The 57671-nt window shown below is 59.9% G+C and carries 47 protein-coding genes and 1 pseudogene (1 of these 48 running past the window's edge); 31 read left to right on the forward strand and 17 right to left on the reverse strand.

The features are described 5' to 3' along the window. Positions 1-405: 405 nt before the first annotated feature. Positions 406-1212: a TOBE domain-containing protein gene (locus ACYVIT_RS10320; RefSeq protein WP_415805638.1), complete on the reverse strand. Its 807-nt coding sequence runs from the start codon at positions 1210-1212 to the stop codon at positions 406-408. Positions 1213-1373: 161 nt separating this feature from the next. Here ACYVIT_RS10320 and ACYVIT_RS10325 point away from each other — a divergent pair, with 161 nt between their 5' ends. From ACYVIT_RS10325 to ACYVIT_RS10375, 11 genes are all read left to right on the forward strand, one after another. Beyond that, positions 1374-1970: a DUF4136 domain-containing protein gene (locus ACYVIT_RS10325; protein WP_415805639.1), complete on the forward strand. Its 597-nt coding sequence runs from the start codon at positions 1374-1376 to the stop codon at positions 1968-1970. Then, positions 1967-3154, forward strand: coding sequence for a DUF3734 domain-containing protein (locus tag ACYVIT_RS10330; RefSeq protein ID WP_415805640.1), 1188 nt, complete (start codon positions 1967-1969; stop codon positions 3152-3154). The genes ACYVIT_RS10325 and ACYVIT_RS10330 overlap by 4 nt, the downstream gene beginning before the upstream one ends. Positions 3155-3337: 183 nt before the next feature. Then, on the forward strand, positions 3338-4558 hold the full coding sequence (locus ACYVIT_RS10335; RefSeq protein WP_415805641.1) for an efflux RND transporter periplasmic adaptor subunit: 1221 nt from the start codon (positions 3338-3340) through the stop codon (positions 4556-4558). A gap of 62 nt (positions 4559-4620) precedes the next feature. Next, the gene (locus tag ACYVIT_RS10340) at positions 4621-7851 is read left to right on the forward strand and encodes a multidrug efflux RND transporter permease subunit (RefSeq protein ID WP_415805642.1); all 3231 of its coding nucleotides are present in this window, start codon (positions 4621-4623) and stop codon (positions 7849-7851) included. Between the two features lie 44 nt (positions 7852-7895). Beyond that, on the forward strand, positions 7896-9482 hold the full coding sequence (locus ACYVIT_RS10345) for an efflux transporter outer membrane subunit (RefSeq protein WP_415805643.1): 1587 nt from the start codon (positions 7896-7898) through the stop codon (positions 9480-9482). Between the two features lie 87 nt (positions 9483-9569). Continuing rightward, complete coding sequence (gene pdxJ / locus ACYVIT_RS10350) at positions 9570-10310, forward strand: pyridoxine 5'-phosphate synthase (protein ID WP_415805644.1); 741 nt, start codon at positions 9570-9572, stop codon at positions 10308-10310. Positions 10311-10320: 10 nt separating this feature from the next. Further along, entirely contained in the window at positions 10321-10758 is a 438-nt protein-coding gene (acpS, locus tag ACYVIT_RS10355; RefSeq protein WP_415805645.1) for a holo-ACP synthase, read from the forward strand. A 45-nt stretch (positions 10759-10803) separates the two neighbouring features. Next, complete coding sequence (gene nagZ / locus ACYVIT_RS10360; RefSeq protein WP_415805646.1) at positions 10804-11859, forward strand: beta-N-acetylhexosaminidase; 1056 nt, start codon at positions 10804-10806, stop codon at positions 11857-11859. Next, the gene (gene uvrC / locus ACYVIT_RS10365) at positions 11822-13651 is read left to right on the forward strand and encodes an excinuclease ABC subunit UvrC (protein WP_460478193.1); all 1830 of its coding nucleotides are present in this window, start codon (positions 11822-11824) and stop codon (positions 13649-13651) included. The genes nagZ and uvrC overlap by 38 nt, the downstream gene beginning before the upstream one ends. Before the next feature lie 81 nt (positions 13652-13732). Continuing rightward, entirely contained in the window at positions 13733-14305 is a 573-nt protein-coding gene (pgsA, locus tag ACYVIT_RS10370; protein WP_415805648.1) for a CDP-diacylglycerol--glycerol-3-phosphate 3-phosphatidyltransferase, read from the forward strand. Between the two features lie 145 nt (positions 14306-14450). Beyond that, on the forward strand, positions 14451-15737 hold the full coding sequence (locus ACYVIT_RS10375; RefSeq protein WP_415805649.1) for an MFS transporter: 1287 nt from the start codon (positions 14451-14453) through the stop codon (positions 15735-15737). Between the two features lie 99 nt (positions 15738-15836). Here ACYVIT_RS10375 and ACYVIT_RS10380 read toward each other — a convergent pair whose 3' ends face one another. After that, the gene (locus tag ACYVIT_RS10380; RefSeq protein ID WP_415805650.1) at positions 15837-16760 is read right to left on the reverse strand and encodes a LysR substrate-binding domain-containing protein; all 924 of its coding nucleotides are present in this window, start codon (positions 16758-16760) and stop codon (positions 15837-15839) included. Between the two features lie 108 nt (positions 16761-16868). On the opposite strand from ACYVIT_RS10380, the gene ACYVIT_RS10385 reads away from it, so the two are divergent. The 6 genes from ACYVIT_RS10385 (at position 16869) to ACYVIT_RS10410 (ending at position 24820) form a co-directional block, all read left to right on the forward strand. Continuing rightward, complete coding sequence (locus ACYVIT_RS10385) at positions 16869-17456, forward strand: cysteine dioxygenase family protein (protein WP_415805651.1); 588 nt, start codon at positions 16869-16871, stop codon at positions 17454-17456. 41 nt (positions 17457-17497) lie between these two features. Beyond that, complete coding sequence (locus ACYVIT_RS10390; protein WP_415805652.1) at positions 17498-19078, forward strand: rhodanese-like domain-containing protein; 1581 nt, start codon at positions 17498-17500, stop codon at positions 19076-19078. Positions 19079-19119: 41 nt separating this feature from the next. Next, the gene (gene metC / locus ACYVIT_RS10395; RefSeq protein WP_415805653.1) at positions 19120-20334 is read left to right on the forward strand and encodes a cystathionine beta-lyase; all 1215 of its coding nucleotides are present in this window, start codon (positions 19120-19122) and stop codon (positions 20332-20334) included. Further along, positions 20331-21365 carry a M14 family metallopeptidase gene (locus tag ACYVIT_RS10400; RefSeq protein WP_415805654.1) on the forward strand — a complete coding sequence of 345 codons (1035 nt, stop codon included), beginning with the start codon at positions 20331-20333 and terminating at the stop codon, positions 21363-21365. Before metC ends, ACYVIT_RS10400 begins: the two co-directional genes overlap by 4 nt. A gap of 63 nt (positions 21366-21428) precedes the next feature. Beyond that, a complete protein-coding gene (locus ACYVIT_RS10405; protein WP_415805655.1) occupies positions 21429-22424 on the forward strand; it encodes a tripartite tricarboxylate transporter substrate binding protein in 996 nt (331 codons plus the stop codon). A gap of 59 nt (positions 22425-22483) precedes the next feature. Continuing rightward, positions 22484-24820: a molybdopterin guanine dinucleotide-containing S/N-oxide reductase gene (locus tag ACYVIT_RS10410; RefSeq protein WP_415805656.1), complete on the forward strand. Its 2337-nt coding sequence runs from the start codon at positions 22484-22486 to the stop codon at positions 24818-24820. 879 nt (positions 24821-25699) lie between these two features. Here the strand turns inward: ACYVIT_RS10410 and queF are convergent. Further along, positions 25700-26521: an NADPH-dependent 7-cyano-7-deazaguanine reductase QueF gene (queF, locus tag ACYVIT_RS10415; protein ID WP_415809020.1), complete on the reverse strand. Its 822-nt coding sequence runs from the start codon at positions 26519-26521 to the stop codon at positions 25700-25702. Between the two features lie 425 nt (positions 26522-26946). On the opposite strand from queF, the gene aceA reads away from it, so the two are divergent. After that, positions 26947-28275, forward strand: coding sequence for an isocitrate lyase (aceA, locus tag ACYVIT_RS10420; RefSeq protein WP_415809021.1), 1329 nt, complete (start codon positions 26947-26949; stop codon positions 28273-28275). Between the two features lie 235 nt (positions 28276-28510). Continuing rightward, positions 28511-29236, forward strand: coding sequence for a hypothetical protein (locus ACYVIT_RS10425; RefSeq protein WP_415809022.1), 726 nt, complete (start codon positions 28511-28513; stop codon positions 29234-29236). A gap of 138 nt (positions 29237-29374) precedes the next feature. Here the strand turns inward: ACYVIT_RS10425 and ACYVIT_RS10430 are convergent, their stop codons facing one another. After that, entirely contained in the window at positions 29375-30259 is an 885-nt protein-coding gene (locus ACYVIT_RS10430) for a LysR family transcriptional regulator (RefSeq protein WP_415809023.1), read from the reverse strand. Between the two features lie 231 nt (positions 30260-30490). On the opposite strand from ACYVIT_RS10430, the gene ACYVIT_RS10435 reads away from it, so the two are divergent. From ACYVIT_RS10435 to ACYVIT_RS10455, 5 genes and pseudogenes are all read left to right on the forward strand, one after another. Continuing rightward, the gene (locus tag ACYVIT_RS10435; protein ID WP_415809024.1) at positions 30491-31360 is read left to right on the forward strand and encodes an HpcH/HpaI aldolase/citrate lyase family protein; all 870 of its coding nucleotides are present in this window, start codon (positions 30491-30493) and stop codon (positions 31358-31360) included. Between the two features lie 25 nt (positions 31361-31385). Continuing rightward, positions 31386-32594 (forward strand): CaiB/BaiF CoA transferase family protein, encoded by a 1209-nt coding sequence (locus ACYVIT_RS10440; protein WP_415809025.1) that lies wholly within the window; start codon positions 31386-31388, stop codon positions 32592-32594. A 231-nt stretch (positions 32595-32825) separates the two neighbouring features. Then, positions 32826-33746 carry an ABC transporter ATP-binding protein gene (locus ACYVIT_RS10445; protein WP_415809026.1) on the forward strand — a complete coding sequence of 307 codons (921 nt, stop codon included), beginning with the start codon at positions 32826-32828 and terminating at the stop codon, positions 33744-33746. Positions 33747-33798: 52 nt separating this feature from the next. After that, positions 33799-34560 carry an ABC transporter permease gene (locus tag ACYVIT_RS10450; protein WP_415809027.1) on the forward strand — a complete coding sequence of 254 codons (762 nt, stop codon included), beginning with the start codon at positions 33799-33801 and terminating at the stop codon, positions 34558-34560. Between the two features lie 35 nt (positions 34561-34595). Continuing rightward, a pseudogene (locus tag ACYVIT_RS10455) lies at positions 34596-35303 on the forward strand (haloacid dehalogenase type II); the annotation flags it as partial. Positions 35304-35805: 502 nt separating this feature from the next. On the opposite strand, the gene ACYVIT_RS10460 reads toward ACYVIT_RS10455, so the two are convergent. Then, the gene (locus tag ACYVIT_RS10460) at positions 35806-36852 is read right to left on the reverse strand and encodes an NADP(H)-dependent aldo-keto reductase (RefSeq protein ID WP_415808026.1); all 1047 of its coding nucleotides are present in this window, start codon (positions 36850-36852) and stop codon (positions 35806-35808) included. A gap of 187 nt (positions 36853-37039) precedes the next feature. Between ACYVIT_RS10460 and ACYVIT_RS10465 the strand changes: the two genes are divergently transcribed. Together ACYVIT_RS10465 and ACYVIT_RS10470 are read left to right on the forward strand one after the other, a co-directional pair. Further along, positions 37040-37462, forward strand: coding sequence for a VOC family protein (locus tag ACYVIT_RS10465; RefSeq protein WP_415808025.1), 423 nt, complete (start codon positions 37040-37042; stop codon positions 37460-37462). A 51-nt stretch (positions 37463-37513) separates the two neighbouring features. Further along, positions 37514-38350 carry a class II glutamine amidotransferase gene (locus tag ACYVIT_RS10470; protein ID WP_415808024.1) on the forward strand — a complete coding sequence of 279 codons (837 nt, stop codon included), beginning with the start codon at positions 37514-37516 and terminating at the stop codon, positions 38348-38350. A gap of 37 nt (positions 38351-38387) precedes the next feature. On the opposite strand, the gene ACYVIT_RS10475 is transcribed toward ACYVIT_RS10470, so the two are convergent. The 4 genes from ACYVIT_RS10475 to araD all read right to left on the reverse strand — a co-directional run bounded on the left by ACYVIT_RS10475 (position 38388) and on the right by araD (position 42894). Further along, positions 38388-38876, reverse strand: a complete 489-nt coding sequence (locus ACYVIT_RS10475) for a VOC family protein (protein ID WP_415808023.1) — start codon at positions 38874-38876, stop codon at positions 38388-38390. A 202-nt stretch (positions 38877-39078) separates the two neighbouring features. Then, positions 39079-40068 (reverse strand): Bug family tripartite tricarboxylate transporter substrate binding protein, encoded by a 990-nt coding sequence (locus ACYVIT_RS10480; RefSeq protein ID WP_415808022.1) that lies wholly within the window; start codon positions 40066-40068, stop codon positions 39079-39081. Between the two features lie 269 nt (positions 40069-40337). After that, complete coding sequence (locus tag ACYVIT_RS10485) at positions 40338-41057, reverse strand: ribonuclease activity regulator RraA (protein WP_415808021.1); 720 nt, start codon at positions 41055-41057, stop codon at positions 40338-40340. Positions 41058-41160: 103 nt separating this feature from the next. Further along, a complete protein-coding gene (gene araD, locus ACYVIT_RS10490; protein ID WP_415808020.1) occupies positions 41161-42894 on the reverse strand; it encodes an L-arabinonate dehydratase in 1734 nt (577 codons plus the stop codon). Positions 42895-42999: 105 nt separating this feature from the next. Here araD and ACYVIT_RS10495 point away from each other — a divergent pair, with 105 nt between their 5' ends. From ACYVIT_RS10495 to ACYVIT_RS10510, 4 genes are all read left to right on the forward strand, one after another. Continuing rightward, positions 43000-43704: a GntR family transcriptional regulator gene (locus ACYVIT_RS10495; RefSeq protein WP_415808019.1), complete on the forward strand. Its 705-nt coding sequence runs from the start codon at positions 43000-43002 to the stop codon at positions 43702-43704. A gap of 77 nt (positions 43705-43781) precedes the next feature. Beyond that, positions 43782-44129: a toxin-antitoxin system TumE family protein gene (locus ACYVIT_RS10500; RefSeq protein ID WP_415808034.1), complete on the forward strand. Its 348-nt coding sequence runs from the start codon at positions 43782-43784 to the stop codon at positions 44127-44129. Next, the gene (locus ACYVIT_RS10505) at positions 44119-44487 is read left to right on the forward strand and encodes an HVO_A0114 family putative DNA-binding protein (RefSeq protein ID WP_415808018.1); all 369 of its coding nucleotides are present in this window, start codon (positions 44119-44121) and stop codon (positions 44485-44487) included. The genes ACYVIT_RS10500 and ACYVIT_RS10505 overlap by 11 nt, the downstream gene beginning before the upstream one ends. 109 nt (positions 44488-44596) lie before the next feature. After that, complete coding sequence (locus tag ACYVIT_RS10510) at positions 44597-45511, forward strand: PhzF family phenazine biosynthesis protein (RefSeq protein WP_415808017.1); 915 nt, start codon at positions 44597-44599, stop codon at positions 45509-45511. Between the two features lie 96 nt (positions 45512-45607). Here the strand turns inward: ACYVIT_RS10510 and ACYVIT_RS10515 are convergent, their stop codons facing one another. After that, complete coding sequence (locus tag ACYVIT_RS10515) at positions 45608-46597, reverse strand: Bug family tripartite tricarboxylate transporter substrate binding protein (RefSeq protein WP_415808016.1); 990 nt, start codon at positions 46595-46597, stop codon at positions 45608-45610. A 115-nt stretch (positions 46598-46712) separates the two neighbouring features. Here ACYVIT_RS10515 and ACYVIT_RS10520 point away from each other — a divergent pair, with 115 nt between their 5' ends. Further along, positions 46713-47636 carry a LysR family transcriptional regulator gene (locus ACYVIT_RS10520; RefSeq protein ID WP_415808015.1) on the forward strand — a complete coding sequence of 308 codons (924 nt, stop codon included), beginning with the start codon at positions 46713-46715 and terminating at the stop codon, positions 47634-47636. Here ACYVIT_RS10520 and ACYVIT_RS10525 read toward each other — a convergent pair. From ACYVIT_RS10525 to ACYVIT_RS10555, 7 genes are all read right to left on the reverse strand, one after another. Beyond that, complete coding sequence (locus ACYVIT_RS10525) at positions 47594-49315, reverse strand: hydantoinase B/oxoprolinase family protein (RefSeq protein WP_415808014.1); 1722 nt, start codon at positions 49313-49315, stop codon at positions 47594-47596. The genes ACYVIT_RS10520 and ACYVIT_RS10525 overlap by 43 nt on opposite strands. A 28-nt stretch (positions 49316-49343) precedes the next feature. Then, a complete protein-coding gene (locus tag ACYVIT_RS10530) occupies positions 49344-51377 on the reverse strand; it encodes a hydantoinase/oxoprolinase family protein (RefSeq protein WP_415808013.1) in 2034 nt (677 codons plus the stop codon). Positions 51378-51490: 113 nt separating this feature from the next. Then, on the reverse strand, positions 51491-53290 hold the full coding sequence (locus tag ACYVIT_RS10535; RefSeq protein ID WP_415808012.1) for a gamma-glutamyltransferase family protein: 1800 nt from the start codon (positions 53288-53290) through the stop codon (positions 51491-51493). 20 nt (positions 53291-53310) lie between these two features. Then, on the reverse strand, positions 53311-54813 hold the full coding sequence (locus ACYVIT_RS10540; RefSeq protein ID WP_415808011.1) for an ABC transporter substrate-binding protein: 1503 nt from the start codon (positions 54811-54813) through the stop codon (positions 53311-53313). A 200-nt stretch (positions 54814-55013) separates the two neighbouring features. Beyond that, entirely contained in the window at positions 55014-56006 is a 993-nt protein-coding gene (locus tag ACYVIT_RS10545) for a Bug family tripartite tricarboxylate transporter substrate binding protein (protein ID WP_415808010.1), read from the reverse strand. A gap of 106 nt (positions 56007-56112) precedes the next feature. Then, the gene (locus ACYVIT_RS10550) at positions 56113-56793 is read right to left on the reverse strand and encodes an RraA family protein (protein ID WP_415808009.1); all 681 of its coding nucleotides are present in this window, start codon (positions 56791-56793) and stop codon (positions 56113-56115) included. 106 nt (positions 56794-56899) lie between these two features. Beyond that, on the reverse strand, positions 56900-57671 hold the 3' portion of the coding sequence (locus tag ACYVIT_RS10555; RefSeq protein WP_415808008.1) for a LysR substrate-binding domain-containing protein. It continues 158 nt past the right edge of the window; the window shows 772 of its 930 coding nt (coding positions 159-930); its start codon lies beyond the right edge, outside the window — the gene reads right to left on this strand; its stop codon occupies positions 56900-56902.

A 57671-nucleotide genomic window follows, 5' to 3' on the forward strand; every position in this document is an offset into this window, starting at 1 on the left:
ATTACGGACACAGCTTGCTCTTGGCATCCGTCAATAGACATTAGATCAGCCAATAGACATTAGAGCTGCCAATAGACATTAGCATCCGCCAATAATAGACGTTGCGAGCCGGGGGCCGTCATGTAAAGGCGGTGCTGGCCCGTTGAGTCCGCCGAACCGCCCTTGTCAGGCGGGGGGCAGTCGGCTGGGCATGTTTGAGCGGAGCGCAGCGCAGCGAGTTTGCCCAGCCGCCCCGCCTGGCGAGGGTGGTGAAGGGCAGTCTGGTCGCGCAGGCGACCAGACCGGACGATAGGGCCAGCACCGCCTTTACATGACGGCCCCCGGCGCCTAAAGAACTCAATTATCCGCAAGCAACCCATCCTCACCCGCAAACAAGCAACCCGCCGACCAACGCAACATCTCTAACTAAGCAACAACCCCCAATATCACATTAGACGCATCGAACACCGCCACCACCCGCACCCCCTGCGCCAATTCCAACGCCTGCGCACTATCCTGCGTAATGATGGCCGCCAGACTAACCGCATTGCCAATATCGACGATGATCTCGCTATTGACCGCACCCGGCCGAATGTCCGCCACCGTGCCCGCCAACTGGTTACGCGCCGAGAGGCGCAGTCCCTCGCCAGGCAGAGCGATCATGACAGAGGGGGCCTTGATGAGCGCGATGGCTTCGCTGCCGATGGCCAGGCCGAGATCGGCCGTGCTTTCGCGAGTGATGGTGGCAACGATGTCATGCCCGCCCGCGATACACAGCGTGACTTCGTCATTGACCGCGCCCGTCCGGATCGCGCTGACAGTGCCCAGGAGCTTGTTGCGCGCACTGGTCTTCAACATGATTCGCTTCATCAAATTCAGGTCATTCGGCGCGTCCAGATTCGTTTGAGCCAGATGCTCCATCACGCGCCGGTGTTCCGCCTCCAGGATCTGGAACGTTGCGATAAGCTGCTCGGCACGGGCCGTGAGTTGCGCGCCGCCGCCGCCTTTGCCTCCCGTTGCCCGCAGCACCAGCGCCTCGCCGGCGAGATTGTTCATGGCGTCGATCGCATCCCAGGCCCCTTTGTAGCTCATGCCGACCGCTCGCGCTGCTGCACTGATCGAGCCCGTGAGTCCGATTTGAGTCAGCAGGTCGATACGGCTTTTGCCACCCAATGTTTGGCTGCCGGCTCGTAGCCAGATGGATCCATCAAGCTCCAGCGGGGGTGATGTCATGGCGCAGTCAGAGAGTAGGGCAGTTGTCGGTGGGATAGGGACGTGGCAGCATAGGCGACGAAAGACACGATGTTGCCACAACTGAACGCGAATGAGATTCCATTGCAAGTTTACAAACTTCAAGGCATGATGTTCGCGCATTTACTGCGGAGAATGTCGTTATGAAACGCGTTGCGCTTGTCCCGGCCCTGGCTATGGTGGGATTGTTGGCCGCCTGCTCGTCCGGCCCCACGATCCGCAGTGATTATGATCACAGCGCGAACTTTGCCCAGTATCGCAGTTTTGGTTTCATGTCGCCGTTGGGCACCGACAAGGCAGGGTACAGCACGCTGCTGACTGAACGCTTGAAATCCGCCACCCGCAGCCAAATGGAAATGCGCGGCTACGTCTACGCCGAGCAGTCTCCCGACCTATTGATCAACTTCAATGCAAAATTGCAGCAGAAGACCCAGGTAACCCCTGCGGCGCCGATGGGCCCGTACTATGGTTATCGCGCGGGCTTCTACGGCGGTTGGCCGGGCTACGCCTGGGGCAATGACGTGTATCAGTACACCGAGGGTACGTTGAATATCGATCTAATCGATGCGCGCCGCAAGCAATTGGTCTGGGAGGGTGTCAGCGTTGGCGTCATCGACGACCAGGCGACTGCCTCTTCTGCACAGAATGTGGACGCCAATGTGGCGCAGATATTCCAACGCTATCCGTTCCGAGAGGGCAGCGGTACGCCGCAAATGCCTCAATCGACCAAGGCTCAATGAGTGTGACGCGATCCGATTCATGTGCGTGTCCGCCAGAGACTGACGGCTACGAGACCATCGCCTTGGTTTTACAAGGCGGTGGCGCGCTGGGCTCGTATCAGGCAGGGGTCTATCAGGGGCTGCACGAGGCCGGCATCCGTCCGAACTGGATAGCCGGGATTTCGATCGGCTCGATCAATGCCGCGATTATTGCGGGCTCGCCGCCCGATGAGCGTGTGGAACGTTTGCGCGGGTTTTGGGAAACCATTTGCCGGCCTACCGGGTTTGCTTCCTTGCCATGGGGCGAGGCCTGGGCCCGGTTGTTCCAGGGCGTTCCGTTTGGCTTTGGCTCACCCGCGATGAACGGTCAATTGGCGGCTTTCCATGCATTGACATCGGGTCAGCCGGGTTTTTTCAAGCTGCGCTATCCACCTCCCTATTTGATGCATAGCGGCCCGCAAGCAACCAGCTTCTATGACACCTCGCCGCTGGTGGAGACGCTCAATCGCTACGTGGATTTTGATTTGCTCAACCGCGGAGACGTGCGCGCCAGCTTTGGGGCCGTGAATGTGCGGACAGGCAATTTTGCGTATTTCGACAGCACGACGACGCGGTTGCGGGCCGAGCACATCATGGCGTCCGGGGCGTTGCCGCCCGGGTTCCCCGCGGTAGAGATCGACGGCGAGTACTACTGGGATGGCGGTGTGGTGTCGAATACGCCGCTGTCTCAAGTGTTGTCTGCGCATCCGATGCCGGACACGCTGGCTTTTCAGGTGGATCTCTGGCCCGCCCGAGGGGCATTGCCTACCAATCTCGAAGAAGTCGCGGAGCGTCAGAAGGATATTCAATACTCCAGCCGCACCCGTACGGTGACGAACATTTATCAACGCATCTTGAAATTGCGCCGCGGATTGCAGCGCGTGTTGGAACGTTTGCCCGAGGACGAGCGCTGCAGTGCGGAGCTGGCCGATATCCGCGAGTTGGCATGCACGCCAGCAGTGAATGTCGTCAATTTGATCTACGAAGCCAAACACTACGAACGCAATTCAAAGGACTATGAGTTTGGATCCGAGGCCATGCGCGAACACTGGCAAAGCGGTCTGACAGACATTCAACAAACGTTGGCCATGCCGAAAGTGCTGGACCGTCCTCCTGTGGATCAAGGCTTTGTGACGCATGACATACACCGTTCGGCCAAGCGCTGAGTTCGCCTGTCAACGAGGCATCACATTGACGGCGTATCGTAATATTACGAGGGATTTGATGCCAAATTCGGTAGTTTTAGGACAAAAATAAGGTTACATTAACGGGCTTGCCGGACCTGATTATTCCTGTTCGGTACTGCGTGTGCGGGTTCGCGCGCCTTGGCTCTACTCCGTGAGGAATTCATGCGTTTTTCGCACCATCGTGTCTCTGGATTCGGTGTCGTTGCGCTTGTTGCTTTGGCATTGGCAGGCTGCAAAGAACACCCTCAAATGAATCCCGGAATGCCGCAAGTCAGCGTCATTACGGTTCAACCTCAACCCGCATCAATCGTGTCCGACTTGCCGGGCCGTGTGGACGCTGTTCGCGATGCGGAAATCCGTGCACGGGTCACAGGCATCGTGCAAAAGATCGAGTTCGAGCAAGGCAGCGAAGTCAAAGAAGGGCAACTGCTCTTCAAGATCGATCCTGCTCCCTATAAGGCAACGCGCGATCAGGCGGCCGCCCAGCTCAAACAGTCGCAGGCCGATCTGTACAGCGCCAAAGCGCTCGCAGACCGCTATGCGCCGCTGGTCAAGGCCAATGCCGTCAGCAAACAGGAATACGACAACGCCGTGGCCAGCTATCGTCAGGCCGAGGCTGCTGTTGCGGCTGCCAAGGCCAACCTGGACGCGGCTGCGATCAATCTGGGGTACACGGATGTCACCTCGCCGATCACAGGAATCATCGGCAAGGCCCTGGTCACCGAAGGTGCATTGGTCGAAGGAACATCGGCTACGCAGATGGCCCTGGTCCAGCAGCTCGATCCGATCTACGTCGATTTCACGCAAAGCACCGCCGATCTGGCCCAGTTGCGCCAGGCGTTTGCCAGCGGCCAGATCGAGCGCATCGGCAAAGACGCCGCACGCGTGAGCGTCGTTCAGGAGGACGGCTCCGTCTACCAACATCCCGGCAAGCTTCTGTTTACCGGGATTACGGTGGACCCGACGACCGGACAGGTCAACCTGCGTGCCGAGGTGCCCAACCCGGACGGCCTCTTGCTGCCCGGCATGTACGTGCGTGTCCGTCTGGACCAAGGGACCAATCAGCAGGCGTTGATGGTGCCTCAGCAATCCCTGCAGCGTACGGCTGATGGTCTGCAGAGCTTGATGCTTGTGAAAGACAACAAGATAGAGCAGATCGCCGTAACGACTGGTGGGGTGATCAAGGGGCAATGGCTGGTGACCAGTGGCCTGAAAGCCGGCGACGTCGTGGTTGTCGAAGGCTTCCAGAAGATCCGCCCTGGCGCGCCAGCGCAGGCCTCCCCCTGGAATCCCGGTGGACCAAGCAAAGCCGCACCGCCCACGCAGGGCAAGCCCGAAGGCGCCGCGCCACCTGCGCAGCCCGCTTCGGAGCACAAATCCTAAAACGGTACGCGGCGCGATGCGCCGCGTGCCTGTTTTCGTGAGCACTTTCCGAGTTAGCCCACATGCCGCAATTTTTTATCGATCGACCAATTTTTGCCTGGGTAGTTGCCCTGTTCGTCTTGCTGGCGGGCATATTGGCCATTCCCAATATGCCGGTCGCGCAGTACCCCGACGTGGCGCCTCCTGCCATTACGATTACTGCTACCTATCCGGGAGCCTCGTCCAAAGAGGTCGCCGAGTCGGTGACCAGTATCATCGAGGATCAGCTCAACGGCGCCAAGGGACTGCTGTATTACGAGTCCGTCAGTGACAACAACGGCCAGTCCACGATCACCGCGACGTTCTCGCCGGGTACCGACCCCGACCTGGCGCAGGTGGACGTGCAAAACCGCGTGTCGAACGTCACGGCGCAATTGCCGACGGCGGTCACGCAGCAAGGCATCCAGTATGAGCAGACCAGTGCCGGCTTTCTGATGATCGTGACGCTGTCCTCGACCGACGGCTCGTTGGATCAGACGGCATTGGCCGACTACATCACGCGCAACATTCAGAACCCCGTATCGCGGGTGCCTGGGGTAGGACAGTTTCAGCTGTTCGCCGCACCGCGTGCCATGCGGGTCTGGATCGATCCGGACAAGCTTGTTGGCTATAACCTCAGCGCATTGGATGTCAATGCTGCCATCAGCCAGCAAAACGTGCTGATTTCGGCAGGCAGCCTGGGGGCGCCTCCCAATCCGGAAAGCCAGCGCTATACGGCAACCGTCGTGGTCAATGGCCAGCTTTCGACGGTCGAAGCATTCGGCAATATCGTGCTGCGCGCCAATACCGACGGTTCGTCAGTGCGTCTGCGTGACGTCGCCCGCATCGAGGTGGGCGCTGACAACTATCAGTTTGGTGCCCGCCTCAATGGCAAGCCCACGGCGGCCTTTGCCATCGTACTGTCTCCGGACGCCAACGCCCTGGCCACCGCGCAGGGCGTACGCGACCAGATGGAATCGTTGTCGCAGTATTTCCCGGGCAACATCAAATTCGACATCCCCTACGACACGGCGCCATACGTCCAGGTCTCGATCGAGCAGGTGATCCATACCCTGGTCGAAGCCATGGTGCTGGTGTTCCTGGTGATGTTCCTGTTCCTGCAGAACGTGCGCTATACCCTCATCCCGGCGCTGGTGGTGCCGGTGGCCATGATGGGGGCATTCGCGGTGATGCTGGGGTTGGGCTTTTCCATCAACGTGTTGACCATGTTCGCCATGGTGCTGGCCATCGGTATTCTGGTGGACGACGCCATTGTGGTGGTGGAAAACGTCGAGCGCATCATGGCCGCCGAAGGCTTGTCGCCTAAAGAAGCGACCAAGAAAGCCATGCCGCAGATCAGCGGCGCCATCGTCGGGATCACGCTGGTGCTGGTGACGGTGTTCCTCCCGTTGGCCTTCATGAGCGGTTCGGTGGGCGTGATCTACCGCCAGTTCTCCGTGGCGATGGCCGTGTCCATTTTCTTCTCGGCATTCCTGGCGCTGAGTTTTACGCCCGCGTTGTGCGCCACGATCCTCAAGCCTATCCCGAAGGGGCATCACGAGGAAAAGAAAGGCTTTTTCGGCTGGTTCAACCGCAAGTTCGACGCGACGACGCATAGTTACCAAAGCTGGGTAGCCCGGATTCTGCATCGTAGCGGCCGCATGATGCTGCTGTTCCTGCTGCTGGTGGTACTGCTGGGGTGGCTGTATTTCCGTCTGCCGTCCTCGTTCCTGCCCGAAGAAGACCAAGGCTACGTGGTCAGCAACATCGAGCTGCCGACGGGGGCCAGCGCCAATCGTACGGTCGATGTGCTCAAGCAGGTCGAAGACTATTTCATGCACCTGCCGGCCGTCGAAAACGTCATCACCGTTCAGGGCTACAGCTTTAACGGTAACGGGCTGAACGCTGCGATCGCCTTCTCGACGCTCAAAGATTTCTCCGAGCGCAAGGACCCCAAGGACTCGGCAGGTGCAATTGCGTTTGCAGCCTTCGAAAAGCAATTGATGGGCATTCACGATGCACAGGTGTTTACGCTGGTGCCGCCTGCCATTTCATCGTTGGGTAACGCGACGGGTTTCGACTTGCGCCTGCAAGACCGTGGCAACGCCGGTACGGCTGCGCTGGAGCAAGCGACGGGGCAGTTGATGGAAATGGCGTCCAAGAGCCCCATCCTGTCCCAAGTGCGTATCACTGGGCTGCAGCCCGGTCCGCAATTGACCTTGAAGATCGACCGTGACAAGGCCGCGGCCCAAGGGGTGGATTTCCAAGCCGCCGCTACGCTGATCGCGACTTCGCTGGGGTCGAGCTACATCGACAAATTCCCCAATATGGGGCGCATGCAGAACATCTGGGTGCAGGCCGAGGCCAGCCACCGTATGCAGGCGGACGAGATCCTCAAGATGAACGTCGCCAATAGCCAGGGCCAGATGGTGCCCCTGTCCTCGTTCGTGTCGTACGACTGGACACAAGGGCCGGTGCAGGTCGTGCGCTATAACAGCTACGAGTCCATGCGGATAGGCGGTGACGCCGCGCCGGGCTACACCACGGGTGAAGCCATGGCCGAAATGGAGCGCCTGGTGGGCCAACTGCCCTCGGGCTTCGGCTACGAATGGAACGGCTTGTCGTATCAGGAGCGCCAGGCAGGTAACCAGGCTCCCATCCTGATGGGGCTGGCGCTGCTGGTGGTGTTCCTGGTGCTGGCTGCGCTGTACGAGAGCTGGGCAATTCCCTTGTCGGTCATGCTGGTGGTGCCGTTGGGGATGCTGGGCGCGGTCGGGTTGGTGTCTCTGCTGGGCATGTCCAACGACGTGTACTTCCAGGTGGGGATGGTGACCGTGATCGGTCTGGCGGCCAAGAACGCCATTCTGATCGTGGAATTCGCCAAGGACCAGTACGCCCGCGGTATGGGTCTGTACGAGGCCACGGTCGAGGCGGCGCGTCTGCGTTTCCGCCCGATTCTGATGACCTCGCTGGCGTTCATCCTGGGCGTGGTTCCGCTGGCTTTGGCTAGTGGTGCGGGCGCTGCCAGCCAAAAGGCCGTGGGTATCGGTGTGTTGGGCGGCATGTTGGCGGCGACGCCTTTTGCCGTGATTTTCGTGCCCACGTTCTTTGTGGTGATGCTCAGCCTTTTCAAGACCAAGCCTCGTTTGCTGGGTAATGAGCTCAAGGCCTTCGAGGCCGAGCAGGCCGAAAAACGCGCTCGCGAAGCCGCCGAGGACTCGTCCGCCAACGGCACTACGGCTCGCCCGGCAGACGATCAGGAGAGCAAGCAATGAGTGCTCTGATGTCTAAACGAGATAAGTCATCTATGCGGCGCGACATGTTGCAGCCATCTTCGAAATATCAACGCGCCACGCTGTCGCTGTGCCTGGCCGCGCTGTTGGGCGGGTGCTCGCTGGCGCCCGATTATCATCGTCCCGAGTCTCCTGTTCCGGGAGATTGGCCGACGCAACCCAAAGTGCAATTCGGCTCGGCTGCCGGTCAGGTCACGTTGTCCGAACAGCCGGCCTCGGCCGTGGCGCCTGCGTCGACGGTGCCCGCGGCCGATATCGGTTGGCGCGAATTTTTCCGCGATCCGCGCCTGCAGGCCTTGATCGAGCTGGCGTTGGCCAATAACCGTGATCTGCGTGTCGCGGTCGAAAGCGTCGAAGAGGCGCGCGCCCAATACGGCGTGCAGCGCGGCGCGCAGTGGCCCAGCATCGGTGCCGGTATCGACGGCACGCGCCAACGCATGCCGCCCAATATGCGGGTGGGGGGTGAAGACTCGCCTTCGGTGACCAGCAGTTATCAGGCTGGCGTCGGGATGACGTCGTTCGAGATCGACTTGTTTGGCCGCTTGCGCAGTCTGTCAGACGCCGCCTATCAAACCTATCTTGCCAGCGAGCAATCGCAACGCAGCGTTCATATCACGCTGGTCGGCGCTGTGGCTCAAGCCTACTTCAACATGCGCGCGGCCGATGTCCAGCTGGATCTCACCCGCAAGACGCTGGCTGCCCGCCAAGAGTCCTACAACCTGGTCAAACGCCGTTTCGACGGCGGCGTGGCGTCAGAGATGGAGTTGAACCAGTCCAAGAGCCTGCTGGATTCGGCCTCGGCCGATCTGGCGCAATTGGCGCGGTTGCGCGCGCAGTCCGTCAACGCATTGACCGTGCTGGTCGGCGTGCCACTGCCGGACGACCTGCCAGCGCCAGCGGAGTTCGGCCGGGATCAGTTGCTGGCTACCGTGCCGGGTGGGCTACCCTCCGATTTGCTCGAGCGTCGTCCCGACATCATGGCGGCGGAGAACAACCTGAAATCGGCCAATGCCAACATCGGCGCAGCCCGGGCGGCGTTCTTCCCCACGATTTCCCTGACCGGGATGCTGGGGGTCGCGAGCCCTTCGTTGGGTACCTTGTTCCGCGGTGGGCAAGGGGCGTGGAGCTTCTCGCCATCCATCACGACGCCGATATTTGCCGGTGGCAGCATTCGCGAGGGATTGAACCTGGCCAACGCGCGTAACAACATTGCCGTGGCGCAGTACGAGCAGACCATCCAGCAGGCTTTCCAGGAGGTTTCCGATGCCTTGGCAGGCGAGGCGACCTATGGGGCTCAGGTCGAGTCGCTACGTTCCTTGCAGGACTCGACCGCGCGCACATTGGAGCTCTCCAATCTGCGTTATGTGAATGGCATCGACAGCTACTTGCAGGTGCAGTCTGCCCAGGTTGATTATTTCAACGCTCAGTTGAGTCTGGTCCAGGCCGGCCTGGCCGCGCTGAACAATCGCGTGGCACTGTACAAGGCCCTGGGCGGTGGCTGGTCGGAGATCACTCCTACGGCCAGCAACGCAAATGGGGCGTCAGGCGGCAATCCGGCGGATACGGGCGCTACCACGCCCGGTACATCGGCGACGCCACCATCCGGCTCCTGATCTGAGAGTTACACTTGAGGGCGGCATCCGATATCCTGATCTGCGGGATATCGGAGCCGCCCTTTTAGATTCATCCACGACAGCATCATGATAGAACTTGGCGTCAACATCGATCACGTGGCGACGCTGCGTCAGCAGCGCCACACGACTTATCCCGACCCGATCCAGGCCGCTTTGCGGGCGGAGGATGCCGGGGCCGATCTGATTACCCTGCATCTGCGCGAAGATCGCCGTCACATTCAGGATGCCGACGTGCACGCCATCCGCCCGCTGCTGCGCACCCGCATGAATCTGGAATGTGCGATCACGCCCGAAATGCTCGAGATCGCGTGCCAAGTTCGTCCCAGCGACGTGTGCCTGGTGCCCGAAAAACGCACCGAACTCACGACCGAGGGCGGTTTGGACGTCGCGGGCGCGTTGCCCGCCGTCACCAGCGCCGTGGCTCGTCTGCAGCAGGCAGGTATCCGCGTCTCTCTGTTTATTGATCCCGAACCGGCGCAGATCCAGGCGGCCGTTCAAGCCGGTGCTCCAGTCATCGAACTGCATACGGGAGCCTATGCCGAGGCAGAGGGTGATCAGGTGCGCCAGGAACTCGAGCGCGTGCGTGCGGGAGTGGCCGAGGGTCTGCGGCATGGATTGCGTGTCAATGCCGGCCATGGGTTGCACTATGGCAACGTGGCGCCTGTCGCGGCGATGGACGGTATTTCTGAACTCAATATCGGTCATGCCATTGTGGCGCAGGCTGTGTTCGACGGCTGGGACAAGGCCGTACGCGACATGAAGGCGCTCATGGTGCAGGCACGTTTGCAGGCCGTGCGCGGCCGCTGAGTCTTGTCTCATGTCTGACGCCCCCGCCCATTCACCGCCAGAGCCGGCCAGCAGTATTGCCGGCATCGGCATGGACTTGCTGCGCATTGATCGTATCGAGCGCGCGTTGGCGCGTCATGGGGATCGATTCGCCGAGAAAATCCTCGGTCCCGAGGAACTGCAGAAATTCCATGCCCGACGCGCCCGGGACGCTGCCCGTGGCGTGCGTTTTCTGGCTACGCGGTTTGCCGCCAAAGAGGCATTCTCCAAGGCGATCGGCCTGGGAATGCGCATGCCCATGACCTGGACGCGCGTACAAGTGCTCAACGCGCCCAGTGGCCGTCCGGTCCTGGTCATCGCGCCGAGCCTGCTGGAATGGTACACGCCGCGTTTCGGTGTGGCGCATGTCTCCATTACCGATGAATCCGATATGGCTGCCGCGTACGTCATCGTCGAGCGCAAGGTCTAGTGCCTGCCGGATTCCTCTTTTTCTCTCATCAAAGGACCAGACCGTATGGCCAAGAAACATAAAACCTTGTTGCCCCCCGGCCCCGTCATGGTGGATGTGGCAGGCACCACATTGACCAAAGCAGAGAAAGCACGCCTGCGCCACCCGCTGGTGGGTGGGGTGATCTTGTTTGCCCGAAATTTCGAGAGCCGCAAGCAGTTGTGCGAGCTGACACGCCAGATCCACGGCGCTCGCCACGAGCCGCTGATGATCGCAGTCGATCATGAAGGCGGCCGGGTGCAACGCTTTCGTGAAGACGGTTTCACTGTGTTGCCGGCCATGCGCGATTTGGGCGTGTTGTGGGACCGCGATCCCTTGACCGCCATGCGACTGGCTACCGAGGCGGGCTATGTGCTGGCAGCCGAGTTGCGCGCCTGTGGCGTGGATCTGAGCTTCACCCCGGTGCTGGACCTGGATTACGGCGTGAGCAAAGTCATCGGCACGCGCGCTTTTCACCGCGATCCTCGCGTGGTAGCCATGCTGGCGCGCGCGGTGGCTCAGGGCCTGGCACAGGCCGGGATGGCTGCGTGCGGCAAGCATTTCCCGGGACATGGTTTTGTAGGGGCGGATTCGCATCACGAGATGCCGGTCGACCCGCGCCCGCTGGAGCGTATCCTTAGTGAGGACGCCGCACCGTATGCTTGGCTGGGCGATGCCGTCATTCCGGCAGTCATGCCCGCACACGTGATTTATCCCAAGGTGGATAAACAGCCCGCGGGCTTTTCCCGCCGGTGGGTGCAAGACATTTTGCGTGAGCGCCTGGGCTACCAGGGGGTGGTGTTTTCCGACGACCTGACCATGGAGGGCGCCACGGTGGCGGGCGATATCCTCGCGCGCGCCCAAGCCGCCTTGGGCGCAGGCTGCGACATGGTGTTGGTGTGCAATCGCCCGGACCTGGCCGATGATCTGCTGTCCCGCCTGGACGTGACGCACTCACCCGAATCGGTCGAACGTATCCGCCGATTGATGCCCCGTTTTGCCGCTCCCTCCTGGAAGGCCCTGCAGGCCGAGACTCGCTACCAGCATGCCCGACGACTTCAATCTCAAATCGTTTCTGGCTGATCTGCCGCACCTGCCCGGCGTCTATCGACACTTGGACGCCGAGGGTGTGGTGATGTATGTGGGCAAGGCGCGTGATCTGAAAAAACGCGTCTCCTCATATTTCCAGAAAAATCTGGCCAGCCCGCGAATTGCCCAGATGGTTGCCAAGGTGGCGCGTGTCGAGGTCACGGTCACGCGTTCCGAGGCCGAAGCACTGCTCTTGGAGAACAATCTCATCAAGAGCCTGCGGCCGCGTTACAACATCCTGTTTCGCGATGACAAGTCGTACCCGTATCTGTGGATCACGGGGCACGAATGGCCGCGCGTGGCCTACTATCGCGGCGCGACGAACAAGCGCGGCCAATATTTTGGTCCGTTTCCCAACGCCTGGGCCGTGCGCGAGACCATTCAGATCCTGCAAAAGGTTTTTCGTCTGCGTACGTGCGAGGACACCGTCTTCGCCAACCGCTCGCGTCCTTGTCTGTTGCATCAAATCGGCCGCTGTTCGGCGCCCTGTGTCGATGCGATCTCGGCCGAGGACTATGCCAGCGATGTGAATCGCGCGGCGCGTTTTCTCAATGGCGAGGCGCGCGAGGTGATGGGCGAGATCGAACAGCGCATGCTGCAGGCATCGACCGAGCTGCGATTCGAAGAGGCTGCCGCTTTGCGCGACCAGATGGGATCACTGGCGCGTGTGCTGCATCAGCAAACCATGGAGGACGTGGGTGGTGAGGATACCGACGTCATCGTGGTTGCTTCTGCGGGCGGCAAGGTCTGTGTCAACCTGGCGATGGTGCGCGCCGGCCGGCATTTGGGCGACAAACCTTTCTTTCCCGTGCATGTCGACGGCCAGGAGGCGCCGCAGGTGCTCGAGGCTTTCATCGCGCAGCATTACACCGATAATCCCTTGCCTCCTGTGCTGGTCTGTTCGCATGCCTTGCCCGATAGCGGCTTGATGGCTCTGTTGGCAGAGCAGGCCCAAGTCCGCCCCGCTAGAGTACTGACGCGTCCTCAAGGTGTGCGCCGCGCCTGGCTGGAGCAGGCCGTTAAAAACGCCGAAATGGCCCTGGCCCGTGCGCTGACTGAATCCGGCGCGCGCGCTGCACGGACGCTGGCGCTTGCCGAGGTGCTGGACCTGGACACCGACGAGGCTGCGCTGGACGCATTGCGTATCGAGTGCTTCGATATCAGCCATACCGCTGGCGAGGCGACGCAGGCCTCCTGCGTCGTGTTCCTGCATCACGATATGCAGCCGTCTCAATATCGCCGCTACAACATCGCGGGGATCACGCCGGGCGACGACTATGCCGCCATGCGCCAGGTATTGACCCGGCGCTTTGGCAAGGTCGCCGATGGCGAGGCGCCAATGCCCGGGCTCGTCTTGATCGACGGTGGCAAGGGCCAGGTCGAGATTGCGCGCCAGGTCTTCGCCGAACTGGGGCTGGACATACAAACGCTGGTTGGCGTGGCCAAAGGCGAAGGGCGTAAGGTCGGGCTGGAAACGCTGGTGTTCGCCGACGGCCGTCCGCCGGTGGCATTAGGCGGGGAATCGGCCGCGCTGATGCTCATCGCCCAGGTCCGGGACGAGGCCCACCGTTTTGCGATCACGGGCATGCGGGCTCGGCGCGCCAAGGCGCGCAACGTCTCGCGTCTCGAGGAAATCGAGGGTGTGGGAGCGCGCCGCCGTCAGCGCCTGCTGGCCCGTTTTGGCGGGTTTTCGGGGGTGGCATCCGCCAGTATCGAGGACCTGGCCTCAGTGGACGGCATTTCGCACGATCTGGCTGAGCGTATCTACGAGGCCTTGCATGGATAAACTGCCTGCCGCTGGCTATTTCCCCACCCTGGCGCGTCCTGCCAAGAGTTTTTCACGCCGGTGATGTAGCATACGTTCATTATGCCAATCAATGTGCCGATTATCCTGACGTGGCTGCGTATCGCCATGATCCCGCTGGTAGTGGGGCTGTTTTATCTGCCCAGTAGCTGGATGGCTGAGCCTGCCCGCGACACCTTGGCCGCCTGGGCCTTTATCATTGCCGCCCTGACCGACTGGTTTGACGGTTGGCTGGCCCGCCGCTGGAACCAGACCTCGGCGTTTGGCGCATTTCTGGACCCCGTAGCGGACAAGCTCATGGTCTGCGCCGCGCTCATCGTCCTGCTCGATCTCGGCAGGGTAGACGCCTTTATTTCGCTAATCATCATCGGGCGCGAGATAACGATTTCGGCATTGCGGGAATGGATGGCCAAGATCGGCGCCAGCGCCAGCGTCGCCGTGCATCGCCTGGGCAAATTCAAGACCGCTGCGCAGATGGTCGCTATCCCGTGCCTGCTCTACGATCAACAGCTGTTCGGGATGTCCAGCCGGCTCCTGGGCGATATATTGATTGTGATTGCGGCCGTGTTGACGGTGTGGTCGATGTTCTATTACCTGCAACGCGCCTGGCCTGCCATTCGTGAAAAGTCTCAATAGACAAGCCAGGTTTTAAGGAGGGTTGAGATTCCGGCATCGCGGCGAATTCAATAACCCGATATCGCGGCTGAGATCTCGACAATGATATTTACGCAGTGGCGCTGCGCGAGCCGCGCCTTTTGCGTTGAGATGAGTTTTGCTTGCCATGCATTCCGCCGCAGATACCGTTACGCTGGATTCCCCTGATCTTCGCCGCCGCGATTGGCTGACGATCCTGTTGATCGGTGTCGTGCACGCCTCGTCGCATTTCTTTCAATTGGTGCTGCCCTCGCTGTATGTATCCTTGGGCACGGCGTTTGATCTGGATTTTGCTCGGCTCGGCCTGCTGGTCTCGACGTTTTATGTCGTTTCGGGCATAGGCCAGGCATCGTCCGGTTTTGTGGTGGATCGGATCGGCGCCAGACCTGTGCTGTGGTTCGGCCTGACGTGCTTTGTCTTGTCGGGCGTCTTGATCGGCTCGGCCAACGGTTACCTGATGCTATTGATAGCAGCGGTGCTCGGCGGCATCGGCAACTCGGTATTCCACCCCGCGGACTATTCCATCATCAACCATCGCGTCAGTCCGGCACGGTTGGGCCATGCTTTCAGCACGCATGGGTTGACGGGGAACCTGGGATGGGCGTTGACGCCGGTTTTCATCACCTCGATCACCCTATTGGCCGACTGGCGGGTGGCGGCGTTCAGCGCAGCGGGCCTGGTGGCTGTGGTGTTGCTGCTGGCGATCGTGGGACGCGACCTGTTGGGGGGGCAGACTTCTGCATCCGACACGGTTCAGGCCAAAGCAACGGCGAGCACGCCTGCCCCTCAAGAAAGTGTATTGACGACCTTGATGACTTTGCTGGCCAAGCCCGCATTGTGGGGCGCCTTTCTGTTTTTCGCCTTCACGTCGATTGCACTGTCGTCGGTTCAGAACTACACGATTCCGCTCTTGGGTGAGTTGTATGACTTGTCCAAAGTCGTCGCCAGCTCGGCGTTGTCCGGGTATATGGTGGCGTCGGCTCTCGGGATGGCAGCGGGAGGTTTTCTCGTGTCTGCCAACCCGCGCACCGAGTTGACCGTCACCGTGGCGCTGATCCTGGCTGGCGTTACCTTGGTCGTCCTCGCCCTGGGAATGGTGCCTCCTGGCTGGGCGGCATTAGTCGTTGGTCTGGCCGGCTTCTGTTCCGGCGTCGCTGCCCCATCGCGAGATATGCTGATCCGGCGCGTTACGCCAAAGGGCGCGACGGGCTCCGTGTATGGCCTGGTCTACTCGGGCATGGATGTGGGGTCGGCGCTGGGCCCACTGGGATTCGGCCTGCTGCTGGATGCCGGGATGAGTCACGGCCCCTGGATCGGGGCGGGCATCGCATTTGCCGTAGCAGCCTTGCTGGCACAGTGGATCGCCGTGCAGGCGCGCAAGGCGAGCGCGCCGTTGGCGGCCGCGGCACGTTAAGGGGGAGTCAGGGCTTGGTCTCTCCGAGCAGGCCTGGCGGTTCGAGAGGGTTACAGAGAGCGGTACATCTGATTCAGGCAAAGGCTCCCACCAGCCTGATCAGACTGCAAAGCGGACATGATTTCCGCTGCCGAGCACATCCCCCGGGCGATTCTCTCGATCGGCGCTGCGCAGCAGCCGCATATTGCTCTTGAGCATGTCAAAGACCCGTCGCGTCAGCGGCCGCACGACGTTATTACGCACGAATAAGTAATACTCAACGTCGGGCAGGCGCGGCATGCCGTCGTTTTCTCCCAGCACACGGAAATCCGTTCCGATCAGCTCGATACCTCGCGCGGTCACGCCAAGCCCGGCACGCAGGGCTGCTTTGATTCCTATCAGGCTCGATGAGGTATAGCTGGGCGACCAACGAATGCCGGCGTCGTCCAGCGCCTCCTGGGCCAGGCGTCGGAACAGGCTGGGGCCGTCGGCCAGGACAAGCGGGATAGGTTTGCTGGTATCCAGCACATAGCTGGACGAGCAGACCCACACCGTGGGAGAAGTGCGTAATACGACGCCCTCCAGCGTGGGGTCATGACGATTGGAAATCGTCATGTCGATCTCGCCGCGGTGCAGAGATTCCATCAAAAACGGGCTGCGCCCCACGTGGATATCGATTTGCAGCAGCGGCGAATGACGAGCGATTTGCGCGAGCAACGGAGGAAGCATGTTGTCGGCCACATCGTGGGGCGCACCAATGCGCAGCACGCCCTCCAGGCTGCCTTGCTGCAGGTTGCGCAAGGCTTCGTCATTGACCGATAGCAGGTGCCGCGCGTAGTCCAGCAGCCGCTCGCCGTGCGGGGTCAGACGCTTTTGCCGCCCGCGCCGCTCAAAAATTGCGCGGCCGAGCTGGCTTTCGAGTCGCTGCATCTGTTGCGACACGGCGGACTGCGTTCGGCCCAGATGAATGGCCGCCGCAGCAAAGCCGCCCTGTTCCTGGATGACGGTCAGCGTTCTCAGTGTGTCGAGGTCTAGCGTCTGCATATATCAGTTTTACTAATCGATTTCGACTCGATTCTAGATTGTTTCGCCCTCCGCCTGCGCCTATATTTTCAATCAACATAGTTTGGAAACTTTTCAAAGGGTGAAAGCATGAGCGTATCGGCAGAGCGTACCCAGGCGGTACAGAGCGCCATTGAGCAAGTCAAGCAGATCGCAGAAGCGGGCGAACTCAGTCGAGCTGGCCTCGACGCCATCCTGGTGCAACTGAATCGATTAGCCGCACGCAGGGAATTGTGGAGTGAACAGGCGTTTGCTGCACCGCAAGATGGCGAGTTGCAGGCGCGCTATCTGATTTCCGAAGAACCTGACCAGAGTTATGCCCTGTACCTCAATGTCATGCGGCCGGGTAAACGCATCGTGCCGCACAACCATACGACCTGGGCTTGTATCAGCGCCGTCGAGGGCGTCGAGCTCAATCGGGTCTATGAGCGCCTGGACGATGGCAGCGTGCCGGGCCGTGCCCAGTTGCGAGAGTCTGGCCAGGTCATGGTCGAGCCTGGAACGGGAATCGCGTTGATGCCCGAGGACATTCATTCGGTGGAGATTCTGCCGGGGCAGGTCATCCGTCATTTGCATCTGTACGGACGTGCGTTGGAAACGTTGACCCAGCGGACGGGCTATGACCTGGAAAACGGGACGTGCGAAACGATGTCGATCGGCGTACAGACGCGCCGCTGATCACAGCTGGTTTTCATTCATTCATCTTTTCGTTGCGGAACATGCATTTAATTAACGCGCAAACCCTGAAGTCCTGGTTGCATGACGGCGCTGAGATTGCGCTTTTTGATGTACGAGAGCATGGGCAATATGGTGAGTCTCACTTGTTCTATGGCATCACATTGCCGTACAGCCGATTGGAACTGGACGTGCAGCGCCTGGCGCCGCGCAAACAAGTGCGCACGGTGGTCTACGATGATGATGGACACGGCGTAGCCCAGGCTGCGGCGCAACGACTGACCGAACTGGGTTATTCCAACGTGCACATCCTCGACGGAGGAACAGCGGCTTGGCAAGCCGCGGGCTATATCTTGTTTGCCGGCGTGAACGTGCCATCCAAGGCCTTTGGCGAGTTGGTCGAGCAGATCTACGAGACGCCGCATGTGACTGCCACCGAGTTGAATGCCATGTTGCAGTCGGGCGAGGATGTTGTCGTACTGGACGGCCGGCCGTATGCGGAATATCGCAAGATGTCGATCCCGACCGCGACGAGTTGTCCGAACGGTGAGTTGGCCTATCGCGTGCAGCGTATCGTGCCGAACGCCAGAACGCATATCGTGATCAATTGTGCCGGCCGCACGCGCAGCATCATCGGCGCGCAGACCTTGATCAACCTGGGTCTACCCAACCGCGTGTCCGCGTTGCAAAGCGGTACGCAGGGCTGGATGTTGGACGATCTGGTTCTGGACCATGGCGCGAGCCGGCGTTATGGCGAGCCGAGCGATGATCTGCCGGCTATCAGACGGTCCGTCCAGGAACTGGCGAAACGTTATGAGGTGCCGACCGTTGATACGTCGACCGTACAGCGCTGGGATGAGGATGCGCAGCGATCGCTTTTCTTGTGCGATGTCCGCACGCCCGAAGAGTACGCAGCCGGCACCTTGCCTGGTGCTGTGCACACGCCTGGCGGTCAACTGATCCAGGCCACTGATCAGTACATCGGTGTACGTCGCGCACGATTGGTTTTGTTTGACGATGATGGCGTGCGAGCACCGGTTGTCGCCAGTTGGCTGCGCCAGTTGGGACACGATGTGTATGTATTGGACGGTGGACTGGCGAGCGGTTTGACATTGGCAGCGCCTGCTTCACCCGGCATGCCTCAACCCTCGTTGATCGACGCGGCAACGCTAGCAGAACAATTGCGTCAGCCTGCACCTCCCATGGTCATCGATGTGGGCGCCAGCATGCGTTTTCGCCAGGCGCACATTCCCGGATCGCGTTGGTCGATACGGCCGCGTCTTGTGACCGATCTGCAAGGCATCGACGCGCCTGTCGTGCTGGTGGCCGACGAACCTGGTGTTGCTGCCTGCGCAGCGACAGAGCTGGATGGGCTCGGCATGTCGGTAAACGTGTTAGCGGGCGGATTGCAGGCCTGGGTCGACGCGGGCTTGCCCGTACAGTCCAGCCCGCAGTCACCCGCGGATGGCGAGTGCATTGATTACTTGTTCTTTGTCCATGACCGGCACAGCGGCAACAAGGCTGCGGCACGCCAGTATCTGGAATGGGAAATCAACCTCATCGCGCAACTCGATGAATTCGAGAAGGCCGAGTTTCGCTTGCCATCGTTTCAGGCCGATGCCTGATCCATATCTGTCTTCATCTCGCTACGCACAGGAAAGACATCATGTCGCAACGGCAATTACAGACACGCATGGTGCACACGGGAAAAACGCCCGTTTATGAAGGAGGATCACCCGTCAACCCTCCCGTGGTGCGTGCCAGCACCGTCGTGTTTGACAATGTCGCTCAGCAGCGGGACATGCGTGCGCGACGCTCGGGGGAACGTGTATTCACCTATGGTGCGCGAGGCAATCCGACGGGCTTCGCGCTGGAAGACGCGGTGAGCGAACTCGAGGGCGCTTATCGCACCAAGCTGTTTCCCACCGGTCTTGCCGCCATCGCGATGACGCTGCTCGCGTATCTCAAGCCCGGAGACCATCTATTGATGTCGGACGCAGTGTATGAGCCTGCGCGTAAATTGGCCGAATCTTTTTTGGCGCCTTACCAGATCCGTTGCACGTTCTTTGCGGCTGACGGCTCGGATGTCGAGGACAAAATCGAACCGGCAACGCGCATGATTTATGCTGAATGTCCCGGCTCATTGGTCTACGAGATGTGTGACTTGCCGAGGCTGGCCGATATTGCGCATCGTCATGATGCGCTGCTGGTTTGCGACAACACGTGGGGCTCGGGCTGTCAGTATCGCCCTCTGGCATTGGGCGCTGATGTATCTGTCATGGCGGCGACCAAGTATCTCAGCGGCCATTCCGACGTGATGATGGGGACGGTCGCGACCACCGAGGCAGCATGGCCCGCGTTGTCGGCGCGTAGTGATGCATTCGGCATGACGGTGAGTCCCGACGATGCCTATCTGGTCTTGCGTGGCATTCGCAGCCTGGCCGCGCGCCTGGCCATGCACGAGCAACATGCATTGCGGGTGGCGAGCTATCTGCAAAGCTGTCCTGAGGTCCGCTCGGTGTTTTGTCCGGCATTGCCCGAACACCCGGGACATGACATCTGGAAACGCGATTGCACGGGCACGAACGGCCTGCTGTCGTTCGAGTTTCAGCCGCTGGTGACACGCGCCGCCGCAGATCAATGGATCGATAGTCTGGAACTGTTCGGGCTGGGCGCCTCATGGGGCGGCTACGAAAGCCTGGTGACGTCCGCGGATTTGCCCAGCGCGCGCAGCGTGACCGATTGGTCAGGGCACGGTTGCATTGTGCGTCTGCATATCGGTCTGGAAAGCCCTGACGATTTGATTGCGGACCTCGGGCAAGCGTTTGACACCTTCAATCGCGAGCGATCCACCTACGGAATTTCAAGGAGCAAAGCGTGAGCAGCATTGGTCAGTGGTTGGCAAATAGCGAAGGCGGCGCACGCCGCAGTGGCAAGTTGCGGGTCGGGTCCATGGCTTCCGGCGTAGAGGTATCTCTGCCTTATATCGCCGTGCGAGGCGCGCGTCCAGGACGCACGTTGTGGCTGCATGGGCAGGTGCATGGTGACGAAATCAACGGCATGGTAGCGGCATTGCGCTTTGCCAACAGCCTGGACCCATCGGCCATGTCGGGCAATCTCGTCGTGACGCCCACGGGCAATCCCCAGGCGCTGGACGCACGCCGCAAACGCAATCCGTACGATGAGCTGGATCTGGATCAAACGTATCCAGGCAAGGCCGACGGCATGATTACCGAACGAGTTGCACACGTGCTGATGCAGGAAATATGTGGTGTAGCAGACGTTCTGATCAATCTGCACACGATGAATCCGCTGTTCGATTCGCGTCCCTACGCCGTGTACAAAACGCCGCCTAACGACCAGGTCAAAGAAGACGACCTGCTCGCAGCGATGGCGCCGTTCTTTCCTACATTGGCCTGCCGTCAAGATGTCAGCGGCAAGGGCGAGCTGCCCGGCAACATTGCCGGTGCGCTGGATTATCAGTGCCTGAACGCCGGAATCTGTGCCTTCATGCTGGAATTGGGGGCGGGCAATCGCTATCAGCCTGACAATATCGAACGCGCCGAGGTCGGTTTTCGTACGCTTGCACGCAGCATGGGGATTCTGCCCGGCGCACCGGCACCAGCAGATTCTGCACCGTCGTTGAGGTTGGTGTCGCAGCGCGGCTGGATCACGGCAGACGAAGGCGGCCTCTTTGTCCCGCGTTTCTGCGCGGGCGACCGCGTATCCCGAGGGGAATCCCTGGGCGATGTCATCGCGCTCGATGGCACCGTGACACCGGTGGCGCCCATGCCACGCGAAGGCATCCTGATCGGCTTGCGATCGGATCCTGTCGTGCACACTGGCGAGCGTCTCGCATTTGTAGCCTGGGAGTGGCGAGAGGGGACAACACCCGTCCCATCCTGGCACTGACAGGTGCAAGTCAGGCGCGATCCACGACATTGCGCCAGTTCTATATATCAAGGGGAATTTCCAATGAATAGCCTGGTGACTATCACTGGCCGCATGATGCTGGCCGCAACCATCGTATCAACCGCATTTGCTGCTGTTGCTCCTAGCGTGCAGGCAGCGGGTTTTCCGGCCGAAGGCCGTCCTGTACGCATCGTTGTCGGGTTTCCGCCCGGCGGCGGGGCGGATGTGCTGGCGCGCTCTGTGGCGCCGGGGCTGGCGGCTAAATTGTCGGCCAACGTGATCGTAGAAAATCGTCCCGGCGCAGGGGGCCTGACGGCAACCGAGTATGTCGCCAAGTCCGCGCCGGATGGCTATACCTTGTACATCGCCACGCCGGGTTCGTTCACCATCTGGCCGAACATGCGTAAATTGAATTACGACCCCAGCAAGGATTTTGCGCCGATCAGCACATTGGTGACGATGCCGAATCTGCTCGTGGTCTCGCCCAATACGCCTTATAAAACCGTTCAGGACCTGATCGACGCGGCAAAAAAAACGGATGCGCAAATCAATTATGCCTCGGGTGGTGTGGCAACCATTGGGCAGATCGCCGGCGAGCAGTTCAAGATGATGGCGGGTCTGAAGATGATGCACGTGCCGTACAAGGGCACGACGCCTGCCTTGACTGATGTGATGGCGGGGTTGGTGCCGTTGACCTTCTGCGACCCCACAGCCAAGGGGATGATCGACTCGGGCAAACTGCGCCTGCTGGCCGTCACGACATCGAAACGCTCGCCGCTATTTCCCCAAACGCCGACGATGGCCGAGGCGGGTGTCCCGGGTTACGATCTGATGAATTGGTACGGTATTGTGGCTCCCGCGGGCACACCGGCGCCGATCATCAAGCAGCTCAACGAGGCATTGGTCGAGGTCATGGCTCAATCCGACGTCCGTGATCGGCTTGCTGCCGGGGGCATGGAGGCGACTTCGAGCACGCCCGACGGGTTTGGCCAGTTGATGGCAACGGAGCGCGCAAAATGGGGAAAATTGGTTCAACAAGCTGACATGCGTGCAGAATAGATGCGCTGCAAAGCCAGTCCGATGGGCTGGCTTGTCTTTCTTTTCAGGTACATCGCGTCATGGCGTCTGCTCCTCGTTCCCGTTCTTTCGTTGCTCATGGTGCTGGCGAAGGCTCACATAGTTCTCACTGGGGAACCTTTTATGCGAGCTTCGATGGCCGTCATGTCAAGGTGCGTCCGCATCCGGACGATCCGGATCCTAGTCCGCTGATCAATAACTTCACCAACGCATTGCGTCATCCGGCCAGAGTCACGGCGCCCATGGTGCGGCGGGGATGGTTGACGCGAGGACCAGGTGCGGATCGTGCACGCGGCAACGACACATTCGTGCAGGTGTCGTGGGACGAGGCGTTGGATCTGGTCGCACGCGAGTTGCAACGCCAGCGCGACGTGTATGGGTTGGAAAGTATTTTTGGGGGCTCGTACGGTTGGTCCAGCGCCGGGCGGTTCCATCATGCACAAAGCCAAGTGCATCGATTCCTGAATACGGCGCTGGGCGGTTATGTCCGTTCCGTCAATAACTATAGTGCCGGTGCATCGGCGGTCATCATGCCGCACGTATTGGGGCCGCTGGATGCTGTCGCCCGCCGCAATGTGACGTGGGAGCAGATCGTCGAGCATACCGAGGTCGTGTTGGCATTCGGCGGCATGGCTGTACGCAATACCCAGGTGGCCAGCGGCGGGATCAGTCGCCACATTGAACGCGAGGCGATGGGCCGCGCTGCACGCCGCGGCTGCCGTTTTATTTGCGTCAGTCCATTGCGTGAGGATTTGCCCGAGGAGGCGCAGGCCCGTTGGCTCCCTGTGCGGCCGGGAACGGATACGGCGTTGATGCTGGGGCTGTTGCACGTATTGGTTCGCGAGGATCTGCATGATCGCGAGTTTCTCGCGCGTTATTGCGACGGTTGGGAAAATTTTGAGGCATATCTATCGGGGCAGATCGATGGTCAGCCCAAGGATGCCGCCTGGGCCGCACGCGTGACGGGTCTCGTCGAGACCGACATCATTGCGTTGGCCCGCTCGCTGGCATCCAAGCGGGTGCTGGTGGTGGTGTCTCATTCCCTGCAGCGTGCCGAGCATGGTGAGCAACCCGTCTGGCTAGGGGTGGTGTTGGCTGCGGCGCTGGGTCAGCTGGGCGTGCCAGGAGGGGGATACAACTACGCTCTGGGTACGCTGGCGCATTACGGCAAGCGCAACAATGCCGTACCGATTGCAGCGTTCCCCCAGGGGCGTAATAGCGTAGACGCCTATATCCCGGTGGCGCGTATTGCCGATATGCTGCTTCATCCCGGCGAGACGTTCGACTACAACGGTCAGCGTTTGAGATATCCCCATGTGCGCCTGGCGTATTGGGCCGGCGGGAACCCATTTCATCATCACCAGGATCTGACGCGTCTGCGCGAGGCGTTCCGCACGCTCGACACGTTCATCGTGCACGAATGCGTCTGGACCGCGACGGCTCGGCATGCCGATATTGTCTTGCCCTGCACGATGACGCTGGAACGCGAGGATATTGGCGCTACACCCACGGATCCGTTGATGGTGGCGATGCACCGTATCGCACCGCCGGTGGGGCAGGCTCGGGATGATTACGAGATTTTTGCCGATCTGGCAGAACGGCTCGGGCGGCGCGAGGCTTTTACAGAAGGACGCAGCAGCCGTGAGTGGCTGCGCCATATCTATGAAACGACGCGTGCCGCATTGGCCGAACGCGGCGAGGATGCTCCGGATTTTGATGCCTTCTGGCAGCGCGGTGAGTTGGTTTTGCCGCAGTCGCCGGATGATGGTGGAATGCTGCGTGCGTTTCGCGAGGATCCGGATCGGCATCCTCTGCCTACGCCTAGCGGCAAGGTCCAGATCAGCTCGCCGATCGTGGCGTCGTTTGGTTACCGTGACTGCCCTGGATATCCGGCCTGGATCGAGCCTACGGACGCTCCTGATAATGAGCATCCGCTTTATCTGGTGGCGAACCAGCCCGCGACCCGATTGCATAGCCAATTGGATTTTGGCCTGCATAGCGCATCATCCAAGCGCCATGGCCGCGAAGTGTGCCGAGTGCATCCGACTGACGCCCAGAGCCGCCTGATCGCTGACGGCGATATCGTGCGTTTGTTTAACGCGCGTGGCGCTTGTTTGGCGGCCGCGTATGTCACCGATAGCATCATGCCGGGGGTGGTGCAATTGCCGACGGGAGCGTGGTTCGATCCGCTGGATCCGGCGGCCGAGCGCCCGATGTGTGTGCACGGCAATCCCAATATGCTGACGCGAGACGTCGGCACGTCTTCATTGGCGCAAGGGTGCACGGGGCAACTGACGGCTGTGCAACTCGAGCGCTACGATGGGCCGGTGCCGCCGATACGGGCGTATGAACCGCCAGAGCTGGAGGTGTATCCATGATGCGTGGATTTCGTCAGTGGTTTCGGTGTGGAGGGAGTTTGTGTGCTTATGGACGTCGAGCCGAGGCAATCGGGCCGTGAGGGCTTCACAAAGCCGGTCCGGCGCGCGGGCGCCGGACACCGTGTTCGCTCACCTCGTCCGCGCCTTCGCGCTCCCTACGGTGTCCGCTCCACTCGGCTTTGAGGCGCCCTCACGGCCCGATTGCCTCGGCTCGACTCGCAGTCACTCAAGCTCATCACATCGCTGGCACCAGCCTCTTGCTTGGCGTTTTTTTGTAGCACTTTTGGCAAAGAGGAAGATCTTGCAGGGCTGCCATTTTCGGGGGCCCTGCACCCCCGAAAATGGCGATCGGTCCGGGCATGCGGCGGGGTGGTGTGGTGCCAGGTTGGAAGATCTGCTTGGCTAGAGTTGATGCATGCGAAGATGATGCGTAGCTCAGCTCAGGTATAACAAAATCGTAGCTCGAGAGATCTTCTGTTCATCCCCGATGCCACAGCCTTCGCATGCCAATCACGAACGCTATGCATAGGCGCGCCCGTAGGCGCCCATGCATAGCAGCCCTGCAAGATCTTCATCCTTGTAAAAGACAGTTCCTACGAAGCCTACGAAGACCAGCCGTGCCAGCGACGGAGGGAATCAGAGACGCTGCGAGTCGAGGCGGGGCAGTGACCGTGTTGGCGCGCCTCGTGGCCGAGCGAGTGGATACCGTAGGGAGCGCGAAGGCGCGGACGAGGTGAACGAAGCGCTGTCGGCCGCGCAGGCGGCCGACCGGCCACGTGAAGCGCCAACACGGTCACTGCCCCGCCTCGACGTCCAATAGCACTCATATCCCATCCACCCCCCTAGACACCCACCAGAACAGCTTGGCAAATACGCCCGCTACTGCCGGGCCATCCGCACATCCCGAGGTGCAGACTCCCCCGTATTACTGCGCCACGGATTGATATCCAGTCCTCCGCGCCGCGTATAGCGCGCATACACCGTCAATTGTTCGGGACAGCAAGCGGTCATGATGTCGGTGAAAATCCGTTCCACACAATGTTCGTGAAACTCCGCATGATTGCGAAACGACACGATATAGCGCAGTAGCGCGGCGCGATCCAGCGGCTGGCCACGGTAACGGATTTGGACGCTGGCCCAATCGGGCTGACCGGTGACAGGGCAGTTGGATTTCAACAGGCGCGAGGTCAATGTTTCGGACACAGCGGGACCGTCGGCGCAGCGCAAGAGCGCAGCATCTGGCGTATAGGCGTCAATCTCGATATCCAGCGCATCCAGATTCTCGCCCTCGAGTTCGCTGATGGTCAGCGCGGCGAAGCGTTCAGGCAGGATCAAATCCACGCCGACATCGCCGCCCGCTGCGGCAGATAGATCGCGCACCAGGTGATCTCGCAATTGCTGTGCGCTATCCAGGCGGGTTTGGTTGAACGAATTCAAATACAGCTTGAACGATTTGGATTCGATGATGTTCGGGCTGTCGGCGGGCACGGTGAATGTGGCCATACCGATCTGAGGTTTGCCCTTGCGATCCAGCCACGAGAGCTCATAGGCATTCCAGATATCCACGCCGGCAAAGGGCAGCGTTGCGGACAGATTCAGGCTGGCGCGATTGTGCGAGCGCGCAATAGGAAAGAGCAGGCTGGCGTCGTATTGCGACGGGTAGTCGACATGATGGCCCAGCGGGGCATTGGCTAGAGACATGGAGCAGCGATCAGGAGCTACGTTGAAGACAACGTTCGGAACCTGCATTTTAGGCCCTTCGGAAAGCCTGTTTTTTCATATGGTGAAAAGCAAGCTGCGCCATATGAAAGTGGCTGCTGCACAGCAACGATAGTCCATTTCATAGATGGCAAAGTCGTTTCACAATACAAAATTAAAGTTTTAACTATATGATTTAAAAGAAAAATATTTTTAGTCTTGTATAAGATTTAATCGCGCCTTGCTCCGCAACATAGGCATAGACTTTTATCCAACGCGGCGCTGAATGATCTGACGCAATACCGGTGGAATCACTCCCAGTTTGAGTCTCCGGTTCTTCGTTCGGTTAACCCTGGTGCCTGCTACTGAATTCAAGTTTTTCTCTGTGTTTCTTCTCTTTGTGCCTTTTGTTTTTTCAGGAGCATGTCATGAGCAATCGCGAAACCGAAATCCGTAATCTGCAGAAAGACTGGGCGGAAAACACCCGGTGGCAGGGCATCAAGCGCAGCTATAGCGCCGAAGACGTCATCCGTCTGCGCGGCTCTGTGCCGGTAGCACATACGCTGGCCCATCGCGGCGCGACCCGTTTGTGGGAACTCCTGCATAGCGAGCCCTTTGTGAACTCGCTGGGTGCGATGACGGGTAACCAGGCCATGCAACAGGTCAAGGCCGGTCTGAAGGCCATCTATCTGTCTGGCTGGCAGGTCGCCGGTGACGCGAACTTGGCGGGTGAGATGTATCCCGATCAATCGCTGTATCCCGTCAACTCGGTGCCGCAAGTGGTTCGCCGTATCAACAACGCCTTGTCGCGTTGTGATCAGATCCAATGGATGGAAGGCAAAAACCCCGGCGACGAGGGCTACATCGACTATTTTGCTCCGATCGTGGCCGATGCCGAGGCTGGGTTTGGCGGCGTGCTCAACGCATTTGAACTGATGAAAGCCATGATCGATGCGGGCGCTGCTGGCGTGCACTTCGAGGATCAATTGGCATCGGTAAAGAAATGCGGCCATATGGGTGGCAAGGTTTTGGTGCCCACCCGTGAGGCCGTGTCCAAGCTGGTGTCGGCTCGTCTGGCTGCCGACGTCATGGGCACCCCGACCGTGGTGCTGGCCCGTACGGACGCGGATGCCGCCGATCTGGTGACGAGTGACGTGGACGAAAACGATCGTCCGTTCATCACTGGCGAGCGCACGGTGGAGGGCTTTTTCCGCACCAAGGCCGGTATCGATCAAGCCATCTCGCGCGGTTTGGCCTATGCGCCGTACGCGGATCTGATCTGGTGCGAAACCTCGACGCCGAATCTGGAATACGCCCGTAAATTTGCCGAGGCCGTGCATCGTCAATTCCCGGGCAAGCTGCTGGCCTATAACTGCTCGCCTTCGTTCAACTGGAAAAAGAACCTGGACGACGCGACGGTGGCCAAGTTCCAGCGCGAGCTCGGCGCCATGGGCTACAAGTTCCAATTCATCACGCTGGCCGGTTTCCACGCCCTGAATTACGGCATGTTCGAGTTGGCACATGGCTATGCCCGTCGCCAGATGAGCGCCTTCGTGGAGCTGCAGCAAAAGGAATTCGCCGCTGCCGACCTGGGCTTTACCGCCGTCAAGCATCAACGCGAAGTCGGCACGGGCTATTTCGATGCGGTCACGCAGACCATCGAGAGCGGCAAGTCGTCCACCACGGCGCTGACCGGCTCGACCGAAGAGGCGCAGTTCCATCATGACGAGCCCGCGGCGCAGGCGCGTGCGGCTTGATCGGATACGGATCGTCTGAGTTTTAGTTTGCTGTAGTAGGGTGGTTAGGGATGCCTGCGGGCATCCCGTTTTTTTTGCCGCCGGGCCGCCCCAAGGCAAAAACGCCCCCTCGGGGGCCAGCAAGCCGAAGGCGCAGCGTGGTTTTTTTTAGTGTTTAATCCCATGCTGGCGTGCTGCTTTCAAAAGCATTGCCGAATGCCGCTCGTGGTGACCAGCGGTGCGCCTGGGAGTATGGATGAGAATTAGCAGTGCGGTGCTGTCGGCGATGGCGCTATTGGCGGCAGGCAGTGTACAGGCCGATGCGTTGGACGCGTTCTACAGCAATCCCGTTTATCGAGCCGGGGCGAGCGACACCTCTTGTGAGACCTTTCCGCAAGGCATTCCAACGCGCCTGAACGATACGGATACGCGCGCGCATGCCAAGGTGATTTTGAACGGCGGTGGCGCGATCGTCATGACGCAAGGCGCAGACGGCATTCCTCGCAGCCACTATTTCTATCTGAAGAAAGCCAGTTGCGATTGGCTCGAACTGCAGGTGAAAGAGGACAGCGATCCTGATGCTTTCGCTGCCGAGCTCGCTGCGAAATACGGCTCGCGCATTCATTTTCAGAGCGCCCATGCAGAGCGCATTGTGCGTGACTACCGCGTCGATTGTGCTCCCATGAGAGCGCAGCGCTATGTGCCGCTGATCAACGTGCTGTACTACAGCTTGTCCACGATGAGCCGGCCGGATCTTTGGTTGGAGCTGAATGTCGAAGACCACGATGGCGAGATTCAATTCGTCAACGTGATTCGCAATGCAAAACGGCCGGAGGGCGAGCGCGTCGAGTTCCAGCGTTCGAGTTTGCGTATCGACACAGCCGGCAAAATGTCGCGGCCCGGCAATGCTACGCAAAATATATTTGACCAATTATGTGCCGGCTTTGATGGCCCGTACTGGCGCAGCAAGCATTCTGGTTGAGCGTCTGCGCAGTGCCAATGCCAATGTAAGAGCCTCTGTGCCAGTGCAGCCAGTCGCTGGCGCCAGCGACTGGGCTATTCGCAGAGGATCGCGACGGCGACTGGAGATGAATTAGTTGCTGAAGCGAAGCTCAGATACTTACGTGAGACCCATGCGTCGCGCATGCGCCGCCTTGGCGCCCGATAGCAATGCCTGCACCAAGCGGTTTTCCTGATCGGATTGCCGACAGACGAATGCCATCTGCCTTGCCGGCCCCTGTTTCCCTAGAGACAGCACGCGGACCGGATGCACGGCATATACCTGCGCCCCGGGGTCCGGCAGAACAGAGACCCCCAGTCCTTCGGACACCAGTGCGGTCAACGCGGCCAGGGACTGCAGCTCCAGCCGGCAGCGCGCGTGGGGAGCGTGCCGGGCGACATAGCGCGCCGCCAACCCGCCGCCGATCGTGGTTTTGTCAAAGCGGATCCATTCGTGTTGATGCAGCAGCTCACTCAGCGAATCTTCAGTGGAGTCTGGCGGCGCAATGGCGACCAGAGGTTCCCGGAATAGGGGGGTCCAGGCCAGCCGGCGTGAGCCGCCCGATTCGGGTTGGGTCACGACCGCCGCGTCCAACTCGCCGGTTTTGAGTTTCTCTACGAGTTCGACAACGCGCCCGCGTACTAGACGCACATCCAGTTGGGGATAATGCTCTCGCACCCAACGCAGCATCGGGGGCAGGAGTGTGACCTGCAGCGGCTCGATGATACCCAGCCGCACCGTACCCGATACGGTCGGCGAACTGCGGCGGCGCAGTGCGTCCAGCTTGGCGAACGTTTCGCGCAATACCTCGTCGACCTCTTCGGCAAACGCATTGGGCCGCGCCTGCAGGGCAGAGCGGTCAAACAGCGGTTGGCCAAAATATTCCTCCATCTGCTTCATCTGCAGACTGACCGCGCTGGGAGACAGGTTCATGTCCGCCGCCGCTGCCGCAAAACTGCCGCCACGCAACACAGCGCCCAGCGTGCGAAAGGCTTCGATTTTCATGAGAAAAACTCACTTGGCGGATTAGGATTCCTCACTTTATATCATCAGTCTACTGGCCTAGTATTTGGGCCTGGGCTCGGCGTGACGCCCAGCGTGCTACACCACTACATCAGTGGCTGCATGGCCTAGGTGCTGGATTCGAGCTCTGTTATAGCAAGGGCCGTTCTGGACGCCCGGCGGCTGCGCCCCTTTCTTCCCCGGCATGGATGCCGTGGTTTCTCGGAGCAATGAATGAGAAGCAAACTTTTCGTCCCGGCCTCGCGGCCCGAGTTATACGCCAAAGCCTTGGCGGGGCAGGCGGACTCCTTGTCGTTTGACCTGGAGGACTCGGTCGCGGCCGATCGCAAAGACGAGGCCCGCCAGCAGTTGGCGCAATGGCTCGCCTCGCCCGAGGCGCAGGCCACGGAAAAAACGCTGATCGTGCGGGTCAATGCCATGGATACGCCGTACTTTTTGGCGGATGTGCGGGCCGTGGCGCGTCCGGGACTGCAGATGCTGAACCTGCCCAAGGCCGAGGACGTGGAGCAAATCCGCGAAGCCGCACGCGTGCTGGCCGAGGCCGAAAGCGCCAATGGTGTGACACAGCCGATCCGTCTGCTGCTCAATATTGAATCGCCGCGCGCGTTGCGTTGTGCGGCCGATCTGGCCGCCGCCGATCCGCGCGTGGCGGGCCTGCAACTGGGCTTGGGCGATCTGTTCGAGCCGCTGGGGATTGCGCGGCGCGAGCCCAGCGCGGTCAAGCAGGCCATGTTTACGCTGCGGTTGGCTGCCGGCGAGGCGGGCGTGTTTGCCTATGACTCCGCCTTTGCCGACATTCGCGACGCCGAGGGTTTTCAGGCCGAGGCCGAGTTGGCGCGTCGTTTGGGATTTTTAGGCAAAAGCTGCATTCATCCCAGTCAGGTCGCCTTGGCGAATGCGGCGTTCCGCCCGAGCGACGAGGAAATCGCCCATGCTGTACGCGTGGTCGAGGCCGCGCGCGATGCTGATGCCCGAGGTGTCGGCGCCTATGTGGTCGATGGAAAAATGATCGATCCGCCCTTTGTGCGACGTGCCGAGGCGATTGTGGAAACGGCAAAGCGTTCGGGCTTGCTGCCGTTGTGATTGGCGATAGCTACGAGACAGCGTAATGACTTTATCTACCCCCGATTCCTTGACGCCACAGGGCCAAGGCCCATTGCATGGTGTTCGCGTACTCGACCTCAGCGCGTATATCGCAGGCCCCTATGGCTGCTCGCTGCTGGCTGACCAAGGCGCCGATGTCGTCAAAATCGAGCCCCCCGTTGGCGACAACCTGCGTAAGTATCCGTCTTCGCTCGAATCCGAGAGCCGCGCATTTCTAGGCGTCAACCGCAGCAAACGGGGCCTGGCGCTGGATCTGAAACAGCCCGAGGCTCAACAGATCCTGCGCGATCTGGCCAGCCGCGCCGATGTTCTGGTGCATAACTTTCGTCCCAGCGTGCCGGCTCGATTGGGCATTGCCTACGAACAATTGCAGGAAATCAATCCGCGCCTGATCTATTGCGCGGTGACGGGCTATGGAGACGCCGGGCCATTGAAAGACAAGGCAGGCTACGATCAGGTCCTGCAAACCATGACCGGTATGTGCGCAATGCAAGGCAAGGCCGACGGCCCACCCGAGATTCTGTACGGCTCTGTCGTGGATTATTACGCGGCGGCGTTGGTGGCCTCCGGTGTTTCGTCTGCTTTGTACGAGCGTGAACGCAGCGGACGTGGACAATACGTGGGCGTATCGTTGTTGCGCAGTGCCTTGACCATGCAGTCCGCCCGCATGATCTGGGCAGAAGGCGAACCCCGCGAAGTCGGGCGCGACATGCGCTCGGGCGGCATCACCGGCCTGCATCCTACACGCGAAGGCTATCTGTATATCTCGGCAAACACGCCGCATTTCTGGGCGGCATTGTGCGCGAAAACCGGCCTGGACGAATTGGCGGCAAACCCGCGCTATGACTCGGTGCGTAAACGCGCCGAGCACCGCGATGAGATCGTGCCTCGCCTGCACGAGGCCTTGCAGGCGCGCAGCGCGTTCGAATGGGAGGCCCTGTTCGGCGAAGAAGTGCCGTGTGCGGCCGCCCGTACTATCGAAGACATGTTCGATTTTCCGCAGGTGCAGGCCGAGGGCATGGTGGCGAACTACGAGCATCCGGTGGTAGGGAATTACCGCGGGTTTGCGAATCCGATCAAATATGGCCGCACGCCGGGTCCTGCGCCGTTTGCGGCACCTGCCTTTAGCCAGCATGCCGACGATGTGTTGGCGGAGTTGGAGCTGTCGTCCGAGCAGATTGCCGCATTGAAAGCGCAACGGGCTGTGCTCTGAGGCGGCGGCGCTCCCCTTCGGTGCGAAGGGTAGCCGGCTTCCTAGACTATCGTGGCATGACCGGGCGAGGACGGCTGTTTGCGTCCTCGTCAGGCCGTAGTGGACCCCGCTATCGTTGCTTGATAGCGGGTGATTAGTCAGTTTGGCGGAACAATGTTCCCATTTTTATGGAACGACGCGCGGAAATTGAACACGTAAAATGACCGGGTCAAACGCCACATAGAGGTCCGCGTGCAACCCGTCATTTCCGTACAAGGCCTATCCAAGACCTACGCGTCAGGGCATCAGGCCTTGAAAAGCATCAATCTGGACATCCAGCGGGGCGAGATTTTTGCCTTGTTAGGGCCCAATGGCGCGGGCAAGACCACGCTGATCAGCATCCTGTGCGGCATCGTGACGCCGGGGCAGGGACGTGTACTGGCCGATGGCCACGACATCGTGACCGACTATCGTGCGGCGCGTGCGCGCATCGGGCTCGTGCCGCAGGAGATTTCCACTGACGCGTTTGAAAACGTCTGGAATACGGTGACCTTCAGCCGTGGCCTGTTCGGCAAGCCGGCCAATCCCGACTACATCGAAAAGATCCTGCGCGATCTTTCTCTGTGGGAAAAAAAGGATACGCGCATCATGGCCTTGTCAGGCGGCATGAAGCGTCGCGTGATGATCGCCAAAGCGCTATCGCACGAGCCCGATATCCTGTTTCTGGATGAGCCGACGGCCGGTGTCGACGTGGAACTGCGCCGAGGCATGTGGGACATGGTGCGGCGCCTGCGCGAGAACGGCGTCACCATCATCCTGACCACGCACTACATTGAAGAAGCCCAGGAAATGGCCGATCGTGTCGGCGTGATCCGCAAGGGCGAAATCATCGTGGTCGAAGAAACACAAAAGCTGATGAAAAAGCTGGGCAAGCGGCAATTGACCTTGACGCTGAAAAACACGTTGCCGTCCGTTCCCGCGGCGCTTGCAGCCTACGGCCTGGATCTCGTCGCCGATGGCTATCAACTGGTCTACACCTACGACAATCAGCACGAAGGCGGAGAGATCGCCCGCTTGCTGCGCCAATTGGATGAGTCTGGAATCGAATTCACAGATCTGAGCTCATCCGAAAGCTCGCTGGAGGACATCTTTGTGAGCCTGGTGAACGCCTGACGCAGGCGTTTCTCGCATCGCCCATGAATGCCGAGCTTATTCGAGGTAAATAATGAATTTCTATGCTATTCGAGCCATCTATTTATTTGAAATGGCCCGCGCGCGCCGCACGCTGATGCAGAGTGTGGCATCGCCCGTGGTATCCACTGCGCTGTACTTCGTCGTGTTCGGCTCGGCCATCGGCTCGCATATGGTCGAGATCGAGGGCGTCAGCTACGGGGCGTTTATCGTGCCCGGCATGATCATGTTGTCTCTGCTGACACAGAGCGTGGCCAACGCGTCATTCGGCATCTATATGCCGCGTTTTTCCGGCACGATCTATGAAATCCACTCTGCGCCGATTTCCTACATCGAGATCGTGATCGGCTACGTGGGTGCCGCCGCGAGCAAGTCCGTCATCTTGGGACTGATCACGTTGGCGGTGGCGCGTTTGTTTGTCGAGTTCCACATTCAGCATCCATTCTGGATGATAGGTTTTCTGATTCTGACATCAGTGACCTTCAGCCTGTTTGGTTTCATCATAGGTATCTGGGCCGACGGATTTGAAAAACTGCAGATTATCCCGCTGATGATCATCACGCCGCTGACGTTCCTGGGCGGCACGTTTTATTCCATCAACATGCTGCCGCCTATTTGGCAGACCTTGAGCCTATTCAATCCCGTCGTTTATCTCGTCAGCGGTTTCCGCTGGAGTTTTTACGGTGTATCGGATGTCAGCGTATCCATCAGCCTGGGGATGACGGTGGTGTTCCTGATCGTCTGTTTGATCGCAGTGCGATGGATATTCCTGACGGGGTATCGTTTGAAAACGTAACTCAAAGGAGGCGGCACATCATGGTATGGGACAAGGTTCAAGCATTGGTGTTTGACGTTTTTGGCACGGTCGTGGATTGGCGCAATGGTGTTGCGCGCGAGGCCGAACCGTTCTTGGCGAAGTATGGGCAAGGGCGGATACAACCCCTCGCGCTGGCAGATGCGTGGCGCCGCCAGTACTCACCCTCCATGGAGGCCGTGCGCAGTGGTCAGCGGCCGTTTGTCCGTCTGGATGTGCTGCATCGTGAGAATCTGGAAAAGGCGCTGCGCGAATTGGGCGTGAATCCCGACGAGATTCCGCCCGCAGAGTTGGACGCGTTGAATCTCGCCTGGCATTGCCTGGACCCATGGCCCGATTCGGTAGCGGGCCTGACGCGCCTGAAAACACGCTACATCATTGCACCGCTATCGAACGGCAATATCCGGCTGATGCTGGACATGGCAAAACGCGCTGGCCTGCCATGGGATGCGATTCTGGGCGCAGAGGTCGCGCAGGCCTACAAGCCTACGCCCCAAGCCTATCTGCGCACCGCTGATGTGCTGGGCCTGGCGCCCGATCAGATGTGCCTGGTCGCCGCGCACAATAACGATCTGGCTGCGGCGCGTCAATGCGGTTTGAAAACGGCATTCGTGCGCCGGTCGACCGAGCACGGGCCGGATCAAAAGAAGGATCTGGTGGCTGAGCAGGACTGGGATGTAGTGGCTGACGATTTTGGACAGCTGGCGGATCGATTGTTGGCCTGAGGTAGGGGTGAGTTTCGCGTTGCGTGGGGGAGGGGGCTGAGTGCTATTGGACGTCGAGGCGGGGCAGTGACCGTGTTGGCGCTTCACGGAGTCGGTCGGCCGCCTGCGCGTCCGACTGCCGCATCGCTCGTCTCGTCCGGCCCCTACGGGCCTACCTACGACTTCCGCTCGCGCGACTCCGAGGCGCGCCAACACGGTCACTGCCCCGCCTCGACTCGCAACATCTCTGATTCCCTCCGTCGCTGGCACGGCTGGTCTTCGTAGGCTTCGTGGGAACTGGCTTTGGCAAGGATGAAGATCTTGCAGGGCTGCGATGCATGGGCGCCTACGGGCGCGTCCATGCATCGCGTTCGTGATTGGCATGCGAAGGCTGTGGCATCGGGGATGAACAGAAGATTTCTCGAGCGACGGTTTCTCGTAGACAAGCACACCAACCTCTGACAATCCAATCCAGACGGCATCCGATATCACCACGATAACCCGACCATGCTCCCCGATTGATTTACGGCGCAGGATTAGGGTGCTGTGTGTGAATCGCATCGATGGCTTTGAGGACGTCGTCGGACAGCGTCACATCAACGCTGTCGATGTTTTCCTTGAGCTGCTCGAGTGTCGTCGCACCGATCAGATTGCTGGCGACAGAGCGTTGCTGGTTCACCCAGGCCAGCGCCAGATGCGTGGGCGACAGGCCGTGATCACGCGCCAGCTTCACGTATTGCTCGGTCGCTGCTTCGGCCTGCGGATTGCTGTAGCGCGTAAAACGCGTGAACAGTGTGAGCCGGGCGCCTTCGGGCTGCGCGCCATTCAGGTATTTGCCTGAGAGCACGCCCATTGCCAACGGTGAATAGGCCAGCAGGCTGACTTGTTCCAGATGACTGAATTCGGACAGGCCGGTTTCGTAGGTGCGATTGAGCAGGCTGTATGGGTTCTGAATCGTGGCGATGCGAGGCAAGCCCTGGTTCTCGGCATGCTTTAGAAACTGTGCGACGCCCCACGGCGTTTCGTTCGATACGCCGATGTGACGGACTTTGCCCGCGCGTACGAAATCCTGCAGGACTTCCAGTGTTTCTTGAACCGGCACAGTGTAATCGTCGTCGATCCACGGATAGTCGCGGCCGAACGTCGCCGTCGTGCGATCAGGCCAGTGCAGTTGATACAGATCCAGATAGTCCGTCTGCAGGCGTTTCAGGCTGGCGTCCAGGGCCTCGGTCAGGTTCTTGCGATCCAGGTTGGTCTTGCCGTTGCGGATGTGTCCGGGGCGTTTCGGATCGCGCACCGGCCCCGCCGCCTTGCTGGCTAATACGATGTCCTGACGGCGTTTCGTTTTGGCCAGCCACGTGCCGATATAGGTTTCAGTGCGGCCCTGGGTTTCGGGCTTGGGCGGCACGGGATACATCTCGGCGGTGTCTACGAGATTGACGCCGCGCGATAGCGCGTAGTCCAGTTGTTCGTGCGCTTCGGCTTCGCTGTTTTGCTCGCCCCAGGTCATGGTGCCCAGGCCAATCAGGCTGACTTCGGTATCGGTACGGCCAAGTTTGCGATATTTCAAGAGAGGGCTCCGGGTGAGGAAGGGAAACGCGTTGATGTTACTCCTCAGAGCTGAATGAGTGATTAAATAGGAGGGCATGGGCAAATGCTCTCCGGCAGGGGTTACGCGCGTGGCGTGACGGAAAGGCCCTTACATCGATCGATGCGCGTTGCCGCGTTGTGCCGGCCAGCACATTTCAGGAGTAGGAATGAAACCTCGCGTGAGCTTTATCACTTTGGGCGTGGACGATCTGGATCGTGCGATACAGTTTTATCGCGATGGTCTGGGACTCGAGACGCCGGGCATTATCGGCACGGAATTCGAACACGGCGCCGTCGCGTTTTTTGATATGCAGCCCGGTCTGAAATTGGCGCTATGGCCTCGTGCCAGCCTGGCGCACGACACGCAGGTTCCACAGGGACCTCGCAGCGCGACAGAGTTTTCGTTGGCCCATAACGTTGCCGACAAGGCCGAAGTCGACCTGGTCATGCAGCAGGCCCGCGAGGCGGGTGCTCAGATCGTCAAGGCCGCAGGTGATACGTTTTGGGGCGGATATGCAGGCTATTTTCAAGACCCGGATGGCCATCTGTGGGAAGTCGTCTGGAATCCGGAGTTCCTGCCACAGGACTGAACCGGTTTTGCTGCTATAACTGCCCCACGAGCAACCCGCAGGAGCATGGCTATGTGCCGCTGGATGGCGTATTCCGGTAATCCCTTGCAGCTGGATCTGGTGATTTTCAAGGCGCAGCATTCGCTGATCGATCAGAGCCTGCATTCGCGTCTGGGGGCGACCACGACGAACGGGGATGGCTTTGGCGTGGGTTGGTATGGCCCCGATCCCGACGAGGCGCCATTTCGCTATCGCAGTATTCACCCGGCCTGGAACGATCGCAATCTGCGCGAGGCCGCGCGGGCGATCAGGGCACCCTTATTTGTCGCGCATATTCGTGCCGCAACAGATACGCCCGCACAAGAAACCAACTGTCATCCATTTCGCCATGACCGTTGGCTGTTTGTGCACAATGGATCGATCAGGGATTATCCCGTGTTGCGGCGCGAGCTGCTGATGCAGGTGGACCCGCGCTACTTTCTTTCGTTGGAGGGATCGACGGATTCCGAGGTCATGTTCTTGCTGGCGTTGACGTTCGGTCTGGAAACCGACCCGCTGCCCGCGTTGGAACGCATGGCTGCCACGGTGGAAGACGCCGGCCACCGGCACGGTGTGGCGCATCCTTTGAACATGACCATCTGCGCGCTGGACGGAGAGCGCCTGATCGCCGTGCGTTATTCGAGCGAGGCCAACTCTCGCACGCTGTTTCACAACAACGATGTGCGTCATCTGAAACAGCTCTATCCCGACGAGCCTCGCATCGCTGCATTAGGGGACGACACCTACATGTTGCTGTCCGAGCCTTTGACCGAACTGCCCGGCGTCTGGCAGGAAGTCCCCGAGGCTACGGCCATCATCGCGCACAAAGGGGACGTGCAGTATTTCCCCTTTGTGCCGGGAGGCTTGTAGGCGTCAGCCTGTAGCGCGTGTTCGAGTCAGTGGCAGATCAGGATGCAGGCTTGCACTGCCCATCCGCAGAAAATGCCGCGCGCATGGCCTCCTGGATCTGCTCAGGGGACAGATCCTGTTTATGCGTTGCCATAGACCAGCGGTGTCCAACTGGATCGGTGAGCTGTCCATAGCGATCCCCCCAGAACATATCCGTCGCCGGCATGGTGATTTTTGCGCCAGCGGCTTCGGCTTGCGCCATGGCGGCATCGACGTCTTCGACATAGATATGCAGATACACCGGCGAGTCCTTCAGCCCTTTGGGGCTCATGGCGCCGCACTCGGAAAACGCATCGGCCAGCATGATTTTGGAGTCTCCGATTTGCACCATCGCGTGCATGATCCTGCCGTCGGGGCTTGGCAGGCGGGCCAGTTCGACCGCATTGAAAGCCTTGACGTAAAAGGCGATGGCTTCGGCTGCCCCCTCGCAAATCAGGTGAGGGGTCACGGTATGCATGTCTTCGGGAATGGGTTTGACAGTGGCCATGGCGGGCTCCTGAAAGGTGCCCCTGCCGGACTGGCAGGGTTCTATCCCTACGACGAATGATAGACATCCAGATCGACAAACTGCGTGACTTTTTTTCAACAGCCGCTGGTGAGGCCGAGCAGCGGGGCTGGCGGCCTATAACCCCCGGATGTATTTCCCAGGGGCCAGGGCCGCGGCTTGAGGGCTGGGCGTGAGCGTCGCGTTAATCGACACTGGCGCCTGATTTTTTGACCACTTCCGCCCAGCGCGGGATTTCCGTCGCCATCAGATCGCGCAGGGCTTCCGGGGTGCTGCCTACCAGTTCCATCCCCATCGTTTTACCCAGTTTCTCCTGGACATCGGGTTCTTTCAGAATGGCGGCGATTTCCTGGGACAGGCGGTCGACGATAGGCTTTGGCGTGCCTTTGGGGGCGTACACCGCCTGCCATGATGCCATCTGGAATCCTTTTACCCCGGCTTCTTCCATGGTGGGCGTATCAGGGGCCAGCGCGATGCGTTTGGGTGTAGTCACGGCCAGCAGTTTGAGTTTGCCGTTCTGCAGCAAGGGCAGGGCGGCCGTCATCTGGTCGAACATGAAAGTCACCGCGCCTGAGGACACATCCACCATGGCGGGTGGGGTGCCCTTATAGGGCACATGGGTGAGAGGTACGTCGATCGTGTCTGCGAACAGTTCACCGGCCAAATGGGTCGATGTGCCCTGTCCGGACGAGGCAAAGGTCCGCTTGGTCGGATCGCGTTTGAGCAGCGCGATCAGGTCTGCAACGGAATCCACACCCAGGTTGGGATCCACCAGCAACACGTTGGGCAACGTGGCGACCAGCGATACCGGCTCGAAGTCTTTGACCGGATCGTAGCGCAGGTTCTTGTACAGGCTGGCGTTGATGGCGTGCGTGCTGATGGTGCCGCCGAACAGGGTGTAACCGTCGGGAATGGCCTTGGCGACATAGCTCGCACCGATACCGCCTGCCGCACCGGGTTTGTTTTCCACGACCACGTTCTGTTTCAAGCGTTCGGCCAGTTTCTGCGCCAAGAGGCGGCCCACCACATCAGTGGAGCCGCCTACGGTAAAGGGCACGACATACGAAATCGGTTTCTCGGTCGGCCAATCCGCGGCTTGCGTGGGCAGCCCACAAGTTGCCAGGGCGGCCGCGGCCAGTGTCAGCACCAGATGACGGCGTCGGATGAGGTTCATGGTTGGTTGTCTCCGTATGGTTTGATGGGGCGAGCGTGCGTGCCGCCGAGGGAACGGCAGGCACTGGCCGAGTGTTCGGCGGGGATACTGCGTGCTTACGAGGTCAGTGCTGCTGCTTGTCGCTGCCTGTGCCGGGTCCCTTGGGAATACGGGACGGGCGTGGCGTGAGGCTTTTATTGTTACTGCTGCGGACAGGGCATCGACGGGGCCTTGCTGCGGCCTGCTGGTCGTCATCGCAATCTCGACAATCAGCAGGCCAATGACGGGTTTTAACGTCCGTTTTTCGCGCGCCAGGCGGCGAATTGTTCGCGGGTTTGCGGATCGGTGGGCGGGTACAGGCCCAGGATGCTGCGGCCGCCTTGGACTTCGCTGGTGACGAAGTCCTCGAACGCCGTCATTTCATGGGCTTCCCGGGCGATGTCGTCGGCGATGTCCGCAGGGATGATGACCACCCCTTCGCCGTCACCGACCACGATGTCACCGGGGAACACGGCCACGTCGCCGCAGCCGATCGGCGCATTGATATCCAGGGCTTGGTGCAGCGTCAGGTTCGTCGGGGCGGAAGGACGGTTGTGATAGGCCGGGATCTCCAGATTGGCGATCTCCGGCGAATCGCGGAAACCGCCATCGGTCACGACACCGGCCACGCCGCGTTTCATCAGGCGCGTCACCAGGATAGAGCCTGCCGAGGCGGCGCGCGCGTCTTTGCGGCTATCGATCACCATCACTGCGCCTTCGGGGCAGGTTTCCACGGCCACGCGTTGCGGATGGCCGCGGTCTTCAAATACTTTGATGGTGTTCAGGTCTTCGCGCGCGGGGATGTAGCGCAGCGTGAAGGCCGGGCCGACCATGTTGGGCAGCGTTGGGTTCAAGGGACGCACGTCCTGGATGAATTGATTGCGCAGGCCGCGCTTGAAAAGTGCGGTGCACAAGGTGGCGGTGCTGACGCCCTGCAGGATGCTGCGGGTGGTATCGGATAGGGTGGTCATTGATGTCTCTATAGTTATCAGGTCAGGCTTATAAGGTAGGGCGCGAGAGCTGTGAGGCCGTTGCGATGGAACCGACAGACCTCAACAGCAGGCGCAGGCAAAATCAGAAAATACTGGGCTCGGGCACCGGTTCGCCAAAGCTCGTTTCCAGGAAATCAAAATCGCAGCCTTCATTGGCTTGCAGGATGTGCTTGGAATACATCCAGCCGTAGCCACGCTCGTAGCGTTTGGGCGGGGGTGTCCAGGCTGCACGGCGAGCCGCCATTTCCTCATCGCTGATGTTCAAATGAATCGTGCGGTTCGGCACGTCCACTGTGATCAGGTCGCCTGTGCGCACCAGGGCCAACGGACCGCCGATGTAGGATTCCGGCGCCGCATGCAGAATACACGCGCCATAGCTGGTGCCGCTCATGCGGGCATCGGACAGACGCAGCATGTCGCGCACGCCCTGTTTGACGAGCTTGGTCGGGATCGGCAGCATGCCCCATTCCGGCATGCCCGGGCCGCCTTGCGGGCCGGCGTTGCGCAGGATCATGATGTGGTCGGCGGTAACGTCCAGATTCTCGTCGTCCACGGCGGCCTTCATGCTGGGGTAGTCGTCGAATACCAAGGCCGGGCCCGTGTGCTGCAGGAATTGCGGGGCGCAGGCGCTGGGCTTGATCACGCAGCCATCGGGGGCCAGATTGCCTTTCAGGACGGCGAGCGCGCCTTCGTCATAGATGGCGTTATCCAGCGGGCGAATCACGTCGTCGTTATAGACGCCGGCACCTTCCAGGTTTTCACCCAGCGTGCGGCCAGAGACCGTCATGGCGGACAGATCCAGATGGTCTTTGGCCAGTCGCGTCATCAGGCCGGGCAGGCCGCCAGCGTAGTAGAAGTCTTCCATCAAATATTTGTCGCCGCTGGGACGGATGTTGGCGATCACCGGGACCTTGCGGCTGGCGGCGTCAAAATCGTCCAGGCCTACCGCGCAGCCTGCGCGGCGCGACATGGCGACCAAGTGCACGATCGCGTTGGTCGAGCACCCCATGGCCATGGCCACGTTGATGGCGTTCTTGAATGACGCCACCGACAGGATTTTCTGCGGAGTCTGGTCTTCCCAAACCATTTCCACCACGCGGCGGCCGCACTCGGCGGACATGCGCATGTGGTTCACGTCGGCGGCGGGGATCGACGAGGCGCCGGGCAAGGTCATGCCGATCGATTCGGCAATCGCCGTCATCGTGCTGGCCGTGCCCATGGTCATGCAGGTACCGTAGCTGCGCGCGATACCGCCCTCGACCTCGGTCCAATCCTCTTTGGTGATGTTGCCGGCACGGCGTTCATCCCACAGTTTCCAGGCATCGGAACCGGAGCCCAGGATCTTGCCTTTCCAGTTGCCGCGCAGCATCGGGCCGGCCGGCAGATAGACACAGGGCAGGTTGGCGCTGAAGGCGCCCATCAGCAGGCCAGGGGTGGATTTATCGCAGCCGCCCATCAGCACGGCGCCGTCTACCGGGTGGCTGCGCAGCAGTTCCTCGGTTTCCATCGCCAGAAAATTGCGATACAGCATGGTGGTCGGCTTGACGAACGATTCCGATACGGAAATCGCCGGCAGCTCGACCGGGAAGCCACCCGCCTGAAAAATGCCGCGCTTGACGTCGTCGACGCGCTGCTTGAAATGGCTGTGACAGGGGTTCAGGTCCGACCAGGTATTGACGATGGCGATGATCGGGCGACCGGCCCAATCCTGCGGGCCATAGCCCATCTGCATCATGCGCGAGCGGTGACCGAACGAGCGCAGATCATCGTGCGCCATCCAGCGCGCACTGCGCAGGTCTTCGTAAGAGCGGGTCATGAGTGGAGTCTCCCTTGCTGTTTGGGCGATTAAAACACTAATATATTAGTGCGTCAATGAATCCCCTGGCCGGTACAATCCGGCCATCTTTCCCTTTTTTCGCCTATGACCCAATCGTCAACGCCGCCCATCGATCTGCGCCTGGACCGTTCCCGCCATGCGGCGCCGCAGGTGTTCGAAAAGCTGCGCGAACTCATTGTGTCGATGGAGCTAAAGCCGGGCGCACCGCTGGCGCGCGTCGAACTGGCAGAGGCGTTCGGGCTGAGTCAGACGCCGATTCGTGATGCGCTCAGTCAATTGCGCGATGAGGGGCTGGTGGATATTTATCCGCAGCACACCACCGCCGTCAGCCGTATCGACATTGCCGCCGCCCGGCAGGCCCATTTCTTACGGCTGTCCCTGGAGCTGGAGATCGTACGTGTCCTCGCGAGCCGCGAGGATCCTGCGTTGATCGAGCAACTGCAGGCCCACATCGACGTCCAGCATGCCAATCGTGTCGCTGAACGATATCCCGCTTTCATGGCCGCTGACCAGGCGTTTCATCAGGATATGCACCGCGCCGCCGGCGTAGGGGCTTTGTGGGAACTGGAGCAACGCTATAGCGGCCACGTCGATCGCCTGCGCCGCCTGCATCTGCCCGAGGCCGGTAAAGCCGACCGCATCCTGCGCGATCATCAACGCATACTGGACGCCATTGCCCAACAGGATGTCACTGGCGCGCAGGCGGCACTGCGCGAGCATCTGTCAGGAACGCTGAGCCAGATCGACGATATCTGCGCACGCTATCCGGATTATGTGACGGTGAGGTAGCGGCCGTGGGCTGCGGCACGATCGCGACGCTGTCAGTCTGATTTTCTGGTGTTTAGCAGCTCGTTGCCACATTTGTGATGGAGTGTTGCTTTGCCAACAGTACGGCTGTTGGCGTAATTGACAACAAGACATCACAACTTATCATTGATTTCAAGTCTGTGGATGATGACGGGGCTATTATTCAAATCGTAGTTTGGCAGGTACCTCGTCCTGTCGCGCCCTGTCTGCATACAGTCAAGTACAGGCTCGTTTACATCGCCAATAATGAACGAGTCATTGGATTTGATAATGAACGCGGTAAGGGCGACCATTGCCACTCATGCGGCCGAGAAATTCCTTATGAGTTTGTGAGTATTGATCAGTTGGTCGAGGATTTTCTTGCACATGTCGAACGCTACAAGAATGAGAGGCACTATGGTCCGTAAACTAACTATCACCATCGACTCGGATTGGAAGGCCGCGTTGCGCGGCGCTGCTGCCCAGGCCAAAGCTGGGATCCGGGAAAAGCGTTATCAAGGGGAAGTGTTGAACTTTGAGAGCGCGGGTGCATTCTTTTCTCATTTAACAGAGAGACGGTGGGCATTGATTACGGAGTTGTTGGGTGAGGGAGTGGTCGGTGTACGTGAGTTGGCGCGCCGTCTAGGGCGAGACGTAAAGCGTGTGCATGAGGATGCAAGTGCTCTTGTCGCGCTCGGATTGTTAGAACGTACGGAGCTAGGGGCCTTGTTTTGTCCTTACGTTGATATCCATGTGGATATGCATTTAATGCGGCGAGCAGCGTAATTCTGCTGGATGCTGTGTCGCTGTTATGGTCTAAATTTATCCATTCTGTGTCTGTTTCGGCGTAAACCGCTCCCATATACTGTTCCGCATCAATCAGACGAGAAATTGCATGCGCTACCGTTACGTTACCACCGATGTTTTTACCAGCCAGGCCTATTGCGGCAATCCTCTGGCGGTCGTGTTGGACGCCGAGGGCCTCAGTACCGAGCAAATGCAGATCATTGCTCGGGAATTCAATTATTCAGAGACCAGTTTTGTCCTGCCGCCAAAGGATCCCGCGAATACGGCGTGGGTCAGGATTTTCACGCCTGATAGAGAAATGCCGTTTGCCGGGCATCCAAACATTGGCACAGCGGTGGTCCTGGCTCGCGAGCTGGCTATCGCCGGCCAGGTTGTGCCGGACGAATTCGTGTTTGAGGAAATCGCAGGGTTGGTGCGGATTTCGCTCGCGCGCAGCGAGCAGGGCATTGATGGAGCAGAGCTCTTGGCGCCGCAACCTTTATCGCTGGGCAGCAAGGTGCCGGTCGAATCTGTGGCACGTGCGTTGAGGCTGAATGTCTCGGATATCGAAGTGTCCGAGCACGCTCCTCAGGTGGCGTCGGTGGGAGCGCCTTTCTTGATCGCTCAGCTTGCCAGCCGTGATGCGTTGCGCCGCATCGTGCCGGATGCGAACGAGTATGCGGCCTTGTTGCCTTTGGATGGCGCCAAGTCCATTTATGCCTACACTACGGACACCGCTGCGGATACGATTGATAGTCCCACAGATATACAGGCGCGTATGTTCACCGGCCGCATGACGGAAGACCCCGCCACGGGCAGCGCGACCGTTGCAGCAACGGCATTGCGGGCATCATTGCGTGGCGATGGCACATTGCGATTGCGCGTGGGACAAGGGGTGGATATGGGGCGCGCGAGTTTATTGCTCGCGCGTGCCGAGCACCGTTCTGATGGGATATGGGCGAATGTTGCGGGGCAGGCGGTGGTAGTGATGGAGGGCAGTCTGCTCCCGCCACTGGTTCCGTGAGGCGTTTTCCTGTCAGGTCCGCTGCTTGATCGAAAGCCCAATTTTTCGGCTGGCCGCAGTTTGTAGAATGGACGCCATCGCGCTCAACGCCATCAGTTATTGTGGTTTAACGCCCGCTTTTTTCGCGATGTCGCGCCATTTGGCTGTGTCCGCGCGAACGGTCTCGGCCAGGGCTGCCGGGCCCGTTCCCGAGGCCGTGATGCCTTGGCGCAGCAACAGTTTCTTCATTTGGGGCTCTTGGATCGTTTCATCAAAAGCCTTTGCGATGCGGGCCTGCAGCGCCGGATCCATGTTGGCTGGCGCGAATAGCGCAAACCAAATCATGGCTTCAAAACCAGGAATCCTGGCTTCTTGTACCGTCGGCACGTCGGGCAGTAATGGCGATCGTTCCGTCGATGTCACTGCCAAGGCCTTCAGGCGGCCGGCTTTGACAGGCTCCAACGAAGTCATGACGACGTCGAGCATCATGTCGACGTGTCCACCCAATACGTCAATCAATGCTGGTCCCGATCCGCGATAGGAGATGTGATTCATCTTCAGTCCGGCCTCTGCCGCGAAGTAGGCGCCACCCAGATGACTGGACGATCCTGTGCCGGCCGACGCATAGGAAACTTGTTCCGGCCGGGATTTGGCCAGCTTGATGAAGTCATTCAGCGTGTTCACTCCTAATTGAGGGTTAACCACTATGACATCGGGAATGGTGCCTATTGTCGTGATTGGTGTGAAACCCTTGACGATGTCGTAGGGCAGATTGGCGGTGACGCTGGGTGCGATCGCGTGGCTGGTGACAGTGCCAAGCAATAGGGTGTAGCCGTCTGCGGGTTGGCGATTGACGTACGAGGTACCGATCACGCCCGACGCACCGGCGCGGTTTTCCACGATGATGTGCCCACCGGTTTTCTTGCTGACGGCGTCGGCCAGCTGCCGCGCGACCAGATCGGTGGATCCTCCGTTGGCATAAGGCACAATGAGCTGTACAGGTTTGCTGCCAGGCCAGGCATCCTCTGCATTTGCGGCCGGGATGGTGCACAGCGCCGGGACAGCGCAAACCAGGAAACAGGCAAGCGTTTTTTTGACAGACAACATGATTTCCCCTGAGTTTTGTGTCTCCCTCCTGCGTGGGGGGAGTATGTTTAAATAGTAGGGACGATGCCCTAGAGCGTCGACAGGGTGAAACTTATAAGCCTATAAAGCGCACGCTATGAAAGCCGCCGATTTAAATCTCCTGGTGCATTTCGATGCACTGATGACGTGCAGCAGCGTGTCTCAAGCAGGGGAGTTGCTGGGCATTAGTCAACCCGCGATGAGTTCGGCGTTGAGCCGGTTGCGCTATCTGTTTGGCGATCCATTGCTGCAGCGCCAAGGCAATCGTTGGATGCCCACGCCGCGCGCGCTGGAACTGCATCGTAATTTTCAGCCGTTGCTGCAGGCATGGCGTCGCAGCATCTCGCGCGAGACGGCCTTTGATCCGGCCTCGACACAACGTGTGTTTACCCTTTGTGCCAGCGATTATTTGCAGTTGGCAGTGTTCCCGAAGATCTTGTCCGCCGTACAAGACGAAGGGCCAGGCATAGGCCTGCGTTGTTTGCCGCCGAAGTTGGGAGGCGCGCTGGAGATGCTCGCCGAGAATTACGTCGAGCTTTATATCGGCCACTATCCCGACCCGCCCGACAATCTACGGGCGCGTTTTCTGTTCGAAGAGGCATGCACCTGCGTCGTGCGCAAAGGGCATCCCGCGCTGACCCGTGCCTGGAATCTGGACTCCTATCTCCAATACAGCCACGTCAATGCCTCAGGGTATGCGAACTACTTCAATGCGCAGGTCGATGCCGCATTGCGTGCCATAGGCCTGCAACGTAGCGTGGCAGTACTCTTGAGCAGCTATATGGCTACGCCATTTGTGGTGGCGCAGACCGATATGATTGCCACCTTGCCATTGAGCGTGGCCAGTCAGTTAAAGGCAGCAGCAGGCATCGAATTATTGCCAGCACCCTTGCCGCTGCCACCCTTGAGTGTGTCGCTTTATTGGCATGAGCGCTATCAGAACGATGATGCTCATGCCTGGCTGAGGCAACGGATGGGTCAGGCTTTCGATGCCAGCGCCCGATCCACGAGATCGCCGTAGATTTTCCGGGCTGCGGCCAAGGATACGCGCTCATCGTGCAGGTCGTCGGCCAATGCGGTTGCCGCGCGGTCTTTGGGGTTGCCAAAACCTCCAGCACCAGAGGTTTCGAGGCACACGCTTTCTCCGCTTGCCATACGCAGGCCGGCGGTTTTCGAGGACATGATTTCCTCGCTGCCGTCGGTACGCTTGTAAACCAGGCGTGCTTGCCTGCCGTCACCGCCGCCCAGCACGCCGCTCGCACGGCCCACGACGTGGTTATCTGAACGTGCCGAGAAAATGATGCCATCGGCGAGCGCCCGTATCTCGCGAGCTACCGCCATACCTCCACGCTGACGGCCGGCGCCGCCGGAATCGGACACGAGCGCATAGCGTTCGACGCGCAAGGGGTACTCGTTTTCCAGCGCCTCCACGGGCAGGTTCGAGGAGTTGGTCATGTGGACATGAACACCGTCCATGCCGTCCATGTCGTCGCGAGCGCCAGACCCGCCAGCGACGGTTTCCAAATAAACGAAATCTCCCGGACGGCTGGCCAGACGGCCAGAGAATACGATCGCAGGACACACGTCATTGCCCGATGCCATGATGCGTGATTGGGGCAGCGCCTCGCGGAATGCGCCGAAAATCGCACCAGCGACTTTTTGTGCAGTCAGAGAGCGTGCGCCTACAGCTGCCGGGGCCTGCGGATTGACGATGGAACCTGTCGGCGCCACGATTTCCAGCGGCTCGAACAGCCCGGAGTTCGCGGCGAGTTCGGGGTCCAGCAAGGCTTTGACGGCATAGTAGACGCAGGCCTTCAGCGCGCTTTCCGGCAAATTCATCGCACCGCGTGCCTGAGCCCCAGATCCTGAGAAATCGAAGCGCAGGCGGCCCTCCAGCACGGTGACTGCGACCTGTAACCGTACTGGATCGCCTCCACCCAGGCCGTCATCGTCCATCATGTGAGCAAAGGAATACGTGCCCGGATTCAGTTCGGAAATGCGGCGCTCCAGGCGCGAGCGAGTGTATTGAATCAAGTCCTCCACGGCAGTCAATGCACGCTCCAACCCCATTTGCGTGAGCAGCCCTTGCACCGCTGTGGCACCGCGTTGATTGGTGGCGACCTGGACTTTCAGATCCAGCCAGCGTTCTTCCGGATCGCGGGTATTGCTGCAGATCAGCCGCAACAGGTCTTCCTGGATGACACCGTCACGTGCGATGCGCACCACAGGAATACGAATCCCTTCTTCGAAGACTGTGCGCAGGCTGCCTGCGATGGAGCCCGGTACTGATCCGCCCACATCGGCATGATGGCCGACGTTGGCCGTGAAAAATACGAGCTGTCCCTCATGAAAAACAGGCGTGACGATATTGATATCGGGCAGGTGGCTGCCGCCGGCCAGATAGGGATCGTTGCTGATAAACGCATCGCCCGGTTTGATCTGTGCAATGGGATATTGATCCAGCACTGCCCGCATGGCTCCGTTGAGGGAGCCCAGATGCAAAGGAATTTGGGTCCCTTGGGCAACCAGCCTGCCCGTGGCGTCGAACAGTGCCACAGAGCAGTCTTTGCGCTCTTTGATGTTGGTCGAGAACGACGAACGCACGAGCGTATTGTTCATGTCCTCAGTGATGGAAAGCAGGCGGTTGATGAAGACCTCCATTTCGATGGGGTCTCGCAAAGCAGGCGTTTGAGTCGTCATGAGTATGTCCTGGAAGCAGCGGCGAGGCTCAAACCCGCACCACGATGTTGCCGAATTCGTCGACGCGCGCCGATTGGCCGGGGGCGATGACAGTGGTTGAACTCATCTCTTCGAAAACCACCGGGCCTTCAAAACTGGCATGAGCGCCCAGTTGATCGCGGTCGTAGACGTCGGCCTCGCGCCAACCGATGGCTTCGCCGAAATGGATGCGACGGCGCGAAACCGGTTGAGGAATCGCACGCTCGGCAATGTTTGCCAGTGGGGCTTTGGTCACGCGTCCAATGGCTTTGGTACGGCAGTTGATGATTTCGATGGCACGGTCAGGCACGTCATAGCCGTACTCGCGCCGGTGTGCTTGTCCAAAGCCCGCGTGGAACGCTTCGAAAGTGGGTGTTTCGTGCGCGGGCAATGCGACCTGGACCTCAAAGTTCTGTCCGACATAGCGCGCGTCGATCACGACTTCGTAATCGCGGTTCGGTACATCGACACCTTCTTCTTCGAGCCAGCGATTGGCTTCCTCGCGCAGTCTATCCAGGCGTGCGAGCACGCGTGTCCAGCCTTCAGCCTCAATGACCGCGATTTCGCTTTCGACAAAGTCAAAGGAAATATCTGTCAGCAGGATGCCGCGCGCGCATAGCGTGCCAGGCTCTTGAGGGATGATGACAGTAGGAATGCCGCATTCCCGCGCTACGTCGAGCGCGTGCAGGGGGCCTGCGCCACCAAAGGCGCACAGGGCGAATTTCGAGAGCTCATGGCCCCGCTCTGTCGATACCGAACGTATCGCACGCGCCATATTGGCATTGGCAATACGGATGATGCCCTCGGCTGCGGCCTCTACGCTCAAGCCCAGTGGTTCTGCGATACGGCGTGCGATCACTTCGCGTGCAGCGGCCGCGTCAACGTTCATTCGACCCTTCAACAGTTTGACTGGATTCAAGCGCTGCAGCGTGAACATGGCGTCGGTAATGGTGGGCTCGGTACCTCCACGGCCATAGCCGACGGGGCCGGGGACCGCGCCAGCGCTATGAGGGCCGACTTTCAAAGAACCCGCCTCGTCGATCCAGGCAATGCTGCCGCCGCCTGCACCGATGACATGGATGTCCACCATCGGCGTTTTTACCGGATAACCTGCGACAGAGCGGCTGGAGGTAAACGCAGGGCGTCCTTCCAGAATCAGCGAAACATCGGTGCTGGTGCCGCCCACATCAAAAGTCACAGCATTGGGGAAGCCTATGGTGCGGCCGAGTACGGCCGTTCCTACGACGCCAGCCGCCGGGCCAGACAGACACGTGCGTACGGGGAACTGGCGCACCGTTTGCACCGACATGAGGCCGCCATTGGAATGGATGGTGTGGGGTTCATGGCGAATGCCGATATCGGCCACACGTTCCAGAAAGCGCTGCAGATAGCGCTCCATGCGTGGTCCTACCGAGGCATTGAGCGTGGTCGTGGACAGGCGCTCGAATTCCCGGAATTCGGGCAAAACGTCGCTGGATAGACTGATGTAGGCCTCGGGCAATACCTCGCGCACGATGTCGCGCGCCCGGCGTTCGTGATCGGGATTGCGATAGGCATGCAGGAAACAGATCGCGACGGCCTGTACGCCAGCATCGCGCAATACTTCGGCAGCCGCGCGTACCGCGGATTCGTCCAGGGGCTCGACGACTTCGCCTTGCGGGGAGATGCGTTCGGGCACCTCCTGGCGCCAGGCGCGGCGCACCAGTGGGGTGGGGCGCGTCACACTATAGTCGTACAGGTGAGGGCGGACCTGTCGGGCAATTTCCAATACATCGCGGAATCCCCGCGTCGTAATCAGGCCGCAGGGGGCTATTTTGCGCTCGATGATGAGATTGGTCGCGACAGTCGTGCCATGGCCGATGTGTTCGATCTGATCCGGCTGCAGGCCATGTTTGTCCATGAGGCCGGTGATGCCTTGATGGATGGCTTCCGATGGGTCGCTGGGGGTGGAGGGAACCTTGAAAAAAGCGACCTCGCCATTTTGGCTGTTCACCAGCGTGAAGTCGGTGAACGTGCCCCCGACGTCTATACCGATTCTGTACATGCTTTGAGTCCTAGGTACGACAACTGAAGAGGACTCGATGGTAGAAGCCGGGGGCAGGGAGGGAGAATAGGGTGTGGCTTATGGCGTCATCTGGTTGGCTTATGCCGGCGTGGTCACCTCCCTACGGCATAAGCCTGCATCAGCCTGGCCGTCGCCGCGGCATGTAATAAACCGTCCTCGTCCCGGGTCGCAGCCGTCAAGCGGCCCGTGGACCACTCCGGTTCTTCTTCGATGACGTGTCCGCGGGCGCGCAGATCGGCGATGAGCTCTGTACCAAATGAGATCTCTACTGCCAGGTGCCCCGGCTTGCGATCACGCGGGTAAAACGACGACGGAAAGTGCATCGTGTGCGACATGGGTTGATCGATGGCTTCCTGTAGATTCAGTCCGTGATGGACATGGCGCAGGAATAGCAGCAATTGCCACTGTTCCTGCTGGTCTCCGCCAGGTGTGCCGAACACCATGTAGGGCTTGCCGTCGCGCATGGCCAGCGACGGCGTCAGCGTCGTGCGTGGCCGTTTTCCTGGCGCCAGGGTGCCTGGCAGGCCAGGTTCCAGCCAGAACATCTGCGCGCGCGTATTGAGCGGGAACCCCAGCTCCGGGATCACGGGCGATGATTGGAACCATCCCCCTGATGGCGTTGCCGATACCATGTTGCCCCATCGGTCGATCACATCGACATGGGTGGTGTCGCCGCGTTTGACCGAGGCGCGCATGTCGGCCAGCGTGGGCTCGCTGCTGGGTGCGCCTACAGGCGTGACCTTGGACAGGCGCGATAGAACGTCCATGACCCGATCCACTTGCGCATCGAAGCCGGGCACACGGCCGGGCCGCAACTCGTGCGAGGCCATGGGCCCGATCAAGGCGCGGCGTTCGTCGTTGTAGGTGTCCGACAGCAAATGCGCCAACGGCACGTCCACAAACGACGGATCTCCGTAATAGGCCTCGCGATCGGCAAACGCCAGCTTCATCGCCTCGGTAACGTGATGAATGAACTCGGCGCCGTTCGGTCCTGCCTGCTGCAGGTTCAACCCTTTGAGCAATGCCAGGGTCTGCAGGAAGACGGGGCCTTGGCTCCATACGCCTGCTTTCGCAACGGTATAGCCATGATAGTCATAGGTGACCGGTGTGTCGTAGCTCGCCGACCAATTGGCCATGTCCTGTGCCGTCAATACGCCGCGATGCGGCGTGCCGCTCTCGTCCATGACCTCGTTATTGCGAGCATATTGGTCTATCGCCTCAGCCACAAAGCCGCGGTAAAACGCATCCCGTGCCGCGTCAATCTGACGCTCGCGGTCATTGCCAGCGGCTTCGGCCTCGCGTAATACGCGGCGCCAGGTTTCCGCCAGACGGGGATTACGAAACAGCTTGCGCGCCTGAGGCACATTGCCGCCAGGCAGGTAAACCTGCGCGGTGGTGGGCCAGTGCGCCGTAAAAAAATCCTTGAGCCCCGCGATCGTGTTGGCGATGCGTGGCATCAGCGGGTGGCCTTGTTCGGCGTAATAGATCGCCGGCTCGAGTACGTCGCGCACCCGCAATGTGCCGTGATCGCGCAGCATCAGCATCCAGGCATCGAATGCGCCGGGGATGACGGCAGGCAGCAGGCCATTGCCGGGGATCAGGTTCAGCCCCAGCGATTGATAATGTTCCAGCGTCGCGCCTGCCGGTGTCGGGCCTTGGCCGCACAAGACCTCGGTGCGGCCGGTGCGTACCGAATGAAAAATCACCGGCACTTCACCCGCCGGGCCTACCAGGTGCGGCTCTACGACCTGCAGCACAAAGCCGGCTGCCACGGCCGCATCGAATGCGTTGCCGCCGCGTTCCAGCAGCGCCATGCCGGCGCTGCTGGCCAGCCAGTGCGTCGAGGTCACTACACCAAACGTGCCCAGAATCTCCGGGCGCGTGGTGAACATGCGATATCCGGAGTCGATGCTCATTTTGCAGCCACCGTCACGTCTTTCAGGCGGATGAGGCCGTCAGGGTAGGGCACAAAACCTTGGACCTTGGCTTGCGTGCCGAAAATCCAGGGCAGATAGAACAGATAGATACGAGGATCGTCTTCCTGCATTTTCTGCATGGCTTGCGAATACAGCTCGCGGCGTTTGGACTCGTCAGCAACGCTGCGGGCTTCGTTCATCAGCTTGTCCATATCGGCGTCGCAATATCTGCCATCGTTCAACGTGCCCTTGCACGTGATGTACTGGTAAATATTGCCGCTGGGATCGACGCGGCCTGACCAACCTGTTTGCCCTACTTGAAAGTCGCCTTGCGGCAGCGCCGATTGCAGCGACGCGAATTCCAGCGGCTTCAGCGAAATATCAAAGCCGGCCTCCGAACCCATCGCCTGCACCAGTTCGAACACCTGCTGCATGGTGGTGTTATTGCCAAAGGTCAATTCGAACTTGACGCGATCGTAGCCGGCTTGTTTGAGCAGCTCTTGCGCTTTCTTCGGATCGCGTCCGGTGCGCTCTACGCTTTTGTCATAGGCAAAGCTGGCCGGTGGAAAGGGTTGGTAAGCGGGTTGGAACATACCCTCGCCTACCACTTGGTTGATCACGTCACGGTCGATGGCCAAGTCCAGCGCCTGGCGTACGCGCTTGTCTTTGGCCAGCGGGTTGTCGGCACGGGGGCCGTTCGCGATGTTGACCGAGATCGCTTGATAACCCAGGCCGGTGACAGGCGCCAATCGCAGATTCGAGTCCGATTTCACGGCCTCGGCGTCACTGGGCGCTACTCGCTCAATGATGTCCAGACCGCCTGCGCGCAGATTGTTCAAACGCACCGTGGTGTCGGGCATGGGAGTGAAGACGACCTGATCGAAATGGTAGTGGTCCTTGTCCCAATACTTGTCGAAGCGGTCCAGCACGATACGATCGTTCTGCACGCGCTCCTTGAATTTGTACGGCCCGGAGCACACGGGATGACGGCCAGGCTCTTTATCGAAAGTCGCGGGCGACAGCATCATGCCGGCACGGTCAGAGAGCTGCGACAGCAGCGATGCGTCGCGTTCTTTCAGGTGCAGGACCACTGTGCGGGCATCGGGCGCATCTACGCTGGCGACCGAAATGAGCTCGCTCTTGCGGTTGCTGTCGGGTAGCGTCATGGCACGATCCAGATTCGCCTTGACCGAGGCTGCATCGATGGGTGCGCCGTCGTGATAAAAGGCGTTCTCGCGTAACGTGAACGTCAGCGTCAAACCATCGTCGCTGGTCTTCCACGACTTGGCCAACTGCGGCACGATCTTCAGATCCGGCGAGATATCCACCAGCTTGTCGCACAGCGAGGCAAATACGATACGGCCCACAAAGGTGCGGGCTCGGACCGGGTCAAGAACATCGGGATCATCCTGCAGGCCGATACGCATGGTGGATTGAGCAGTGGCGGCGGCGCTGGCAAGCAGGCCGGCCGCGGCCAGGGCTAGGCATAGGCTACGCATGAGAGTCCTCTATCGGTGATCGTAAAGACAGTGAAGGAGAGCCGCTGCCAGAAAAGGGGATCATCTGGCTGAGCACGACTCTGTCATGAACCGATTCTACTTCTGACTCTGTGGTCCCGGTAAGCGTGTCGCCCGATGTAGCTGGTTTGGCGAGACGTCATAACGGGGGCTCGCGCCGGGATAGCCTTGATCCCTACGCACTAATCGACCTTGGCCCCCGAGCGTTTGACGAGGTTTTCCCACATAGGGACTTCCATTTGGATGAATTTTTTGAATTCCGCAGGATCGCTACTGACGCGTTCTGACCCCAGCTCGGTCAATTTTTGTTGGATGTCGGGTTCTGCCAATGCCGCGGATACCGCTACGCTCAAGCGATCTGCCCGATCTTGTGGGATCCCCGCGGGAACGAACACTCCGTACCAATTCGTCAACGTCAGGTCAGGATATCCTGCTTGCTTCATCGTAGGAAGGTCGGGAAAGGCGTCGGATCTTTCCGCTCCCGTGGTGGCTAGTGGAACAACACGCTTTGCCTGCGCCTGCGGATAGAGGGCCGCCGTGGTTTCGAAAGCGAATTGCACCTGTCCCGCGATTACGTCCATCATGGCAGGGCCTTGGCCCTTATAGGGAATATGCAGGGCATCGATGCCCGTTGCCAGTTTAAACAGCTCGCCTGCCAGATGTTGCGGACTGCCACTGCCGCCAGAGGCGAAGTTGTAGGTGCCGGGATGTTCCTTCAGAATTTTGACCAGCTCGGCAACAGTTTTCGCCGGTACTTTGGGGTTCACATAGAGTACGAGGGGCATTGCTGCAACCTTGGCGACGGGCTGCAGGGCCTGTACGGGATCCATGCGCAGCGAATATAAATTGCGGTTAATGACGATCCCCGTATTGTTGCCCAGCAGCGCTGTGCAACCGTCTTTTTCGGCACGAGCGACGTACTCGGTTCCAATGTTGCTGCTGGCGCCGCCACGGTTATCGACGATCACTGTGGTGCCCAATGACGCTTGCAGTTTAGGCGAAAGCAGCCGGGCCAGAATGTCCGTGGTGCCGCCAGCGGGATAAGGGGAAACAAGTGTGAGCATCTTACATGGATAGGCGTCGGCGGCGATGGCGGCTTGCGTTGGCGTGATGGCCCAAAGCGCCAAACTCAGCGTGATCGCTGCCTGGCCGCGAGGTTTCCGTTTTATTGTCATTTCTGTCTCCTGCATGGTTCTGTGAATTGCCGGTTGCCGGTTGCTGGATTGCAGCGAGCTTTGCGCTGCGGCCCGTAAGGGCGAGGCCGGCCCCGTGTTCAACGCTCTATGACTGGCTGCGTTGCAGCGTGTGATAGTTATGTTCGATGCGTGCTGCCGACAGCGTTTTTCCCTTTCGTACGCTTTCAATAATGGCGAGCTCGGCGTCGCGTGTCTTCAGGGCAACGGCCAACACATCGTCCTCACGGCCGCCTGGCACCACGACGATGCCGTCTGCGTCGCCGATCAGGATGTCGCCGGGCCGAACACGGACATCTCCCAAGCTGACGGGACCGTTGATTTCTTCGACCTGGACTCTGTCCTTTCCTGTGCGCATGAATTTGCCGCGGCTGTATAGCGGATAATTGAACGCCTCTGCTGCAGAGGTGTCGCGGCATACGCCATGAATCACTGTGCCAGCGATAGATCGCCGTGTGGCGACTTCCGTCAGGATCCCTCCCCAAACGGTGCAATCCACTCTGCCGCCGTTGTCCAGAACAACCACGGCGCCCGCAGGGACTGTGTCGACGAAGTCGCCTACGGTGCCGGGAATGAGCTCGACGGGACCAAAGCGGACGGTGTAGGCACGACCCAGAATTTTTTTATTCGTGGAAATTGGCCCGATTCCCAATGCGCTGCCCGGGAGTTTCAAACGATCTAATGCGTCTGAGATTTCTGCGGTTGATAGCTCGCTGTATTGCGAAGGAATGGGTTTCGATATTTCGCTTAGTTCTTGAGATGTGGTCAAGGCAGTGCTCATGGTCTCGGCTTTTCAACGTTAAGTCCGAGGGCATGCTACGTGCACTGCGTTATCGCGTCCAAGACAGGACTTTTATGCTTTTATAAGAAAACGCTTATAGTTTGCGGGAGCGCGAGGGGCGGTTTTGCGAGATGTTGGTGTCGAGATCGCGGCACAATATCTCGACAAAGTCCTGCAAGGCAGGCGATGTGTCGCCAGCTCGGTAAGTGCAGGTAAGTGTTGTCAGCGACTCAGTGTCGCCTCCCTCAAGTGGCAGATACTTGACATCCTGCCGACCATTTTTGACGACGGATTCCCCCACCAGCGTGACGCCTAGGCCTGCCGCTACTAAGGCAATCGCCGTTTGAATCTCAAACGTCTGATGAGCAATGTTTGGCTGAAAGCCCGCGTCCGCGCATAGTTTTTTTATCAGCGTCGGAAATGCGGCGCCCGGATGATTGGGATAGAGGATAAAGGCGTCATCGCTCAAGGTGTCCAAACGGATGCGTTTGCGGTGGCGGTATCGATGGCCGAGAGGCAACACAACCATCAGCCGTTCGCGCAGCAATACTCGCGTGATGCAATCGGTGAGAGGCTGCGCCTGACGGCCGATGGCGATGTGAATCCGATGCTCACGGAGGGCACGCTCGTGCTCCTCGGTCAGCATTTCAAACAACTTCAGTTCGACACTGGGATGTTGCTTGTTATAAGCATGGAGGGCGGGAGGCAGCACGCTATAAATCGCCGAGCGAGTGAATCCTATGCCCAGCCACCCTGCATAGCCCCGCCCGATGTCGCGTACCCCCGATTCCGCCTGCGCATACTGATCTAATATTTCCCTTGCCTGGGCAAAAAAATATGCGCCCGCATCAGTCAGCCGCAACGGA

The sequence above is a fragment of the Bordetella muralis genome (assembly GCF_054781015.1).

Bases quoted from the DNA above. Each gene is read 5' to 3' on its own strand.
- ACYVIT_RS10320 (WP_415805638.1), bottom strand. From the start codon at position 1,212: ATGACATCACCCCCGCTGGAGCTTGATGGATCCATCTGGCTACGAGCC.
- ACYVIT_RS10325 (WP_415805639.1), top strand. From the start codon at position 1,374: ATGAAACGCGTTGCGCTTGTCCCGGCCCTGGCTATGGTGGGATTGTTG.
- ACYVIT_RS10330 (WP_415805640.1), top strand. From the start codon at position 1,967: ATGAGTGTGACGCGATCCGATTCATGTGCGTGTCCGCCAGAGACTGAC.
- ACYVIT_RS10335 (WP_415805641.1), top strand. From the start codon at position 3,338: ATGCGTTTTTCGCACCATCGTGTCTCTGGATTCGGTGTCGTTGCGCTT.
- ACYVIT_RS10340 (WP_415805642.1), top strand. From the start codon at position 4,621: ATGCCGCAATTTTTTATCGATCGACCAATTTTTGCCTGGGTAGTTGCC.
- ACYVIT_RS10345 (WP_415805643.1), top strand. From the start codon at position 7,896: ATGTTGCAGCCATCTTCGAAATATCAACGCGCCACGCTGTCGCTGTGC.
- pdxJ (WP_415805644.1), top strand. From the start codon at position 9,570: ATGATAGAACTTGGCGTCAACATCGATCACGTGGCGACGCTGCGTCAG.
- acpS (WP_415805645.1), top strand. From the start codon at position 10,321: ATGTCTGACGCCCCCGCCCATTCACCGCCAGAGCCGGCCAGCAGTATT.
- nagZ (WP_415805646.1), top strand. From the start codon at position 10,804: ATGGCCAAGAAACATAAAACCTTGTTGCCCCCCGGCCCCGTCATGGTG.
- uvrC (WP_460478193.1), top strand. From the start codon at position 11,822: ATGCCCGACGACTTCAATCTCAAATCGTTTCTGGCTGATCTGCCGCAC.
- pgsA (WP_415805648.1), top strand. From the start codon at position 13,733: ATGCCAATCAATGTGCCGATTATCCTGACGTGGCTGCGTATCGCCATG.
- ACYVIT_RS10375 (WP_415805649.1), top strand. From the start codon at position 14,451: ATGCATTCCGCCGCAGATACCGTTACGCTGGATTCCCCTGATCTTCGC.
- ACYVIT_RS10380 (WP_415805650.1), bottom strand. From the start codon at position 16,760: ATGCAGACGCTAGACCTCGACACACTGAGAACGCTGACCGTCATCCAG.
- ACYVIT_RS10385 (WP_415805651.1), top strand. From the start codon at position 16,869: ATGAGCGTATCGGCAGAGCGTACCCAGGCGGTACAGAGCGCCATTGAG.
- ACYVIT_RS10390 (WP_415805652.1), top strand. From the start codon at position 17,498: ATGCATTTAATTAACGCGCAAACCCTGAAGTCCTGGTTGCATGACGGC.
- metC (WP_415805653.1), top strand. From the start codon at position 19,120: ATGTCGCAACGGCAATTACAGACACGCATGGTGCACACGGGAAAAACG.
- ACYVIT_RS10405 (WP_415805655.1), top strand. From the start codon at position 21,429: ATGAATAGCCTGGTGACTATCACTGGCCGCATGATGCTGGCCGCAACC.
- ACYVIT_RS10410 (WP_415805656.1), top strand. From the start codon at position 22,484: ATGGCGTCTGCTCCTCGTTCCCGTTCTTTCGTTGCTCATGGTGCTGGC.
- queF (WP_415809020.1), bottom strand. From the start codon at position 26,521: ATGTCTCTAGCCAATGCCCCGCTGGGCCATCATGTCGACTACCCGTCG.
- aceA (WP_415809021.1), top strand. From the start codon at position 26,947: ATGAGCAATCGCGAAACCGAAATCCGTAATCTGCAGAAAGACTGGGCG.
- ACYVIT_RS10425 (WP_415809022.1), top strand. From the start codon at position 28,511: ATGAGAATTAGCAGTGCGGTGCTGTCGGCGATGGCGCTATTGGCGGCA.
- ACYVIT_RS10430 (WP_415809023.1), bottom strand. From the start codon at position 30,259: ATGAAAATCGAAGCCTTTCGCACGCTGGGCGCTGTGTTGCGTGGCGGC.
- ACYVIT_RS10435 (WP_415809024.1), top strand. From the start codon at position 30,491: ATGAGAAGCAAACTTTTCGTCCCGGCCTCGCGGCCCGAGTTATACGCC.
- ACYVIT_RS10440 (WP_415809025.1), top strand. From the start codon at position 31,386: ATGACTTTATCTACCCCCGATTCCTTGACGCCACAGGGCCAAGGCCCA.
- ACYVIT_RS10450 (WP_415809027.1), top strand. From the start codon at position 33,799: ATGAATTTCTATGCTATTCGAGCCATCTATTTATTTGAAATGGCCCGC.
- ACYVIT_RS10465 (WP_415808025.1), top strand. From the start codon at position 37,040: ATGAAACCTCGCGTGAGCTTTATCACTTTGGGCGTGGACGATCTGGAT.
- ACYVIT_RS10470 (WP_415808024.1), top strand. From the start codon at position 37,514: ATGTGCCGCTGGATGGCGTATTCCGGTAATCCCTTGCAGCTGGATCTG.
- ACYVIT_RS10475 (WP_415808023.1), bottom strand. From the start codon at position 38,876: ATGGCCACTGTCAAACCCATTCCCGAAGACATGCATACCGTGACCCCT.
- ACYVIT_RS10480 (WP_415808022.1), bottom strand. From the start codon at position 40,068: ATGAACCTCATCCGACGCCGTCATCTGGTGCTGACACTGGCCGCGGCC.
- ACYVIT_RS10485 (WP_415808021.1), bottom strand. From the start codon at position 41,057: ATGACCACCCTATCCGATACCACCCGCAGCATCCTGCAGGGCGTCAGC.
- araD (WP_415808020.1), bottom strand. From the start codon at position 42,894: ATGACCCGCTCTTACGAAGACCTGCGCAGTGCGCGCTGGATGGCGCAC.
- ACYVIT_RS10495 (WP_415808019.1), top strand. From the start codon at position 43,000: ATGACCCAATCGTCAACGCCGCCCATCGATCTGCGCCTGGACCGTTCC.
- ACYVIT_RS10500 (WP_415808034.1), top strand. From the start codon at position 43,782: ATGGAGTGTTGCTTTGCCAACAGTACGGCTGTTGGCGTAATTGACAAC.
- ACYVIT_RS10505 (WP_415808018.1), top strand. From the start codon at position 44,119: ATGGTCCGTAAACTAACTATCACCATCGACTCGGATTGGAAGGCCGCG.
- ACYVIT_RS10510 (WP_415808017.1), top strand. From the start codon at position 44,597: ATGCGCTACCGTTACGTTACCACCGATGTTTTTACCAGCCAGGCCTAT.
- ACYVIT_RS10515 (WP_415808016.1), bottom strand. From the start codon at position 46,597: ATGTTGTCTGTCAAAAAAACGCTTGCCTGTTTCCTGGTTTGCGCTGTC.
- ACYVIT_RS10520 (WP_415808015.1), top strand. From the start codon at position 46,713: ATGAAAGCCGCCGATTTAAATCTCCTGGTGCATTTCGATGCACTGATG.
- ACYVIT_RS10525 (WP_415808014.1), bottom strand. From the start codon at position 49,315: ATGACGACTCAAACGCCTGCTTTGCGAGACCCCATCGAAATGGAGGTC.
- ACYVIT_RS10530 (WP_415808013.1), bottom strand. From the start codon at position 51,377: ATGTACAGAATCGGTATAGACGTCGGGGGCACGTTCACCGACTTCACG.
- ACYVIT_RS10535 (WP_415808012.1), bottom strand. From the start codon at position 53,290: ATGTTCACCACGCGCCCGGAGATTCTGGGCACGTTTGGTGTAGTGACC.
- ACYVIT_RS10540 (WP_415808011.1), bottom strand. From the start codon at position 54,813: ATGCGTAGCCTATGCCTAGCCCTGGCCGCGGCCGGCCTGCTTGCCAGC.
- ACYVIT_RS10545 (WP_415808010.1), bottom strand. From the start codon at position 56,006: ATGACAATAAAACGGAAACCTCGCGGCCAGGCAGCGATCACGCTGAGT.